This is a genomic window from Flavobacterium sp. (assembly GCF_031411595.1).
In the GTDB taxonomy this organism is placed as follows: Bacteria; Bacteroidota; Bacteroidia; order Flavobacteriales; family Flavobacteriaceae; genus Flavobacterium.
Map to the genome: position 1 here is coordinate 1 of NZ_JANOBI010000042.1, position 56880 is coordinate 56880.

A 56880-nucleotide genomic window follows, 5' to 3' on the forward strand; every position below is an offset into this window, starting at 1 on the left:
TAACGGTTAGAGAAAGATCTAACACACCCATTACATTCAACCAAACACAAAGCGTTATCAGCGAAATGCCAGTAGAGGGGAAATCGACTGTGACTACCATTCCGTTTACCAAAAACAATGAATTAGATTATGCCAAAATCATCGAATGGACCGGCGACGGCTATGAAAACTGGGCTTGGTTGGTTTTTATTCCAATTGTAATTTTCATCATCACTGCCGTTTCCAATGGCGCCAATCTTACCGATGGCATCGATGGACTCGCAGCAGGAACCTCCGCAATATCTGTACTCGCACTCGGGATTTTCACCTTTGTTTCGGGTAACATTATTTTCTCGAGTTACCTCAATATCATGTACATCCCGAATTCAGGAGAAATGACCGTGTTTATTGCAGCTTTCGTTGGATCTCTCATCGGTTTTCTGTGGTATAATTCGTATCCCGCATCAGTATTTATGGGCGATACGGGAAGTTTAACGATTGGAGGTGTCATCGCAGTATTGGCGATTTCAGTTAGAAAAGAATTGCTGATTCCATTATTGTGTGGGATTTTCTTAGTCGAAAATTTCTCTGTTGTATTGCAAGTGAGTTATTTCAAATACACCAAAAAACGCTTCGGCGAAGGAAGACGAATTTTCCTGATGTCGCCGCTACACCACCACTATCAAAAGAAAGGATACCACGAAAGTAAAATCGTAACGCGCTTTTGGATTGTTGGAATTTTACTAGCCATTCTGTCGATAGTGACATTAAAATTAAGATAGAAAATAATTACGAATTACGAATTAAAAATTACGAATTAAAGTAATGAAAAGACTGGTCATACTTGGAGGTGGAGAAAGCGGAGTCGGCACAGCGATTCTCGGAAAGCACAAAGGCTATGACGTTTTTGTGTCCGATTTCGGCAAGATTAAAGACCATTACAAAGAAGTTCTTACAATTAACGGCATCAAATGGGAAGAGGAAACCCACACAGAAAAAAAAGTCCTCAATGCTGACATTGTTATGAAAAGCCCCGGCATACCGGACAAATCTAGCATCGTCAAAATGCTCAAAGAAAAGAACATTCCGGTCATTTCCGAAATCGAATTTGCAGCACCATTCACCAAAGCAAAAATTATCGGAATCACAGGAAGCAATGGCAAGACAACAACAACAATGCTAACATATCATCTGCTAAAATCAGCAGGTTTAAACGTCGGACTCGGAGGTAACATCGGTAAGAGCTTCGCTTGGCAAGTCGCAGAAAACAAATACGATTATTATGTATTGGAGTTAAGCAGTTTCCAACTCGATGGCATCATCGATTTCAAACCGCATATCGCCATACTCACCAACATCAGCCCCGATCATTTAGACCGATACGATTATAAGTATGACAATTACATCGCTTCAAAATTCAGAATCACGATGAATCAGACCAAAAAGGACTTTTTCATTTACGATGCCGACGATGAAGCCATAGAAAACTGGTTAAAACAAAACAAAACTAATGCTCAATTAATTCCTTTTTCATTGACGAAAACATTCGAAAAAGGAGCCTACCTAAACAACAATAAAATGGAAGTAAACATCAACGAAGAAGAATTCATCATGGAGACCGAATATATTGCGCTCGAAGGCAAGCACAATATGAAAAACGCCATGGCAGCCGCGTCAGTAGCCAAACTGATGCAGATCCGAAAGGAAACGATTCGCGAGAGTTTATCCAATTTTCAAGGCGTCGAGCACCGTTTGGAGAAAGTCCTCAAAATCCAAAACGTGCAGTACATCAACGACTCCAAAGCGACCAATGTCAACGCAACTTTTTTTGCTTTGGATAGCATGAACGCGCCAACAGTATGGATCGTCGGTGGTGTCGACAAAGGAAACGATTACGCAGACCTGATGTCGCTAGTGCACGAAAAAGTCAAGGCGATCATCTGTCTGGGTGTCGACAACAAAAAAATCATCGATGCTTTCGGAAACGTAGTCGATGTCATGATCGAAGTCGATACAATGGCCGATGCCGTGAAAATGTCACAACGTATTGCCGAAAAAGGCGACAATGTATTGCTTTCCCCTGCCTGCGCAAGTTTCGATTTGTTCGAAAATTACGAAGACCGAGGCAAGCAATTCAAAAACGCAGTGCAGAATCTATAGGAGCCGGGAACCTGCTATACGCTAAATTTTTCACGCCGAACGCCGGCGCAAAAAGATACCGCTGCTATCAGGGCTAGGCCTCACAATCAACATAACGTTCAAATCGTACAGTCTAAAAATCCAATAATCTAACAATCTAACAATCCAATGTTGCAGCTCATCAAAAACCTAAAAGGAGACAAAGTAATCTGGACATTCGTGGCCTTACTAGCTTTATTTTCGTTTATGCCGGTTTTTAGTGCCAGTAGCAATCTCGCGTATATGGGTCACGGAACCGGAAACACGTTGGGTTATTTGGTCAAGCATTTCGCGCACATCTGCATCGGTTTCATGATTATCTATTGGGTGCATAAAGTGCCATATCATTATTTCCGAGCGATATCAAAAGTAGCATTGCCCATTGTTTGGGTTTTGTTGGGCTACACTTTAGTCAAAGGAACCGTCATCGCCGGAGCCAATGCCAGCCGCTGGATTCAAGTGCCATTCATCGGAATCACCTTCCAAACTTCCACGTTAGCATTGATTGTATTGATGATATTCGTCGCACGTTATTTATCCAAAAAAAGAGAAACACCGGTTACATTCAAAAACTCGTTATGGGAATTGTGGCTGCCGGTTTTCACCACTTTAGGATTCATTCTGCCTGCGAACTTTTCCACAGCAGCCTTAATGTTTTCTATGGTATTGATGCTCGTGTTCATTGGGAAATATCCATTAAAATATATCGGACTAATCATCGCCGCCGGAGTCATGGCTTTAGTGCTTTTCGTATTAATCAGTAAAGCTTTTCCTGACGCGAAATTCTTTAGTCGTGTTAAAACTTGGGAAAGTCGCCTCGAAAGTTTCACCACCGACAAGCCCGACGAAGACGATTACCAAATCGAAAAAGCCAAAATCGCCATCGCTTCGGGCGGAATTCAAGGATTAGGCCCTGGAAAAAGTGTGCAAAAAAACTTCTTACCACAATCTTCTTCCGATTTCATCTACGCCATTATTGTAGAAGAGTATGGCCTCATAGGTGGACTAACCATTTTGGGATTGTACATGCTTTTGTTTTTTCGATTCATCGTCGCTGCACACAAAGCCAATTCATTGTTCGGAAAACTTGTCGTCGTCGGTTTAGGATTTCCAATAGTTTTTCAGGCTTTAATCAATATGGCAGTAGCCGTCGAATTGCTGCCAGTAACGGGACAAACCTTACCGCTAATCAGTAGCGGAGGAAGCTCCATCTGGATGACTTGTATCGCATTAGGAATCATCATCGGTGTCACCAAAAAAGAAGAAGAAATTGCAGCTGAAGTCACTGAAAAAGAACAACGCGAAGAAACCCTAAAACGCATGATCGATGCCCAAATCGAACGCGAAGAAAAAGCCGAAAAAGAATTACAAGAAATTGAAGCAACAGCCAAAACACAAGGTTACTCAATTGAAGATACAACCAATCCGATGAACGCTGTTCTCGGAAAAAAATAGCCTTAGAACCTTAGCAACTCAGAACCTTAGAACCTAAAATAGAAAATGACCAAACCAAAATTCATACTAAGCGGCGGCGGCACCGGTGGACATATCTACCCGGCCATTGCTATTGCGAATGAATTAAAGTCTCGTTTTCCCGATGCAGAATTTCTTTTTGTAGGTGCCAAAGACAAAATGGAAATGCAAAAAGTACCACAAGCCGGTTATCAAATAGTAGGTTTATGGATTGCGGGTTTACAACGTCGACTCACCGTAGACAACACCATGTTTCCTGTAAAACTTTTAAGCAGTTTATTAAAATCAAGAAGAATCATCCGCGATTTCAAACCCAACGTGGTTATCGGAACCGGAGGATTTGCAAGCGGACCATTATTGCAAATGGCGAACCGTGCCGGAATTCCAACCGTAATACAAGAACAAAATTCGTATCCGGGAATCACGAATAAATTATTGAGTAAAAAAGCCAGCGCTATTTGTGTCGCTTATGAAAATCTAGAACGCTTTTTTCCAAAAAGTAAAACAAAACTCACAGGCAATCCGGTACGTCAGGATTTGATTGCGATTGATGATAAAAGAATTGACGGCATCGCATATTTCAAATTAAATCCATCAAAGAAAACTTTGCTCGTATTGGGTGGAAGTTTAGGTTCCAGACGAATCAACCAACTCATCGCCAAAGAACTCAATTTTTTAGCATCGAAAGACGTTCAGGTAATTTGGCAATGCGGGAAATTTTATATCGAAGAATACCAACATTTCAATCAAAAAGAAAATGTCCAAGTACTAGCATTCATAGACAAAATGGATTTTGTTTACGCCGCAGCCGACATTGTAATATCGCGCGCCGGAGCATCATCTGTATCGGAATTATGCATAGTGGGAAAACCTGTGATTTTCATTCCATCGCCAAACGTTGCCGAAGATCATCAAACCAAAAATGCGAAAGCCATCGTTGATAAAAATGGCGCATTGCTTTTAAAAGAAACCGAACTAGACGAAAAATTCGAATCCGTTTTCAGCCATCTTTTAGAAAATGAGACGGAACAAATAACGTTATCAAAAAACATCAAAGCCTTAGCAAAACCCAACGCCACAAAAGACATTGTCAAAGAAATAATAAAATTAATCAAAACATAAAACGAGCAAACTCAGTATCTCAGCTACTCAGTCGCTCAGCAACTCAAAATGAACCTAAACCAAATCCATAACGTCTATTTCATCGGCATCGGAGGCATCGGAATGAGTGCACTAGCGCGGTATTTCAAAACCATCGGCAAAAATGTTTTAGGTTACGACAAAACCGAAACCGAACTCACGAAGGAATTGCAGGAAAGCGGTATCGACATTCATTTTGAAGACAGCATCCAATTAGTTCCAAACGATTATTATATTGAAAACACGTTGGTAATTATTACACCAGCGGTTCCAATCACACATTCGGAATGGAATTATTTCATCGAAAGAAATTTCCAAATCAAAAAAAGAGCGGAAGTGCTAGGTATCATTACTAAAGATACGTTCTGTTTTGCGGTGGCTGGAACGCACGGGAAAACCACGACATCAAGCATTCTTGGGCATATATTGTTTCAAAGTGGCGTTGATGTAACTGCTTTCGTTGGCGGTATTGTTGAGAATTACGATTCGAATTTAATCGGAAATGGTAAAACCGTAACTGTCGTAGAGGCGGATGAATTCGATCGTTCTTTCCTGCATTTGCATCCCGATATTGCGTGTGTGACTTCGACTGATGCGGATCATCTAGATATTTATGGAGACAAAGCCTCGATTGAAGCTTCGTTCCTAGAATTTGCTGACAAAGTTGAAGACAAAAGTAAATTGTTTATTGCCAAAGGATTGAACTTAAAAGGCATTTCAATTGCGGTGAATGAAGATGCTAAATTCAAAGCATTCAACGTTCGAATAGAAAACAGTCAATACATTTTTGATGTACAAACGCCAACAGAAACGCTAACTGACATTCGATTCAGTCTTCCAGGAACGCACAATTTGATGAATGCGCTCATGGCTTTGGCAATGGCAAAAACTTACGGAGTAGCCACTGATGATATTCGAAAAGCATTAGCATCGTTTAAAGGAATTCGCAGGCGATTTTCATTTCAAATTAAAACCGATGATTTGGTTTTTATTGATGATTATGCACACCATCCTACCGAAATTAACGCCGTGCATCAAGCGGTTCGGGAATTGTATCCGAATCAGAAAGTGCTTGCGATTTTTCAACCGCATTTGTTCAGTAGAACCAAAGATTTTGTCGATGGATTTGCGGAAAGTTTGTCCAATTTTGATGAAGTGATTTTACTCGACATTTATCCCGCAAGAGAATTGCCGATGGAAGGCATTACCTCACAATGGCTCATGGAAAAAATGACGAATCCGAATGTAAAATTAGTTTCAAAAACCGATTTGATTTCTAGTATTTTAAAAAGCGACGCCAAAGTAATTGTGACGATTGGCGCGGGCGATATTGGCGAATTGGTAAAACCGATTAAAGAAGCATTATTATGAAATTATTCCAATGGACTAACATACGATTGATACTAATGTTCGCATTGGTAGCGTTCTTATATTCGTTTACTTCGATGCGAAATGAATACCGAAAGTTGGCCAAATCGATGGTTGTTTTTACCGATGATTCGAACCCATTTATCAAGCAAGAAACGGTTAATAAATTGTTAATAGAAAATAAAACAGATGCTTCAGCCATCCAAAAAGTTGATTTAGATTTGAACAGATTGGAAAAGTCCATCAATGCAAACCCGATGATAGAAAAATCTGAGGTTTTTGTGAGTATTGATGGGGTACTAAAAGCCGTGGTAAAACAAAAAACGCCCATTGCTAGACTGTTCAACGACGAAGGATCATTTTATATTGACTATCAAGGAAGTACAATGCCATTGTCGGCCGAATTTACAGCAAGAGTTCCAATCGTTTCGGGGGAAATTAACAAAGTAAATCAGGACGAATTCAACAAATTATTGCGATTTGTTTACGATGATGACTTTTTGAAAAAAAACATCATCGGAATACAAATTACGCCGTCAGGTAGCTTAAAAATGTTGAACAGAAATTTCGATTATGAGATTGAATTCGGTCAAACGGTCAATATCGAAACGAAATTTAAAAACTATAAAGCTTTTTATCAAAAAGCAGTTGTGGACAGTTCGTTATACAAATACAAAAAAATCAATCTGACGTTTACGCAGCAGGTCGTGTGCACTAAATAATAGATTATGGAAAAAGAAAACATTGCAGTAGGTCTTGACATTGGAACCACCAAAATCGTAGCCATGATTGGCAAGAAAAACGAGTATGGAAAACTCGAAATTTTAGGCGTTGGTAAATCCAAAAGTCTTGGTGTGGCTCGTGGTGTTGTGAATAATATCACACAAACCATTCATTCTATTCAACAAGCGATTTTAGAAGCAGAAAACAATTCGGGCTATAAAATTAAAGATGTTGTCGTTGGAATTGCCGGACAACATATTCGCAGTATCCAACACAGCGATTATATCAGCCGCAGCAATGCCGAAGAAGTAATCGGAGGAAAAGACATCGATTTGCTCATCAATCAAGTGCACAAATTGGCGATGCTTCCGGGTGAAGAAATTATCCACGTATTGCCGCAAGAATTTAAAATCGACGGACAATCGGATATCAAAGAACCAATTGGAATGTATGGCGGACGTTTGGAAAGCAGTTTCCACGTGGTTGTCGGACAAGCTTCATCAATCAGAAATGTTGGAAGATGTATTCAAAGTTCAGGCATTGAATTATCAGGATTAACCTTAGAGCCGTTAGCTTCAGCCGACGCAGTTTTGAGTCAAGAAGAAAAAGAAGCCGGTGTTGCATTGATTGATATCGGTGGTGGGACAACAGATTTAGCGATTTTCAAAGATGGCATCATTCGCCACACAGCGGTGATTCCTTTCGGTGGAAACGTGATTACAGATGACATCAAAGAAGGTTGCTCGATTATTGAAAAGCAGGCGGAATTATTGAAAATAAAATTCGGCTCAGCTTGGCCAGGAGAAAATAAAGACAACGAAATCGTTTCGATTCCGGGATTGCGCGGCAGAGAACCCAAAGAGATTTCATTGAAAAACCTTTCGAAAATCATTCACGCTCGCGTGGTTGAAATCGTTGAACAAGTGTTTGCTGAAATCAAAGCTTACGGTCATGAAGATCCACGCAAGAAATTAATCGCAGGAATTGTTTTAACCGGTGGCGGTGCGAATTTGAAACACATCAAACAACTCGTAGAATACATCACAGGAATGGATACGAGAATTGGTTACCCGAACGAGCATTTGGCTGGTAATTCAGATGAAGAAATCTCAAGCCCGTTATACGCAACTGCGGTTGGATTGGTGATGAACAGCATCGAAAACAAAACGCAAAGTGCCGTTAGAAAAGAAACGACGGTGGTTCCGGAAAAAGTAACTTTCAAACAGGAAAGAACTTTCGAACCATTCGATATACCGAAACCCGAAGCTGAAATTACTTTCGATAAGATTGAAGAAAAAGAAGAAATAAAGATTGAAGTTGAAGAAACGGTCAATAAAATCGATTCGACAGAAGCCAAAATAAGACGGTCATTTTTCGATAAATACGTCGATAAGATTAAAGAGTTTTTAGACAACGCAGAGTAGGTTTCGACCGAACAAAATAGAATATAGAATAAGAATATCAAAAACCAAAAATTATGACAAGCAACTCAGATTTTGGAAACATTTCGTTTGATTTACCTAAAAATCAATCCAATGTGATTAAAGTAATTGGAGTAGGTGGCGGCGGAAGTAATGCCATCAATCACATGTTTAAGCAAGGCATCAAAGGAGTAGACTTCATCGTTTGCAACACCGATTCACAAGCTTTACAAAACAGTTCTGTACCGAACAAAATTCAATTGGGTGTTCATCTTACCGAAGGACTTGGCGCTGGTGCCAATCCTGAAGTGGGACAACAATCTGCTATCGAAAGCATAGCTGATATCGAAAAGATGCTCGATAGCAATACCAAAATGGTGTTCATCACTGCCGGTATGGGTGGCGGAACAGGAACAGGAGCCGCTCCGGTGATTGCACAATTGGCGAAAGAAAGAGATATTCTTACGGTTGGCATTGTGACGATTCCGTTTCAATTTGAAGGGAAAGTGCGTCAAGATCAAGCGTTGTTGGGTGTTGAAAAACTGCGCAAGCAAGTCGATTCTTTGATTGTCATCAACAACAATAAACTAAGAGAAGTTTACGGTAATTTAGGTTTTAAAGCCGGTTTCTCTAAAGCTGATGAAGTATTGGCTACCGCATCTCGTGGTATTGCTGAAGTTATCACGCACCATTACACACAAAACATCGATTTAAAAGATGCGAAAACGGTATTGTCAAACAGCGGAACTGCCATTATGGGTTCAGCTACTGCGATTGGTGACAACCGTGCTAAAGAAGCGATTATTGCTGCTTTGGATTCGCCACTTTTGAATGACAATAAAATCTCAGGAGCTAAAAACGTATTGTTGCTTATCGTTTCTGGTTCTAATGAAATTACGATTGATGAAATCGGAGAAATCAATGACCACATCCAAACCGAAGCGGGCTTCAATGCCAATATCATTATGGGTGTTGGTGAAGATGAAACACTTGGAGATTCGATTGCCGTTACGATTATTGCGACAGGATTTAATGTAGAGCAACAAAACGACATCGTCAATACAGAGCCTAAAAAAATCATCCATTCTTTGGATGGGGAACATAAATTAGAGCGCGATTTGACCAATAGAGCCATTCCGTCTTTTCAAATTGATACTGAAATAGAAACGCCGAAAGCCATCAATGAAGAAGAAAAAATCATTTTCGAATTGATTGAAGACGAAGCATTGGAAATTCAGGAAGTACAGGCCGTTGTAGCAGTTGATGAGATTCAAGAAATCGAAGAGCCGGTAATGCTTGATAGCAATGAATTGATCGCAATGACCGAATTCATTAAGAACCTTGATGTGACTTTTGAAATTGTTTCACCTGAGAAACCATTCGATTTTGAAATTTCAAAACCGGTTGTGGCTGATGTGAAGGAAATCAAAGTAATTGATCACACAGAAATAAAAGAAGAACAAGCCACATTCACCTTCGATTTGCCCATCGCAAAAACGGAAGAAATTGTTGACGAAAATAAAATCCTTTTCGAACTCACGAACGAAACCAAAGAAATCATTGTAAACCAAGCAGTCCAAGTGGTTCCGATGACAGAATTGAATGAGAACGGCATCATCAAATATTCGCTTGAAGAATATATGGAACTTGAAAACGAATTGCTCAATTCAAAACCGGTTGAAAACATTGCAGCCGAACCCATTGCTGAAGAACTCAACATCACGATGAAGAAAGTCGAAGAAGTTTCGAATTTCTCCTCCGCTTTTGAAGATGTTTCTCCAATGGAAATGTCAATCGAAGATTCGTTGAAATTCAGAGCTGACGAAAGAAGAAGAAAATTAAAGGAGTTCAATTACAAGTTCCACAACAATCCATCGCGTATGGAAGAGTTTGAAAAAGAACCCGCATACAAAAGATTAGGAATAGACATTTCAACAAACCCAAATGATAACACGACATCGCGTACATCGTTAGGAACCGATAGTAATGACGACATTCAATTGCGTTCTAACAATTCATTCCTGCACGACAACGTCGATTAACTAACCCAAATTAGTTGTGAGTAACCCGAAAATTCCCTCAAGTTTTCGGGTTATTTTTTTTAATATTTTCTTATATTAGCAGCCTTGATTTTTAGAACATTACAAACAAAAAACACGTAACAATGAAAAACATTAACAAAAACTTGATATTGATAGCGGCAGTTGCTATCAGTTCAATATCACATGCCCAACTTGGTGGTATGTTGAAAAAGGCAGCTAAAAATGTAGCAACCGACCAGGTAAATAAAGCGGCTTCAGGTAATTCATCATCATCGTCGTCTTCGTCTTCGAGTGCAGTTGGTGGCGCAAGTTCAGTAACTTTAGACTGGAAACAGTATCCGATGATGCCTGCCATCACGATGAAATCTTTATTAGATGGAACAGAAGTATCGGATAACGGAAACTTAAGAATGAACTTCTACAGAGCGACATTCATCCCCAACAAAAAGTCTTCAGGAGAACCAGTAGACATGATCAGAGACGATAATGTTCTTACTACAAAAGTTTACTTGAACGACCAATTGATAAAATCTCCGACATACAATGATGGTAGCTATTTCAATGACGGAAAACAAAATACGTATCAAGATAACGGGAACCAACAGTCAGACATCATGATGACTCAAGAAGGAAAATACAAAATCGATTTCTTAGCGGGTGGTGTTCAGTTCTATAGTTTCGACTTCGATGTGCACAAAAAAGTAAACACTGATCCTTATGCTACTAGTGCTGCATTATGGTATTCAACAGGACCTTGGGAAAAATGGGCTTACATTACACCTCAAACTTCAGGAAATTTCATTTTAGGATTCTACATGATGCATACCGAATTGAAACCAAATCCTAACGACGCCAGAAAAACATCTAAAAGCGTAAACTGGTATCCTGAATTGCTTCAAAACGGAAAAACGATTTCAGTTCCTAACAAGCAAACAGCTACTGTTCAGCAAGGGGAATGGAAAGATTTTTCTTGTTCAATGAAATTAATCGGTGCTAAAGATTATCTTAAAATTGCTGAATTGAAAGACGGAAGCTACACTTTGAAAATTACTGTAGATGGTGAGCCAGCACCAAGAATGTATGATTTCAAAGCAGCCGGTGGCAACATCGTTCAAAGCGACAAACAAGACAGAGCCAAAAACAAAGATCCAAAATCTTTGGTAGAAGGATGGAACAATTTCTTCTGGTTAGAGCGTAAATAATTCGCAACAATAACTTATCATAACCCGAAAATAGGCAACTGTTTTCGGGTTGTTTTGTTTAAAAAAAGACTCAGACTATCTAACATTTTTTTGTAGTTTTGTCGGGCCTTAATCCGGCTATACGTTGCTATCTTTTGCGCCGAACAACGGCACAAAAGGATATACACTGCTATCCGGGGCAAACACTCGATTTCAAATCAACAAATTACCAAAAACACATCACATATGAGTTTATCCACACAAATCATGGAGCACATCAAAGACGCCATGAGAGCCAAAGATACTGTCGCACTTGAAGCATTGCGATCTATTAAATCAGAATTGCTTTTAGCGCAAACAGCCACGGGTTCAAAAGAAGAAATCACAGAAGAAGACGAAATCAAATTGCTTCAAAGATTGGTAAAAACCCGCAAAGACAGCGCGAAGATATTCACAGAGCAAAACAGAATGGATTTAGCAGAGCCTGAATTGGCTCAAATTGCCGTAATCGAAAAATTCTTGCCAGCCCAATTAAGCGAAGCAGAAGTAGAAGCGGTAGTAGCTAAGATTATCGCAGAAACTGGTGCATCAGGAATCGCGTCTATGGGAAAAGTCATGGGATTGGCTTCGGCACAATTAGGAGGCACAGCGGAAGGGAAAACGATTTCCGCGATTGTTAAGAAATTATTAGTATAAATATAGATTATAAGACTGTAAGATTTTAAGACTCTAAGATGTCTCATAATCTTAAAATCTTGCAGTCTTACAATCCAAAATGGCTGCGTAGTTCAACTGGATAGAATATCAGATTTCGGCTCTGATGGTTGCAGGTTCGAACCCTGCCGCGGTCACATTAAAAAAGCCAGGTGAAATGTCACCTGGCTTTTTTTATTTATTGACAAAGCATTTTGAATTAATTTATTTACATTTGGTAGCGACTAAAAATCAGTTTCTTATGAAAATAAAATTACTTTTCTCGCTGTTGTTGATGAATACTTTTTTTCTAACCACTGCAGCAAACAAATTTCTCAATTTTGATTCACCGCCGAGTGCTACGATTTCTTATAATTCACCCTTTTGTTTTTACTCAACATTAGAATATGTCAACTTGGTAGGAACTACAGGCGGCACATTTTCAGCATCGCCTGCAGGATTGTTTATTGATGCGACATCGGGCGACATTCATCCCAATCAAAGCACACCGGGAACATACTCGGTAACTTACGACATTCCTGCGGGAGTTGATCCCGCATTTTCAACTACGACAACTGTGACCATAAATGCGCTAACCTATGCAGGAGTTGATGGAGGTGTAACGGTTTGCGAGAGTTCAACAACGACCATCAATTTGTTCAGCCTGATTACCGGTGAGCAACCGGGAGGAACCTGGGTTGAGATATCCGGAACAGGAGGAACCTTCAATGCGGCTGCAGGAACCTATCTGCCTTCGTATGGTTCGACACCAAGCGCATTTATGTATACCGTTGCAGGAACGATTCCTTGTGCGAATGACTCTAGTATTGCTAATGTCATTGTAACCCAACAACCTTATGCAGGAACAGATGGGGCAACAACAGTTTGTAATACGAGTACAACTACTATAGATTTATACAGCTTAATTATCGGAGAACAAGCAGGCGGCGTTTGGACAAGAACATCGGGAAGTGGGGGTACTTTTAATGCTGTTGCAGGAACTTACACACCTTCTCCGGACGCAACAACAAGTACATTTACCTATACGATTCCCGCAGTGGCACCTTGTCTTAATGATACGAGTATGGTTACAATAACAATTAATCCTGTAGCGTTGCCTAATTTTGCTCAGATTGCCCCGATTTGTTCTGGTTCTACGCCTCCCATTTTGCCGGCAGTTTCCCCAAATGGAATAGCTGGAACATGGAGCCCATCGGTGATTAGCACTCAGATTGTAGGTACTTATGTCTATGTTTTTACGCCAAATATGCAAGGTTTATGCGCCAATTCACAGAGCCTTACGGTTACAGTTGTGCCGTTGACAGTGCCAACATTTTCATTTCAAGGAGCCTATTGCCAAGGTAGTGTGATTCCGCCACTTCCTACAACTTCTAATAATGGCATTTCCGGAATCTGGACTCCAAGTGTTGTTGATAATCAGATATCTAGTACTTATATGTTCACGCCGAACGCCGGAGAATGTGCAACAACAACATCGTTAACAATTCTCGTAAGTCCGACACCTCAAGCTACGATAATAGGAAATACAACGGTTTGTCAAGGGACCTCGGCTACGATAACTTTTATGGGTACTCCAAATTCGATGGTCAGTTATGGAACTGATGGTCCTATTCAGACTATTGCTTTAAATGCAAGTGGAATGGCAACAATCACCACTCCGATATTGAACGCTACTACTGCAATTTGTTTGGTTAGTGTGACTTCGGGCAACTGTACAGCTCCTTTGTCGGGTTGTGCTATTATTACTGTGGCGCTCAATGTTATTATACCGCCGATGCCAGATGTTACGGTATGCGGACAGTATACTTTACCTACACTTCAGATTGGAGGTTACTATACAGCGCCCAATGGTGGCGGAACGATGCTTCATGCCGGAGATGTTATCACTGCTACACAACTTATTTATGTGTATTTGCCGGGTATGTGTAGCTCCAATGAGGAATCTTTTGTTGTCATTGTTTTTCCTATAGTTAATCCAACGATTTCAACTGTCGACAACATCAATTATATTGTTGTAGAAGACAATCAAATCGTTCAGACATTAGAGCTCAATACCGAAGTTCAAACAGGCAATTATACTTACCAATGGATGGAATCTCAAAATGATATTATTGGCGCTAATGGTTCTTCTTATACAGTCAATAACCTTATTAATGGAGGATTGCATTATTATTCTGTCCGAATTACTAATAATGACACAAACTGTGTTACGGAATCTCCGGTATTTCAAGTGTTTGAAACGCCAGTTCCAGCACCTACAGGCGATGTGAATCAAACATTTACTCTTGGTCAGACTTTGGCGGATGTTGTAGTTTCAGGTCAGAATATTCAATGGTATGATGTGATGAACAGAAATGCCACTTCTAATCCATTGCCGTTAAGCACAGTTTTGGTAGAAGGTGTCACTTATTACGCAACACAAACCATCAATGGGCATGAAAGCGCATCGGCTTTTGAAATTACAATACAATTTTTGGCGAATAACACTTTTGCTTTTAAAGATTTAAAGTTCAGCCCGAATCCTGTCCAAGATATACTGTATATCCAATCAAAAGATTTGATTCAGGATGTTACGCTATACAACATGATGGGGCAAAAAATACTGCAACAAAATTTTGAGAGCCTTGATTTGAGATTGCAACTAAGTCAACTCAAAGCCGGAAACTATTTTATCAAATTAGAATCTGACAATAAATCTCAAGTTATAAAAGTGATTAAGGAATAAAATTAATGGCTCGTTAACCTTTTCAAATCAGCAATGGTTTGAGTAGGGTTTTCCGCTTTAAAGACAAAATTTCCCGCAACCAATACATCAGCGCCGGCAGCCACGAGTTGTGCGGCGTTTTTGTTGGTGACACCGCCATCAATTTCTATAATTGTGGAAGCATTTTTTCGGGTAATTAGATCTTTTAATTTTTCAATCTTTGAGTAAGTGTTTTCAATAAACGATTGTCCACCAAAACCCGGATTGACGCTCATGATGCAAACCAAATCGATGTCGTTGATGGTATCTTCAAGTAAATCGACATTGGTATGTGGATTTAAAACTACACCAGCTTTCATGCCTTCCGCTTTTATCGCTTGCAATGTTCTGTGAAGGTGATTACAAGCTTCATAATGCACGCTGAGTACATTCGCGCCTAAATCAGCAAAAGTCTTGATATAACGATCGGGATCAACAATCATCAAATGCACGTCGATGGTTTTCTTGGCGTGTTTGGTGATGGCCTCTAGCACGGGCATGCCGAATGAAATGTTGGGTACGAAAACACCATCCATAATGTCGATGTGAAACCAGTCGGCTTCGGAATTGTTGATCATTTCGATGTCGCGTTGTAAGTTCGCGAAATCGGCGGCTAGGATGGAAGGGGCGATTATGGTGTTCTTCATTGTAGTGTTGTCGTTTGTGCAAAAATAGTTTTTTTACCGCAAAGTGCGCAAAGTTTTTTCGCAAAGCAACGCAAGGGAAGACAGGATTGCGTGAGGGATTGAAGCAATTGTCTGAGCTCTTTTTTGTTTTTAGAAAAAGCTCTTCGGCTGCGTTTAGGCTAACAAAACAAAAAAAGCGAGTGCGAAAAGCCCGACCCTTGTGGTCACGCCCAAATAAAAAATGGAAACGTATTTAAAAACAAAACTCCGGTAATCAGCCGGAGTTTCAATCATCAATCAAAAAACGAACAGTTAATCAGACTGTTGTTACTTTTATAATTACCCTAAATAGGTTTTTAATATTTTACTTCTCGAAGTGTGTTTCAATCTTCGGATTGCTTTTTCTTTAATCTGACGTACACGCTCACGTGTTAAATCAAATGTTTCGCCAATTTCTTCAAGCGTCATCGGATGTTGGTCGCCCAATCCGAAGTACAAACGTACGACATCGGCTTCTCTTGGCGTTAAAGTTTCTAAAGAACGTTCAATTTCGGTACGCAATGACTCATGAATTAGTTCTCTATCCGGATTCGGTGATTCTCCGGAACGCAATACGTCATAAAGATTCGAATCTTCTCCTTCTACGAGCGGCGCATCCATCGATAGGTGACGGCCGGAGTTTTTCATACTTTCTTTTACATCATTCACGGTCATGTCCAATTCCTTGGCAATTTCCTCCGCAGATGGCGGACGCTCATTAGATTGCTCTAACAAAGCATACATTTTATTGATTTTATTAATCGAACCAATTTTATTCAACGGCAAACGAACGATACGAGATTGTTCTGCCAAAGCTTGCAAAATCGACTGGCGAATCCACCAAACGGCGTAAGAAATGAATTTGAAACCACGTGTTTCATCGAAACGTTGTGCCGCTTTGATCAAACCTAAATTCCCTTCATTAATTAAATCCGGAAGTGTCAACCCTTGATTTTGGTATTGTTTCGCTACAGAAACCACAAAACGAAGATTCGCTTTGGTTAGTTTCTCTAAGGCTTTCTGATCACCGGCTTTGATTTTCTGTGCTAATTCTACTTCTTCGTCAGCGGTAATCAAATCAACTTTTCCAATTTCCTGTAAATACTTGTCTAAAGATGCAGTTTCACGGTTGGTTACCTGCTTGGTGATTTTAAGTTGTCTCATATTTTTGTCTCCTTTTTTTAAAGCGTACAAAGCTTGTACGGCAATAGGTGGAATAAAGTTACAAAAGCGTTGAAATTTTATTTTTTATTTGGGCATTTCCCTACGGGTCGGGCTATCCGCACTCGCTTTTTTGCGCCGAACACCGTCGCCAAAAGAGCTCAAACAATGCTGCTATCCCTAATGCGGGCACTCGGTGTAAATAAAAACCCACTTCAATTTGAGAAATGGGTTTATATAATTTTTAAGCTAAAGATTTTTATAACGTTCTTTGGCATGTCCAGGTTCCTGAGGCAGGATTAGAATCATCATTACTTTGCCATGTTCCGCTAATGGTATTTCCCGAAACGGTTCCTGTAAACGTGCCTCCATCTTGACCTTCGCCAAAAGTTCCCGAAATTGCAGTTCCATTTATAGAACCATTTAGATAAGCAACATCATCGTCATCAGGATTGTCATCCGGAGTATAGCTTAGACCTGAAACATAATCATCATCAATAATAACATTGAGTATGCCGCTTGAAGTGCCACTATGGGTGCCCTCATAACATTTTATTACTTGATACGAATATTCTTTAGTAAGCGTCAAAGCGGCATCGTCATGACCAGGAAAACTTAATGTGGTAACATCGACGTTTCCTCCATTGGCCGAAATATCCAAATCAAACGACATCTCACCGCTTGTAAATGTCAATGCTTCTGTATTTTGTCCTTGTGTTACAGTTTCAGAGGTAGTAAAATTATGGGTTATACCATCCAATTTAAGCGTAGCACTGAGTGAGCCATTGTTCATGACATTTACAGTCATAACGCCCGATGAACCTGTAAAAACGCCTTTATAAATCCCGAAATTACTGTTGTTGTATTCTGCTTTTGCCGAAGAAGTTTCCGGTAATACATTACCACCAGCATCAGAAGAACTGTCACTTGAGCAGCCGATTGTAAAAATGCCAATGAATAGCAAGGTAAATAATTTTTTCATGATTAATTAGGTTAAATTAGTGAGGGGTAAAGATATAAATTAATATTTTTTTTTGTGTTAAACATAGCAATTTTACAACAAAAACTATAATAAGTATAAAAAAAAGCTCCGATTTAAATACATAAATCGGAGCTTTTAAAATTTGAAAAAATATTATTTTCTGTCTTCTCTCGGACCTCGGTCATCTCTTCTTTCAGGACGTGGACCTCTGTCTTCTCTTGGAGCATTTTCATCTCTTGGAGGTCTTGGCATCAAAGCTTTTCTTGACACTTTTTCTTTTCTGGTTTTAGGATCAACTCCTAAGTATTTCACTAGGAATACATCGCCCATATTAACGACATCGGTTACGTTTTCAGTACGTGCCCAATCCAATTCAGAAACGTGAAGCAATACTTCGTTACCCGGAGCATCGATATATTCTACGACTGCACCAAAGTCAAGCAATTTGATTACTTTCACTTCGTATGATTCGCCCATAGTTGGTTTGAAAATGATCGAGTCGATTTTCGCAAGAACCGCTGCGATTCCTGCAGGATCAGTTCCTAAGATTTCAACCACACCTTGTTCGTCAACTTCATTAATAACGATAGTTGTTCCGGTAGCTTTTTGTAATTCTTGAATCACTTTTCCACCAGGTCCAATCAAGGCGCCGATGAAAGCACCAGGAATAGTTCTCATAATAATTTTTGGAGCGTGATCTTTAACATCGGTTCTAGGCGTTGCCAACGTTTCAGTTAGTTTTCCTAAGATATGCAAACGTCCGTCACGAGCTTGAGCCAAAGCTTGCTCCATGATTTCGTATTTCAATCCGTCAATCTTGATGTCCATTTGACAAGCGGTAATACCTTCTGAAGTTCCGGTTACTTTGAAATCCATATCGCCTAAGTGATCTTCGTCACCTAAAATATCAGACAACACTGCGAAACGATCTCCATCAGTAATCAACCCCATAGCAATTCCAGAAACAGGACGAATCATCTGAACTCCAGCATCCATCAAAGCTAATGTTCCAGCACAAACCGTTGCCATAGAAGATGAACCATTTGATTCCAATACTTCAGAAACAACTCTGATCGTGTATGGATTTTCAGCAGGAATCATGTTTTTCAACGCACGTTGCGCCAAGTTTCCATGACCAACTTCTCTTCTTGAAGTTCCTCTTAACGGACGCGCTTCTCCTGTTGAAAATGGTGGGAAATTATAGTGTAAATAGAATTTTTCTTCTCCTTGTTCAGATGGCGAATCAATTTGGTTGGCTTCTCTTGATGTTCCTAGAGTTGCCGTTGCCAAAGCTTGAGTTTCTCCACGGGTAAACAATGCAGAACCGTGAACCGATGGCAAGTAATCTACTTCACACCAGATTGGGCGAATTTCAGTAGTTTTTCTACCGTCTAGACGTGTTCCTAAATCTAAAGTTACGTTACGAACCGCTTCTTTGTTGACGTCCTTAAAATATTTTGAAACCAAATCACCGTTTTCAGCCAATTCTTCTTCTGTAAACAAAGCTTTAACTTCTTCTTTTACAGCATCAAATGCAGCAGAACGTTCTTGTTTAGCCGAACCTTTGCTTGCAATGGCGTAAATTTTATCATAAGCCGCTGCTTTCACTTTAGCGTGAATAGCTTCGTCTGTTCTATCTTGGTCATAAGAACGAACTTCTTTTTTACCAAAAGCAGCTTGCAAACGTTCTTGCGCCGCAATTTGATTTTTGATGTGTTCGTGTGCAAATTTAATGGCTTCTACCATTTCTGCTTCTGAAATTTCTTTCATTTCCCCTTCTACCATGGCGATAGAATCGGTGGATGCACCAATCATCATGTCGATATCAGACAATTCTAATTGTGCACGAGATGGATTGATGATGAATTTTCCATCAATTCTTCCTACTCTGGCTTCAGAAATTAAAGTTTCAAATGGAATGTCAGATAATGCAAGCGCTGCTGAAGCGGCTAATCCTGCTAATGCATCAGGCATCACTTCATCATCATGCGACATCAATTGAATCATTACCTGCACTTCTGCATGGTAATCACTTGGGAAAAGCGGACGCAAAACACGGTCTACCAATCTCATGGTTAATACTTCGTTGTCGCTCGGACGTGCTTCTCTTTTGAAGAAACCTCCAGGGAAACGACCTGCTGCTGCAAATTTTTCACGATAATCTACCGTTAGCGGTAAAAAGTCGATACCTGGACTTGCTTTTCTTGAGGATACTACTGTTCCTAAAATAACAGTTTTTCCAATTCTTACTACTACAGATCCGTCAGCTTGTTTGGCCAAACGCCCTGTCTCGATTGTGATGCTTCTGCCATCACCTAAATCGATTTTTTCTACAAATAATTGTGGAATCATAAATTTTCCTTTTTTAATTTTACATTGGTTCTCTGCCTGTCGACAGAATAGTTGTGTTGTTGTAGTTGTTGTTGTGTACCCAATGAAAAACCAAACTTTTTCTGCAAAATCTGTAAAAAAAAAGAGGCGCGTGAGCACCTCTTTTTGGAAATATTATTTTCTAATATTCAATTCTTTGATAATCTCACGGTATCTGTTGATTTCTGTTTTCTTCAAGTAATCTAACAAAGATCTTCTTTTACCTACCAATTTCACTAGGGAACGCTCTGTATTGTAATCGTGACGATTTTTTTTCAAGTGTTCTGTTAAGTGGTTGATTCTAAATGTGAACAAAGCAATCTGGCTTTCTGATTTTCCAGTGTTTGTTGCGTTTCCTCCGTGCTTAGCGAAGATTTCAGCTTTTACTTCTGATGTTAAGTACATGCTAATATTATTTAAATGATTATTATGTATGAACTGTGTTTCTCACAATTCGTGTGCAAAGGTAGAATTAATTATGAATTATGAATTATGAATTATGAATTATTTCTTGAAATTTTTAGAATAGTCTTCGATTAGAACGAATGCCCTAGCCCTGATAGTAGCGATATCCTTTTGCGCCGGAGTTCGGCGTGAAAGATTTAGCGAATAGCAGGTTCCCGGCTCCTGAAATGGATTATTCTTTTATAAACTTCCCTGTCCAATTGCCTTTGTCGGTTTCTAGCAACACTTGATAAACGCCTTTACTAAATGCTGAAACATCTACTTTTTGATAGTTTGCAGCGGTACGAAACACATTTTGTCCTAGCATGTTGGTGATGCTGTAATGGATGATTTTAAAATTTTGATTGTCGGGTAGTTTTAGATTTAAAAGATCATGCGTAGGGTTTGGGAATAAGGCTATTTTGTCTAAGCTATATTCTGGAAGACCTAAGGTTGGACTCGTCACAAAAACTCTAAACGCCGGGGTGATAGGATAGCCGCTTTCTCCGAATACTCGGATAAAATAAATGTCCCCAACGGTATAGTTATTCAGCGTTATCGCGCCTTGAGCTTGAATGTTTTGTGCACTCATACAACCCATTTCTATGTTGGAACATCCGTTTTGATAAATGGCTAAACCGGCATATAAATTCTCTATCCAAGGCAGAGCAACGGTCATGGTATTGTTGGTTGCTACAAATTTATACCAAACATCGTTGTATGCATAGTTGTTGGAGGTACAGGTTGGAATTGATCCTGTAAGGGTTGCCGAATTTAACGCTCCATTGGGTTCGTTTACAATGGCATTGGCTGTTAGAAGTGTCGCGTTTTCACACCAATCATTGGTTGGGATTTGAAATTCTTGCACGCAAATTTCAAAATTAGGCATTGAAGTGTTATTGTTTACATTTAAAATGCGAATCCAATATTTTTGACCTACGATAAAATCGCTCATCATCACTTGCTCATTTAATCCTGCGGCTTGTGCATTGTTGCAGGTTATAGGATACAGATTGATGCTATTGCTGCTGTAGATTTCTAACCCAAGATCTAATTCGTTTTCCGGCGATGCGAGAATTTGTGTTAGTGGCGTAGTGGCTGTAAATTCGTACCACACATCTTGCGAAGCGCCAACAGTGCAATAGAAAGAAAGATTGCATATACTAGAGTTGTTAAAGGTTCCAGTAATTGCATTGCAGGAAGCACTTGGCGTTAATGAAGTTGCGCTTTGTGAAGCATCATTGATAGGTGCAGCAAATTCTTGTACAAAAATTTCAAATGGTGCCATTGGTGTAGTTGTATTCAAATGAAAAACCCTAATGAAATAAGTTTGACCAACAATAAAATTATTTTGAGTAAATCGTTCCGTAAAGTTCATTGGATTGGCATTCACGCATCCCAAACTAGTTCCGGTGCAGCTTCCTGTTTTGATTTCCATACCTAAATCTATCTCGTTATTGGCGGGTATTGTTATTGACATCGTAGGATTGGTTGCTACAAATTGATACCAAACATCTTGGGTTGCTCCCGAATTGCAGTTGGAAACACCGTTTGAATTAGCACCAGTAAATGTGCCTATGGTTGTTGCGCAAGCGTTACCGGGAATTAAAAGTGTGGCATTCTCACATAAATCATTATCTGGTGCCGGATAATCGATGATGTATATATTAAAGCCGAGATCATTAGCTGTACTACTCGGATTGAAAACCCTGATGTAATAAGTTTGACCAACAACATAATTGTTATAAGCAAATCCATCAAATGTAATTTGCGGATTATTGAGGATACAACCTACAATATTTCCTGAGCAACTTCCTTGAAAAACCTGAAGACCATAATCTCCTGCGCTATAAATGTCTAAATTAATTTTCAACAATGTATTCGTTGCTACAAAGGAATACCAAACATCTTGCGAAGTATTTTCCGCGCAACTTGGTGTTGCAGAACTTATTGACGAATTGTATAACATGCCGTACTGAGCAGACCAAGTTGAACTTGGGGTTAAAACGGTTGCGTTTTGACATAAATCATTGGCAGGAGGAGGCGTGTAAGTAACACAGATCTGGAAATTATATCCTGCAAAATTAATATTATTGCATAATGCCCTAATGTAATATGTTTGCCCAACAGTAAAATTTGAATACGCTATTTCTTCAGATGGCGACGAGGTACTTGTATTGGCGCAAGCAAGCGGTTGTCCGGTACAGGTTCCATAGATTTCCAAGGATTGATCGATTCCGTAATCCCAACCATATTGATATAAACTTACTTTCATTCCCGGAGCAACGGCCACAAACTTGTACCATAAATCCTGATTGGCATTGGGAGCGCAACTTGCACTGGATCCGCTTATTGTTGCGCCAGTCCACAAACCCATAACGGTATTACAAATGGTGTCTGCGTTTATCATTGTGGCATTACTGCATAAGTCGTTCGCGGGTGAAGGATAACCTATAACGCAAATGCTAAAATTGGAATAACTCGTTAAAGTGGTATTCAAATTAAAAGCTCTTATATAATAGGTTTGACCAACGGTTAAAGTTGGAAGTATAGGATCAGCGGCTGTATTACCACAAAATATACTGGTGCCGGAACAAGAATTTTGAAAAACTTCATAGCCCAAATCGAAACCAGTAACATAAGACGATAAATTGATTTTTGCCATGGATGTTGTGGCTACAAATTGATACCAAACATCAGTCATAATAGTGTTCGCACAATTTGGAACCGAACTACTGATGGTAGCCCCATTCATTTCTCCTGAAGCCTGATCTCCGCAATAATTCAGATTTGGCGTTATGGTTATTGCATTGGCGCAAAAATCATTAGGTTGGGCTGCGTATTCTTTGACGGTAATATTAAATGTTGATGGAAGTAATGTAGCACTCGCATTAAAAACCCTCACAAAATACGTTTGCCCAACAATAAAATTATTGAGTGTGATTTCACCATAATTATACGATTGAAAAACATTATGATCTGAATGAACGCAGCCCAAAATCAATCCGTTACAACTGCCTTGAAAAACTTGTAAGCCAATATCAATGAATCCAGCTTGACTCAATATCACAGACATTGTTGTAGTGGTCGCATTAAATTGATACCAAACGTCTTGCGATGAATTTGCCCCACAACTAGGCGCTGGTGCATTAATCGTTGAAAAATTAAAAAAGCCTTGAGTAGTTGTATTAAGGTCAGCACTTGGAGTTAAAACCGAAGCGTTAGAACACAAATCATTCACTGGCGGCAAATTGTTGGTGATGCATATTTGAAATGAAGCGTTTTGATCGCCACCTAAATTCAAAACTCTAATAAAGTAAGTTTGCCCAACGGTATAATTCATATAAGTAAAAGTCTCGCCGCTACTGATAGGATTTGCATTGACACAAGCAATTGTAGTTCCGGTAGCACTTCCTTCCAAAATTTGCATGCCGAAGTTTACTGCTGCAACAGGATCTAAAAAGATTGTCATTCCGGGTGTTGTTGGAACAAATTTATACCATACATCCAGATAAGTATTCGGAATACAGGAAGCCGGAGGACTGCTAATGGATGCATGATAAAAAGTTCCAGTTTTGCAAGTAGATGGACTTGGTGCAATAAGCTCAGCATTGGTTGCCAGGTCGTTTAGAGGAAAATAATCATTCCAAACCGACAATACAAAAGTTCCTGTAGAAACAGCATTACTAGCATTAAGAACTCGAATATAATAGGTTTGATCGATAACAAAATTAGTTTCGCGATATTGCTCCGGATAACCACCTAGGGTATTGTTAACACAAGCTATTAAAGGGCCAGTGCAACTGCCTTCATATATTTCGAGAGCTACATCTAAACCAGAATAACTATTAGGATATGCAGTTATTACGTTACTTATACTGCCTGCTTTAAACTTAACCCATACGTCTTGCGAAGCATTGGGCGCACAACCTACCGATGGGTTGCTGATTGTTGCTCCATGAAAAGTGCCATAAAACGGAGCACATGAGCCATTACAAGGTTCTTCTATTAAGGCATTTTGACATAAATCATTTTCTGGCGAAGGAGGTTGCAAAACACTAATTTCAAATTCGTAGTCAGACGGACTGCTAACGGTTGAGTTAAAAACCCTAATATAATAGGTGCTTCCAACAATAAAATGGTTCGAAGCAAAATCATCTGTTTGATTGGCTTGCAAATTCACACAACCCATAATAGTTCCTGAACAACTGTTCTCAAACACCTGAACACCATAATTTTGATTGTATGATTGTAAGGAAACAGTCATTAATGTAGCTGTTGCCACAAACTTATACCAAACATCTTGGGAAGCATTGGGCGCACAAGTGGGCGCTGGACTTCCAATGGTTGATCCGATGAAATTCCCTGTTGTACTATTGCCATACCATGAAATGTCGATGGCTGGAGTCAACACTATGGCGTTTTCACACAAATCATGCTGCGAATAGGAATTTTCAAAAACCAGAAAGAGGGCCAAAAAAAGGGATGCGATGTGAAATGAATGTCTCATAATTTTCTTTATTTCGAATAAAGATATCAAGGGCATTCAATTTTAAAGGGTCATATTTACTCTATAGGTGTTTTGAGCTAGTATTTGACGGTTTTGAATTAGAATTTTTTTATAGCTGAGTGTTTTTAAATCATGATATCAAATGCATCTTGCTTTTTTTCTGCTTTTTAGTACCTTGATTTAAAATTCATTTGAAGCCAAGCGCTAAAACAACCTCGAAACTTCATGATTCACAAACTCTAAAAACCGTTCGTCAGCTTCCGTAAAAGGATCGAGCACATTCGAATCAATATCAATCTGCCCAATATTTTCGCCACGAACAAACAGCGGAACAACAATCTCAGACTTCACCGTAAAACTACACGCAATATAATTGTCCTGAGCCTGCACATCGGGTACAACGAAGTTTTCGTTAGACACCGCGACTTGCCCACAAATACCTTTTCCAAAAGGAATCACGGTGTGATCGGTTGGCGCACCAACATACGGACCTAAATGTAAAGTTTGGGTTTCGTGGTTCGCAAAATAGAATCCGACCCAAGTATAATAAGGAATGCTTGTTTCGAGAAGCGCGCAAATCTGCAACAGTTTTTCGTCTCTTGTAATGGTGGATTGTTCTAAAATTTCGATTACTTTTGGCTGTAAATCTGAGAATGTCATAGCGGAATTTTTATGCAAAAGTACTCCATGCGGCGATTTTAAATTCTATAAATTTGTTAAAAATTATTTTTTGAAAAACTACTTCCAACAATACCGCCCTTTCTTTATTTTTCTTTTGAAGTTTTTTGGAGTTTACGCCGGATTGACAATTGTCTATGAATTTTACCTGAAGCAATTTGAACATCCACTCGTTTTTGAAGTCGATGGTTTTACGCTATCGGTTGCCAATCAGGTGCAATGGGTTTTGAAAACTTTGAACTATGATTGCGTGCTTCTATTGCACGAACACCAAGCCTCAGTGAAACTGATTTTAAATCAAGTCTATGTTTCGCGCGTCGTGGAAGGTTGCAATGCTTTGAGTGTGATGATTCTTTTTGTGGCTTTCGTCGTGGCGTTTTCAGGGAAATGGAAACCAACCGTTGGGTTTATTGTATTGGGCATGGTGTTGATTCATATTCTAAATGTATTGAGAATCGCACTATTATCGATAGCGTTGTATTATCATCCGGATCAAGAATCGATTTTGCATGGCGTTGTTTTCCCGTTGATTATTTACGGTTTTGTGTTTGGGTTGTGGGTGATTTGGGTCAATCAATTTTCGAATTATGCTGGAAAAACTGCTCAATAATAAAATAAAAGTATTGCTTGTAATGGCTTTAGTATTGCTATTGGCAATCGTTCGCGCTTTTGAAGATTCGCTTTTCTACGACCCATTTTCAGCTTATTTTAAAAACGATTATTTGAATATGGCGTTTCCGGAATATGATGCTTTTCCTTTGTTTCTAGGAATGGCGCTGCGTTATTTTTTAAATTCTATTTTGTCTTTGGCCATCGTTCAGATTTTATTCAAAGATTGGCAGTTGACGCGATTTGCTGCGGTTTTGTATGTGGCGTTTTTCGCGATACTAATTGCCATTTTCTTTTTGTTGATTGTGTATTCTGACAACCATAACAATTTTATTTTGTTTTATATACGACGGTTTTTGATTCAGCCCATATTCTTGTTATTGTTTGTTCCAGCATTTTATTATCAACAGTTGAATATTAAAAAATAACATTTCTTTTAATGTTGGCATTTGATTGTCATTTATATTTGCATCATGAAATTGAAAAAGCACATCTGTTTATTCCTCGCTTTCTTCGTGTTGGTTTCCAACGTCGGATTCGCATTGAATGTGCATTATTGCGACGATCAGATTGCTTCGGTTTCTTTCAATACTTCTTCGCCAACTTCTATAGAGGAAGATTGCTGTGGTGTCGTCGAAAAAACATCACATTGCTGCAAAGACAAAATTGTTGTCATTCAAAAAAAATCAGATCAAGCCATTGTAAAATCGTTTTCGTTCGAAGCACACGACTTGATTCTTTCAAAGCAATCGAATGTGGTTTTTTATTCCATTGATTTGCCTTTCATCAATAAAAATGTTCCGGCATACTATTGCGATTCGCATGCGCCGCCACTTTTCAAATTGTATTCCCAATATATCTTCTACGACCAAGTTTAATGTTTTGATAAACGTCACTTCGGTGATTCCATTATTTACAAACATTAAATTTCCATTATGAAAAAAACTGCCACGCTTTTGGTGTTGTGTTTTTCTGCTTTTCATGGATTTTCGCAAGAAACCCTGAAACAGGATACGTTGAAAACCGTCAAGGTAGAAACCAGCCGTAAAAGCCTCAAAAAGTCATCAAACATGACTTCAAATACCACCGTGATGTCGGGCAAAGAATTGCTCAAAGCGGCGTGTTGCAATCTCGCCGAAAGTTTTGAAACCAATCCATCCATCGATGTCAATTTTGCCGATGCATTAACCGGTACCAAACAAATCAAAATGTTGGGTTTAACCAGCCCATATCTAATGATTACCGAAGAAAATATTCCCTCAGTTCGTGGTGCTTCGCAAGCGTATGGATTGTCATTCACGCCGGGAACTTGGGTAGAAAGCATTCAAGTTACGAAAGGCGCAGGTTCAGTCGTCAATGGATTTGAAAGTATTTCGGGTCAAATCAATACCGAACTTATCAAACCTTTGAAAGACATTCCGTTTTTTGTGAATGCATATGGTTCGACGGATTCGAGGTTTGAACTCAACACCCATTTCAACAAGAAAATTTCAGACGATTGGGCCACGAGTTTATACGTTCACGGCAATACACGTGTTGCTAAAAACGACATGAACCATGATGGATTTCTCGACAATCCATTAGGACAACAAATCAATATTATCAACCGCTGGCAATATGCTTGCGCCGAAACGGGCTGGATTACGTTTTTCAATTTCAAATACATGAATGATAAAAAACAAACCGGTCAACTCGATTTCGATCGTACGCTTCATAAAGGTTCAACGCAGTATTGGGGCTCAGAAATCAATACCGAACGATTTGATTTTACGTCGAAAGTTGGGTATGTATTTAAAGATATGCCGTATCAAAGTATCGGTTTTCAAAATGCCTACAGCAACCACAACCAAGATTCGTATTTCGGTTTGCGACAATATGATATCAAGCAGCAGAGTTATTATTCGAATTTGATTTTCAATTCGATTATCAGCAATACGATGCATAAATTTGCGACAGGAATCAATTTTACCTATGATGCTTATGCTGAATTTGTATCACAAACTGATGTGAGTCGCATCGATAATTCTGTGGGTACTTTTTTCGAATATACCTATGATAATACGGATAATTTCAGTTTTATCTTAGGCGGAAGACTTGATTATCACAACCGTTTGGGCGCTTTTGCAACGCCAAGAATTTTCGTCAAATACAACCCATGGGAAAAAGGCGTATTGCGATTGTCAGCCGGACGAGGAAAACGCGCAGCCAATATTTTTGCAGAAAATCAGAATCTTTTTGCAAGTTCAAGAGTGTTTTCAGTGTTGGATAATTCGGGGAAAGTATACGGACTCGATCCGGAAATCGCGTGGAATTACGGGATGAGTTTCAGCCAACAATTTCGATTGTTTGGGAAAAGTGCTGATATTGGCGTTGATTTCTACCGCACGGATTTTCAAAATCAAGTGGTGGTTGATTTTTATGAAAGTCCACAGCAAGTGTTGTTTTATAATCTCAAAGGCAAGTCGTACGCGAATAGTTTTCAATTCGATTTCAATATTGAATTGATAAAACATTTAAATTTGAGAACGGCATACAAATATTACGACATCCAAACGGATTATTTATCGGGAAGCTACGAAAGACCGTTGCAAGCGAAGCATCGTTTCTTTGCCAACCTCGAATATGAAACGCATATTGTCGAAAAAGGCAAACAATGGAAATTCGATTATACATTCAATTGGCTTGGGAAACAAGCACTGCCTAATACGCAAACCAATCCGATTGATGATCAGTTGCCTAAATTTTCACCTGCTTTTGCTGTGATGAATGTGCAGGTTACCCGAACTTTTTCATCTACTTTTGAAATGTATGTTGGTGGCGAAAACATCGGGAATTATCAACAAGACAAAGCCATTTTAGGAAGCGACAATCCTTTTGGGCCGAACTTCGATACTTCGATAGTGTATGCGCCGGTTTTTGGGCAGATGTATTACGCAGGAATGCGGTTTAAGGTGAGATAGTTGGATTGTTAGATTTTTAGATAGTTGGATCGTTTGATTATAAGACTTTAAGATTGTAAGATTTTAGGATAATTTAAATTAATAAGAAATGAAGAATATTGTAATAATGCTATGTATGGTTTTCGTTGGATTATCAGTACAAGCGCAGGAAAAAAAGAATAAAAATGCGAAGTATACCATTGAAGTTAATGGTAATTGTGAGCAGTGTAAAAAGCGTATCGAAAAAGCGGCATTCAGTGTTTCGGGTGTAAAATCTGCGAATTGGAATGTTGAAACGCATCAATTAAGTTTGATTTTAAATGAAGAAAAAACTTCAGTTTTAGATGTCAAAAAAGCCATTGCAAAAGTCGGTCATGATACCGATGAAGTGAAAGCTACGGATGAAATTTATGAAAACTTGCACAGTTGCTGTAAGTATGAAAGAAAGCCATAAAACCGTTAAGATTACTTTAAAGTGTGATGATAAATTGCGGTTAAGGTAAATTATTCTTACTTTCACATCCTTAAAAAACGAAGCCTATATGAGCAATTTTGATTGGACACAACTATTAAATCCTGAATTTTATATCACTTTCGAAATCGCAGGCGTTCAATTGGGTTTGTATATAGTGCTGTTTATTGTTTTTGCCGAAACGGGTTTGTTTGCCGGTTTTTTTCTTCCGGGCGACAGTTTGCTTTTTTTGGCAGGAATCTACAGTCGCGATTTGGTTCAGAATGTTTTGTATCTACCTAGCGATTTTATCAATGTGACACTTTTGTCGATATTGGTTGGAGCTTCCGGTGTTTTTGGGAACATGATGGGCTATTGGTTTGGAGCGAAAAGTGGCTATTATCTGTTTAAGAAAGAAGATACCTTTTGGTTTAAGAAAAAATATTTATTGCAATCGAAAGATTTCTTTGAAAAATACGGTGGTAAGGCGATTATCTTCGCGAGATTCTTACCGATATTCAGAACGTTTGCGCCCATCGTAGCGGGAATTGTCTCGATGGATAAAAAGAAATTCATGTTCTTCAATATTGTCAGTTCTTTTTTATGGTCGTTCGTGCTGATTTTTTCAGGACATTATTTATATGGAATGTTCCTCAAACACGGTATCGATTTAAAAGAACATATAGAATGGATTGTTATCGGCATTATATTGCTTTCGACCTTTCCGGTTTTGATGAAGCTACTCAAGAAAAGAACCGCAAAACCATCAGATACTGTATAAAAAAAATCCGAAGTTTATAAGCTTCGGATTTTTTATTTAAATCAATTTGATTTTACATCATTCCAGGCATTCCACCGCCCATTGGCATTCCTCCAGTGTTTTCTTCTTTGATTTCAACCAACGCACATTCGGTAGTTAAAATCATTCCCGCAACAGAAGCGGCATTTTCTAAAGCTACACGGGTTACTTTTTTAGGATCGATGATTCCGGCTTTGAGCATGTCTACATATTCGTCTGTTTTGGCATTGTATCCAAAATCGCCTTTGCCTTCAGAAACTTTTGCGACTACGACAGAACCTTCAAGGCCAGCATTTTCAACAATAGTTCTTAATGGAGATTCCACAGCACGCGATACAATTTGAATTCCGGTTGCTTCATCAGCGTTATCGGCTTTCACGTCTTTCAAAACGCTTTTAGCGCGCAATAAAGCTACGCCACCACCGGCAACGATTCCTTCTTCAACGGCAGCGCGAGTAGCATGCAAAGCATCATCAACGCGGTCTTTTTTCTCTTTCATTTCCACTTCAGAAGCAGCGCCTACATATAGAACAGCAACGCCACCGGCCAATTTAGCCAAACGTTCTTGTAATTTTTCTTTATCGTAATCAGAAGTCGAAGCTTCCATTTGCCCTTTGATTTGATTCACGCGGTTTTTAATCATATCCGCTTCACCGGCACCACTTACAACAGTTGTATTGTCTTTGTCGATGGTTACTCTTTTGGCAGTTCCCAACATATCGATGGTTGTGTTTTCTAGTGTGTAACCTCTTTCTTCAGAAATTACAGTTCCTCCGGTTAAGATGGCAATGTCTTCAAGCATCGCTTTTCTTCTGTCACCAAAACCTGGTGCTTTCACGGCAGCAATTTTCAAAGCACCACGCAATTTGTTTACCACTAAAGTCGATAATGCTTCACCATCAACATCTTCAGCGATGATTAATAATGGTTTTCCTGATTGAGCAACTGGCTCTAAAACAGGCAACAATTCTTTTAAAGAAGATACTTTTTTATCGTATAATAAGATGTAAGGATTATCCAATTCCGCTTCCATTTTTTCTGGATTGGTTACGAAATAGGGAGAAAGATAACCGCGGTCGAATTGCATTCCTTCCACAACATCAACATAAGTTTCAGTTCCTTTGGCTTCTTCCACTGTAATCACACCTTCTTTTCCAACTTTTGCAAAAGCGTTGGCAATTAATTCACCGATTACTTCATCATTGTTGGCTGAAATCGATGCGATTTGTTTGATTTTTTCAGAATCACTTCCAACTACTTTAGCTTGTTTGGCAAGGTCGGCAACAATAGCTTCAACCGCTTTGTCGATACCGCGCTTCAAATCCATTGGATTGGCTCCGGCAGCAACGTTTTTCAATCCTTCTTTTACAATGGCTTGAGCAAGCACGGTAGCTGTTGTAGTTCCGTCTCCGGCTAAATCGTTGGTTTTAGAAGCTACTTCCTTCACCATTTGTGCGCCCATATTTTCGAGTGGGTCTTGTAATTCGATTTCTTTGGCTACAGTAACACCATCTTTGGTTACGTTGGGTCCGCCAAATGATTTTCCTATGATGACATTACGCCCTTTTGGGCCTAACGTTACTTTTACTGCGTTTGCTAATGCATCAACACCACGTTTTAATCCGTCGCGTGCTTCAATATCAAATTTTATATCTTTTGCCATTTGTGTTAATTTTGTTACGTGTTAATTTGGTTTAGATGATGGCAAGAATATCGTCTTCGCGCATCATCAAATAATCTTTTCCTTCTAATTTTAGTTCCGTTCCGGCGTATTTTCCGTAAAGAACAGTATCTCCAATTTTTACAGTCATCGCATGATCTTTTGTGCCATTTCCAACAGCAACAACAGTTCCTTTCTGTGGTTTTTCTTTGGCTGTGTCAGGAATAAAAATACCGGAAGCGGTTTGAGTTTCAGCGGCTACAGGCTCGATGAGTACGCGGTCTGAAAGCGGTTTGATTTGTAATGCCATAATTCAAATGTATTTTTTCTAGGTTATTATTTTGATGTTTCCGCGACTTTAGCTTCGCTCAGTCGGGCTTTCGCCCTTTAGTCATAAATGATGCCGCTCGGGAAAAACTGACAATTTTGCTTAAAAAAAATGCCAGCATTGTCAGGCTGGCACTTTGTATTTATTGCAATAAAATTATTTTTTTGCTGGTTCAGCTGCTGGAGTTACTGGTGCAGTCGCATCGGTTTTTGTAGTAGCGTTGGTTGCCGGAGCAGTTGTAGCTGGTTTTGCCGGAGCTTCGGTTTTAGCCGCAGCACCTTCCGTTTGATCAATAATTTTAGAATCATTATCGCTTAAAGATCCTGTGAAACTTAAACTTGACAACATGATTAATACAATCAAAACCGTAGCCAATGTCCAAGTACTTTTGTCTAGGAAATCGGTTGTTTTTTGTACACCACCAATCATTTGTGATCCGCCTAAAGAAGAAGACAAACCGCCACCTTTAGGGTTTTGTACCATAATTACGATAATCAATAGAAAACAAACTATTGTGATTAAAACTAAAAAAATTGAAAATGTGCTCATTGTTATTTATTATTATTTTGTTGTAAATTTTTAATATCTAAAATTCGGTCTGCAAAGAAACTACTTTTTTCCGGATATTTCAAAATTAATATTTCATAAGCTTGAATTGCTTTTTGATATTTTTTTTGTTCGAGATAAACCCGCGCCAAAGTCTCAGTCATCAACGAAGAATTGTCGGCATGGCTTGGCTCATAAAAGATAGCCGGAACTTCAGAATCTTTCTTTATGGGTGGAATTTTCGGATTGTTCTCGATGAATTTATCGATTAAGACGTTTTTTTTTTGCTTCTCGAAATTGACTTCTGAAGTAGGTTCTGGTTCTGAAACAACAACTTGCTCTGTTTGCGCTTCCCGATCTATTGGTTTGAGTTTCGAAAGTTGCAGCCATTCCTGGAATGAATGTCGCTCCGTTAATGAAAAAGCCAATGGTTTTCCAAGATCTAATTTTTGCTCAATCGTTGGTATTTCGGCTACTACTATTTCTTCTATGACAGCCTCTTCTTCTACTTCCCTAGTTTCAACTTTATCCGGAATTTCTACAAAATCGTCAATGGTAATTTTCGGAACTTCGAGTTCAACAGTTGGCAATTCAGCTTCTTTTATTGAAGTTAAAATCGATTGTTCAATCGTATTTTCTTTGATTTCTAGTTTTGGTTCATCAGAAAGAATTTCGCTTTCTTGAACTTTAATATCTAAAATTTCGCTTGCTTTTTGATCGTACAATTCTTTTTGAATCGTAGTGAAAGTATCCGAACTGATAAAATCAAACAACACACTTCGATCGGTCGTATGGGCCGCCGCAATTTTTAAAGCGTAATTGTATTTGAAACTATTTTGGTTGTATAAACCTCTAAGGTATAAAGCGCGCGCACTTTGAAAGTAAGGAAACTCCTGAACGATTTTCTCCAAAGCCTCGGTCTGCTTCTCATGGATAGCATCGGGTTTGTTGATCAGATGAGTATATTCGGTTACGTTCATTGTGTGTGTTTAATCGTGTAAGTGTTTAAGCGTTTAATCGTGTAGTTGTTAGTGCGTTTTTTCGGTTAAACGATTCCACGAATAAACGATTCCACAAATAAACAAATTTTTAATTTACCATTTTGCAAGTGATTCATTAAAAATATCTTGCGTGATTCTTTCAAAAATTTCATCTAAAGCGGCAGTAAGCTTTGAACCTACGAGTTGTTCGGTGCCTGGAAAATTATAGAAGAAATTGAATTTTTTTTCAAACGAATCGGTTTCTTTATTTTTATTCGAAAACCGAACATTCACGGTTATTGTGAGCCTGCTTTCCGCAGCTTGTTGGTCTGCTGTTGCGGTGGTTGGACTAATTCTGTAATCTACGATTTCACCTTCATAAATAAGGTCACCGTCTGTATTGACCAAATTTAAATTTGTTTGATTCTGAATTAAATTTTGCAATTTTTGTGTAAAAATCCGCTCGATTCCGGGCTCAATTAAAGGCGCATTGTTTTGAAAATAATTGACTTGAAACGTTTTGGCGTCAATTTTCCCTGTGCCTGTAAAATTGTATACCGAGCAACCGTTGATGGTAAAAGCGATGATTAAAAGTAAAAGATATTTTAGGTGTTTCATTTTAAAAATAAAAAGTCAAAGATATTCAAATTTGTTGTGATAGAAGTTACAAATCAAACTGTTTGATTTTTCGATACAACGTTCTTTCCGAAATTCCCAATTCATCCGCGGCAGCTTTTCGTTTGCCTTTGTTTTTTTCGAGCGATTTCTTGATGAGTTCGATTTCTTTTTGCTCTAATTTCAAAACTTCTTCTTCTTCGACGGTTTCGGCAAATTGATAATGGTCATCGTTTTCTTCAAAAACTACCGAATTGTTGGTTGTTGGTATGACTGAAGTTCTCGGTGTTTCTTCAAAAGCAATTTCACTTTCGTCATTTTTAGAACCGTATATTTTCTGAATCAAATTCGGATTGATGTCTTGCATTTTACCCGAACCGTTTTTCATCAATTCTAATGTGAGTTTTTTGAGATCGTTCAAATCACTTTTCATGTCAAAAAGCACTTTGTATAAAATGTCTCTTTCGGTACTGAAATCACTTTCCGATTTCTTGTCTTTAATGACTAATGGTAAATTACTGCCTTCCGTAGGTAAATACGATTGTAATGTTGCGCCTGAAACATCGCGATTGGTTTCCAAAACAGAAATTTGTTCCGCCATATTGCGCAATTGACGAATGTTACCGCTCCATCTGAATTTTTGTAAAACCTGAATTGCTTGTTCGTCTAGTTTCAGTGCCGGCATTTTGTATTTATGTGCAAAATCAGCCGCAAACTTCCGAAACAACAAATGAATGTCATCTTTCCTCTCGCGCAATGGTGGAAGCATAATATCAACAGTGCTCAAACGATAATACAAATCCTCACGGAATTTTCCTTTTTCAATCGCATCAAATAAATTAACATTTGTTGCAGCGACAATACGCACATTGGTTTTCTGCACTTGCGAGGAACCCACTTTGATGAATTCACCATTTTCCAAAACACGCAACAAACGTACTTGAGTGGTTAGTGGCAATTCGCCCACTTCATCTAGAAAAATTGTTCCGCCATCGGCTACTTCAAAGTAACCTTCACGCGTATTGGTAGCGCCTGTAAACGCACCTTTCTCATGTCCGAAAAGTTCACTGTCAATGGTTCCTTCTGGAATTGCTCCACAGTTTACGGCAATATACTTCCCATGTTTTCGATGCGATAATGAATGAATGATTTTAGGAATACTTTCTTTACCAACACCACTTTCACCCGCAACCAACACCGTAATATCGGTTGGCGCAACCTGAATCGCTTTTTCAATAGCACGATTTAGTTTAGGATCATTCCCGATAATTTCGAATCTTTGTTTTATAGCTTGTACACTTTCCATTTTAATGGGTATTTTTAATTCATATCAGAATGACCAATAGCTTTCCCAATCAAAGTTCCGCTGGTACAACTCATAATTTCCACATTCACGAATTCACCTATATTGTAATGCTCTTTTGGAAACACCACCGTAATGCTTTGCGAATTACGGCCTGACCAATCCTGATCTGATTTTTTAGATTCTTTTTCTATGAGTACTTCAACGGTTTTGCCTACGAATTCACTCGTGCGAATGGCGCTGTGTTGGCGCTGCAAATCAACAATTTCCTGCAATCTGCGTAATTTGGTTGGTTCGGTCACATCGTCGTCCATTTTTCTTCCGGCTAAAGTTCCCGGTCTTTCGGAATAGGCATACATATAACCGAAGGAATATTTTACATACTCCATCAAACTCAATGTGTCTTGGTGATCTTCTTCCGTTTCTGTCGGAAAACCTGCAATCATATCTTGCGTGATACTGCAATCGGGAATCACTCTTTTAATGTTGTCAATCAAGGTCATGTATTCTTCGCGCGTATGCAAACGATTCATTTCTTTTAGAATGCGATTGCTTCCGGACTGCACAGGCAAATGAATATGATTGCATATATTATCGTGTTTCGCAATCACTTCCAAAACACTTAAATGCATATCCTGCGGATTTGAAGTCGAAAATCGAACGCGCATTTTAGGAAAACCAACGGCAACCATTTCGAGCAATTGATCAAAATCGACAGCTGTGGCTTTTTGCATGTTGGAAGCTTTTTCGAAATCTTTCTTGAGTCCACTGCCGTACCATAAATAACTATCCACATTCTGACCCAAAAGCGTAATTTCTTTAAAACCATTATCCCACAAATCCTGAATTTCCTTCATGATGCTTTGCGGTTCCCGACTGCGTTCGCGGCCTCGGGTAAAAGGCACAACGCAAAACGTACACATATTATCGCAACCACGCGTAATCGAAACCAAAGCCGAAACGCCATTGCTCATCAATCTTACGGGCGAAATATCACCATAGGTTTCTTCTTTCGATAAGATTACATTAATCGCATCGCGACCTGATTCCACTACGCGCAACAAATTCGGCAAATCTTTATAGGCATCCGGGCCAACAACTAAGTCAACGATTTTTTCTTCTTCGAGGAATTTATCTTTGAGACGTTCTGCCATACAACCCAAAACACCGACTTTCATTTTCGGATTCACTTCACGCTTTACAGCATTGTATTTTTCGAGGCGTTTGCGAACTGTTTGCTCGGCTTTATCACGGATGGAGCAAGTATTGACGAGCACCAAATCAGCTTCTTCCAATATCTGAGTCGTATTGAAACCATTTTCAGCAAGAATCGAAGCCACGATTTCGCTGTCAGAAAAATTCATCGCGCAACCGTAACTTTCAATAAAAAGTTTCTTTGTATTCTGAGGTTTTTGTTCGAGCACAAGGCTTTCACCTTGTTTGTTCTCTTCGATAATCTTTTCCATAATCCGTTTAAAAGCGTGCAATTTAGTTTGCAAATATAGTACAATTCAAAAAAATATGACAAGATGTCAGCGCCAAGATTCTATTAAATTTTTTTAGAAGCTATTTCCCGCTTTCCGTTTCAATCTTTTGGTTTTCTAAAGGAAAAAACCAAAAGGATTTCCCACTACAATCGGGGCTAGGGCAACTGACATTTCATTAGAAATCTCGATGAATGCTCCCAAAATTTCGACGAACTGAACAATATTTAAAAATTTTAGATACTTTTGCCTCACAAAAGAAAAGCAATATGGCAAAGAATTTAGTGATCGTGGAGTCGCCGGCAAAAGCAAAAACAATCGAAAAATTTCTCGGAAGTGATTATCAGGTTGAGTCGAGTTACGGCCACATAGCTGATCTTCCATCCAAAGAAATTGGGGTTGATGTTGCCAATGGCTTCAAACCCAAATACGAAGTTTCCGCCGATAAAAAAGCTTTGGTCAGCAAACTCAAAACACTTTCTAAAAATGCTGATATGGTTTGGTTGGCTTCCGATGAGGACCGAGAAGGAGAAGCTATTTCTTGGCATCTTGCCGAAGAATTAAAACTAGACAAAAGCAAAACGAAAAGAATTGTTTTTCACGAAATCACCAAAACAGCCATTCTAAAAGCCATTGAAAACCCTCGTGAGATTGATTACAATTTGGTCAATGCGCAACAAGCACGTCGTGTACTCGACCGATTGGTGGGTTACGAATTGTCGCCGGTATTGTGGCGAAAAGTCAAAGGTGGATTATCAGCAGGCCGCGTGCAATCAGTAGCCGTGCGCTTGATTGTCGAAAGAGAAAGAGAAATTCAGGATTTCAAACCTGTGGCGAGTTACTCAGTAACAGCTGAATTTACGAATGAAGCTGGAAAGACATTCAAAGCAAAATTGCCTAAGAATTTTAATACACAAAAAGAAGCCGAAGATTTTTTAAATAAAAACATCGGTTCCCATTATAAGGTTTCAGATATCGATACCAAACCAGCGAAGAAATCTCCGGCAGCACCTTTTACAACATCAACATTGCAACAGGAAGCAGCGAGAAAATTGTATTTACCAGTTGGAATTACAATGCAATTAGCGCAACGTTTATATGAAGCCGGACTTATTACTTATATGAGAACCGACAGTGTCAACTTATCAAAAGACGCGATAGATGCGGCTCAAGCTGAAATCGTTAAATCATACGGTCAGACATTTTCAAAACCCCGAACATTTGCCAATAAAAGCAAAGGTGCACAGGAAGCTCACGAAGCGATTCGTCCGACAGATATGTCACGACATACGGTCAACATTGACAAAGATCAAGCGCGTTTGTATGATTTGATTTGGAAAAGAACATTAGCATCTCAAATGAGCGACGCAGAATTGGAGAGAACCAACATTAAAATTGAAGCCAATAATCATAGTGAAATTTTTGCGGCATCCGGAGAAGTATTGCTTTTTGAAGGTTTTTTAAAGGTTTATCTTGAAGGAAACGATGACGATGACGAAGAGCAAGAAGGCATGTTGCCCGCTATGAAAATCAATGAAAGATTAAACAACAATTATATTACTGCAACCGAACGCTATACCAGACCGGCAGCGCGATATACTGAAGCTGCTTTGGTTAAAAAGTTAGAAGAACTTGGTATTGGTAGGCCTTCAACCTATGCGCCGACGATTTCTACGATTATCAATAGAACTTATGTTGAAAAAGGAAATCTTGAAGGTCAAGAAAGAGCTTATACTCAATTGTCTTTGAAATCCGGAAAAGTAAGTCAGCAATTGTTGAAAGAAAACACAGGTTCAGACAAAGGTAAATTGGTGCCAACTGATATTGGAACGATTGTAACTGACTTTTTGGTGAAGAATTTCGGGACTATTTTGGACTATAATTTTACTGCAAAAGTAGAGCAGGATTTTGATGAAATTGCAGAAGGCAACGTCAATTGGGAGCAAATGATGCAGGAATTCTACAATAAATTTCATCCGAATGTTACTGAAGTTGAAGCCAATGCAGAAAGAGAAAGCGGTGAAAGAATTTTAGGAAAAGATCCTAAAACAGGCAGACAAGTCAGTGTGCGTTTGGGTAAATTCGGACCAATGGCTCAAATTGGAGAAGCAGATGATGAGGATAAAAAGTTTGCGAGCCTCATGTCGGATCAGAATATTGGTAATATTACTTTAGAAGATGCTTTGAATCTGTTTCTGTTACCAAAACAATTAGGGACATATAATGGTGAAGAAGTGGAAGTAAATAATGGTCGTTTCGGGCCTTATGTTCGCCATGGAAGTGCATTTATTTCGTTACCAAAAGGGGAAGACCCTTTGGATGTGTCGCTGGAACGCGCTGAGGAATTGATTAATGAAAAACTAAAAGCCGATGCGCCGATTGCTACGTATAAAAATTTAGGCGTTCAAAAAGGGGTTGGTCGTTTCGGACCTTTTATCAAATGGAATGGACTTTTCATTAATGTTAGTAAAAAATACAATTTCGATAATTTATCTCAAAAAGATGTTGAGGAATTGATTGAAGACAAATTGCAAAAAGAAATTGATAAAGTCATTCATGATTGGAAAGAAGAAGGCATTTTAGTGGAGAAAGCACGTTGGGGGAGATCTGTGATTACGAAAGGAAAAATCAAAATTGAGCTCAGTAAAGATGTCGATGCAACTAAACTTACTTTAGCACAAGTGCAAGAATTGATTGAGAAAAAAACTCCGGCTAAAAAGACAGCGACAAAAAAAACTACAGCTAAAAAACCCACAACGACAAAAAAGAAATAGAAAATGGAATTTAATTTTCTTGAACCTAACGGCGATGAGATTCAAAGTTTTATAAAAGGATTGACTTCTCAGCAGTTGGGCAGTAAAGTGGCTTTTCATACACGTGAGGATTTTCCGGATTTAAATAAAATACGAATTGCTATTTTGGGTGTCTATGAGAATAGAGGGCTTGATGGTAATTCGATTAATTTAAAAAATTCAAGAGAAGCGTTGTATTCTTTGTTTCCGGGAAATTGGGAAACTTCTATAGCGGATTTGGGCGATATTCTCGCTGGTAATTCTAAAAGTGACACATATTTTGCATTGCAAATGGTGGTTGCGTCATTAATGAAAAGAAAAATTATTCCTATTGTTATAGGCGGTTCACAAGATTTGACTTATCCATTATATCGAGCTTATGATGAGTTGGAGCAAATGGTAAATTTGGTTACGATTGATAGTAAATTCGACTTTGGAAAAGAAAGCGATCCGATTGCGGCTTCATCTTATTTGACCAAAATTGTATTGGATGAGCCTAACAATCTCTTTAACTATAGCAATGTTGGTTTTCAAACCTATTATAACTCGCAAGAGGAAATAGATTTGATTGAAAAATTGTTTTTTGATGCCTACAGATTGGGTGATGTTTCTAACGCAATTTCAATAGCTGAGCCGGTTTTTAGAGATGCTGATATTGTAAGTTTAGATTTAACTAGCGTTAAGTCATCTGATTCAGGAAATTTCACTAATTTTACGCCTAATGGTTTCAACGGAAAAGAAATTTGTGCTTTAGCAAGATACTCAGGATTGAGTGATAAAGTATCTCTTTTTGGGATTTTCAATCATAACGATTCTCAACAAGAATCGGTTTTAATAGCTCAAATTATTTGGTATTTTATTGAAGGATTTCATTATCGATCTAATGAATATCCTTTTGGAAGCAAAGACAATTATTTAAAATATATTATTCCTTTCGAGGATGAACATTTGGTTTTTTATAAAAGCGATAAAACAGATCGTTGGTGGATTGAAATCCCATTTATTTCCGCAAGCAATAATAAATTGAAAAAAAGCACGTTGTTACCTTGTTCTTATGAAGAATATCTAGGCGCCTGTAATCAGCAAGTTCCTGAAAGATGGTGGAAAGCACAACGTAAAAACATTATCTAAAATAATTATACAATTGAAATATCAAAATAGATAATGGTATTCTTACAATAAAAATAACAAACATGCATTTTGTCGATGTTTTTAGCTTTTTATCGATAAAATATTTTTTTAATAAGATAATTAATTCTACTTTTGGAAAGTGAATTAATATAATGCATAAAAGCCAATTAAAATTTAATAACAATTAATTGCTTTTTTGAAAAATAATAAATAGGTTTACGCCCTTAAAATATAAACACATACATAACCCCAATTTATATGAAGAAATTCATTTCATTTTCAGTAATTTTAGCTACGTTAGTCGGCTGTGGAGGCTCGAGTGACAAGGGTGAATTGGTAGGAGTTAAAGGTAAAAAATGGCATCCTGAAAAACCATACGGAATGACTTTAGTTCCTGGTGGTTCATTTATCATGGGGAAATCCGATGATGATTTGGCTAATGTACAAGATGCTCCGACAAAAACAGTTACTGTTAGATCTTTTTATATGGATGAAACAGAAATAACTAACAGTGAATATAGAGAGTTTGTTGAATGGGTAAAAGATTCAACAATTCGAGTTCGCTTGGCTATTTTAGCTGATGAAGTTGGTGGTGGCGGAACTGCTGGCGCAGCTGCTAAAGGCGGTAAAAGTGGCAAAAGTTCTGGGAGCATTGGGGACTTTGCGTTCAATGATGCGGATCCGGCTAAAATGACAGCATATGACAAATATATGTATGAAAATTATTACAGTGTAGGAACGGATGATGATCCTTATGCTGGAAGGAAATTGAATAGAAAAGTAAAACTTATTAAAGATACATCGAAATATCCAGATGAGTATTACACAGAAGTAATGGATACGATGTATTTGCCTGTTGCGGAATCTTTCAACGGATTAAGAACTGTTGATGTGAATAAACTAAAATTCCGTTATTCTTGGATGGATATTCAAGCAGCAGCAAAAGCTAAAACTGGTAAAAGAAAAGACTTCATAAAAACTGAGCAAACGAAAGTGTATCCTGATACAACAGTTTGGATTAAAGATTTTGCTTATTCTTATAATGAACCTATGCATAATGATTATTTATGGCATCAAGCTTATTCAGAATACCCTGTTGTTGGTGTAAATTGGAAACAAGCAAAAGCTTTTTGTGCGTGGAGAACTTTAAAGAAAAATACATACATCAAGTCTAAAAAGAAAGGTAGAGACTTAACCAACTCTTTCAGATTGCCAACAGAAGCAGAATGGGAATATTCGGCTAGAGGTGGATTGCAATCTGGAGCTTATCCTTGGGGTGGTCCTTATACCAAGAATGATAGAGGTTGTTTCTTAGCTAATTTTAAACCTAATCGTGGAGATTATGCAGCGGATCAATCGCTATATACTGTTGAAGCAAAATCTTTTGAGCCAAACGGTTATAACTTATACAACATGGCTGGTAATGTTGCTGAATGGACAGATTCGTCATACGATGCCGGAGCTTATGAATATGTTTCAACAATGAATCCAAATGTTCCGGACAACAAAAATATGCGTAAAGTTGTTCGTGGTGGGTCTTGGAAAGATGTTGCTTATTTCCTTCAAGTAAGTACCAGAGATTTTGAATATGCTGATACCGCTAGAAGTTATATCGGTTTCAGAACTGTTCAAGATTACATGGGTACAGTAACAACAGGCAAAGCACCTAAAAGATAATATTAACCAACTATTATAATTAACTTAACTAACTAAATTTTTTTTTATTATGGCAATTTTAAGCAAAAAAGCAATGAATTTCGCTTACGGTATGGGAGCGGCAATCGTAATTATCGGAGCATTATTCAAAATTACTCACATCGAGTTTGGCTTTATAACCGGTAACTTAATGTTAACTATCGGTCTTGTTACTGAAGCATTAATTTTTGGTCTTTCTGCATTCGAACCAGTTGACGACGAATTGGATTGGTCTCTTGTATATCCTGAATTAGCAGGTGGAGAAGCAAGAAAGAAAGGCGCTAAAGAAGATCCTAAAGAAGCTCAAGGATTACTTTCTCAAAAATTAGACGCTATGTTGAAAGAAGCTAAAATTGATGGAGAATTGATGGCTAGCTTAGGAAGTAGTATTAAAAATTTCGAATCTGCAGCTAAAGGAATTGCACCGGCTGTTGATGGAATTGCTGCTACCAAAAAATATAGCGAAGAATTAACGCTAGCTGCTGCTCAAATGGAGTCTTTAAACAGCTTGTATAAAATCCAATTGGATAGTGCTTCAAGAAATGCACAAATCAATAATGAAGTTGCTGAAAATAATTTGAAATTGAAAGATCAAATGCAATCTTTAACATCTAACTTGTCTTCATTGAACAACGTTTATGGTGGAATGCTTTCTGCAATGAGTAACAAAGGGAATTAGTATCTCACTACATTTTTAATATAAACAAAACAAATTAATTAGAAAAAATGGCAGGAGGAAAATTAACCCCTAGACAGAAGATGATTAACCTGATGTATTTGGTTTTCATCGCGATGTTAGCTTTAAATATGTCCAAAGAAGTATTATCTGCTTTTGGAATTTTGAATAATAAAATCGTTGATTCAAATATGATCACCGATACAAGAAACGAGTCATCTTTTCAACAATTAGCTCAAAAAGCACAAGACCAACCAGGTCAGTTTGGTGACAAAAAAGCTAAAGTTGATAAGATTAGAGCGGTTTCTAAAGAATTTAGCGATTATTTGGAAGGTATCAAAACAGAAATCACTAAAAAATTCCCTAAAGACAAAGAAGGAAATTATCCATGCGAACAAATGGATAAAAGTGATGAAATTGATAATATGTTCTACATAGGAGACAAAGAATCTCCAAAAGCTAAAATATTTTTAGAACACATTCAAGGTTATGCAGGTAAAATCAAAGCCATCGGTGGAAGTTCTATTGCAGAATCTGAAATGAAGAAAATAGAAAAACGATTTGCTACTGAGCCAGTTTTTTCTGAAAAAGCAGGTGCTAAATTACCATGGTTAGATTATAATTACCACCACTTTCCATTAATTGCTTCTGTAACTAAGTTGACACAACTTCAAGCAGATATCAAAGCTACTGAAAGTGATGTTATGACTGGAATGTTCCAATCTGACCTTGTTGCCGCTGCTTCGCTTACTGCTTATCAACCAATCGTTGTTCCTGAAAAAACGGCTTTCTTTCAAGGTGAAGCTGTAAAAGGAAAAATTATTCTTGGAAAATTTGACCCAAACTTGGTTGCAAAATCAGTTATCGTAAATGGTTCTTCTGTTAAAGCTACGGCTGGTCAAGCAGAATTTTCTTTCGGTGCAGGTGCTGTTGGGGAACATGATATCACAGGTTCATTTAATTTTGATGAAAATGGAAAAGTGGTTAGTCTCCCAATTAAAGGAAACTATGTTGTTGTACCAAGACCAAATTCTGCTACAATTTCTGCAGATAAAATGAACGTTGTCTACAGAGGTGTTGTAAACCCTATGACAATTTCATTTGCAGGTGTATCTGATAACAATGTTACTGCCAGTGCTCCTGGTATGACCAAAGGAAGTAAGCCAGGACAATATAATATCAAACCTGGTCAAGGCTCAGAAATGACGATTAGCGTTACAGCTAAATTGCCTGATGGTAAACCTGTTTCCGATAAGAAAACTTTCCGTATTAAAGGTATTCCTGCTCCAGCCGGAACTATCCGTGGTGAGCAAGGTGTTGTAAAAGGTCCGAAATCTAGCTTACTTGTTTCTACAGTTGGTGCCAAATTAAATGATTTTGACTTCGAAGTAGGTCTGAATGTAGTTGGATTTAACATCAAAGTACCAGGCAAGCCTACAGTTGTTGTTCAGGGAAATAAACTGAATTCACAAGCTCAAGCTATTCTTTCTGGTGCTACTAGAGGAGATCAAGTAACTATTTCAGAAATTAAAGTAAATTTAGTTGGAGCTCCAGGATATTTATTACCAAAAACTTCAGTCGTAATTTACGAAATACAATAATAATTTAAGTTAGACTATCGTTATCCTACTTAAACAACTTATAATTATATAAAGAGATGATTCATAGAAAATTTTTAATCGTTGTTGCAATTGCCATAGGAACAGTTTCTTCTTATGCTCAATCGAATTTGCTTAACGCTAAAGTGCCTTCTGAGATTGGTAAAAAAACACCTGCTCAGTTGATATCAGACAATGATAAACCTTTAGCTTATGGATATGTTCACGATAGAGATGTATTGATGGGAAAAACAACATGGGAAGTCATCGATTTAGATGAAAGAATCAACTTTCCTATGTATTATCCTATTGATACCGCCAACATTGGTAAAGACAGAAGATCTTTGTATGATGTTTTAACCAAAGCAATGAAAGATGGGAAATTGACTGAGGTCTATACTGATAGTTATTTCAATACCAAGAAAACATTGAAAGATATCGAATCTTCATTGACTCGTATCGATACAACCGACCCTGGTAGAGAACAATTTAATGCTGGTATTCCTATCGATCCACAGTATATTGTAAAAACTGATCTCGGCGCTATTGATGTATCAGATTATAAGATAAAAGGATATTGGTATTTTGACAAACGACAAAGTGAATTAAAATACAGATTATTAGGTTTATGTCCTGTTACTCCTGACGTTTTTACCGTAGGGAAAGAAGAACAAGATTATATTGAATTATTCTGGATTTATTTTCCAGCTGCAAGAGACGTATTGCACGAAGCAAAGGCTTTCAATGACAGAAATTCTGCGATGCCAATTACTTTTGACCACTTGTTAAACTCAAGACGCTTTAATGCCGTTATTTACAAGGAAGAAAATGTTTATGGTGACCGCGAAATTGCAGAATACATGAAAGAAAATTCACAAATGCAATTACTCGAATCAGAACGCGTCAAAGACAAGATCAGAGATTTCGAACAAGATATGTGGAATTATTAATTTAATTTCCAATTCAATTCAAAACTCCTATCATTATGATAGGAGTTTTTTATTTTTGCACTATGATTGATTATTTAATTATTGGCTCCGGTTTAGCAGGAATTGCTTTCGCTGAAACCGCTTTGCAAAATCAAAAAAAAATTGTTGTAATCGACAACAATCAAAACGTATCTTCCACTGTAGCCGCGGGCTTATACAATCCTGTAATTCTAAAAAGATTTACTGCAGTTTGGAATGCTCAAGAACAACTATTAATACTTGATGGTTTTTATAAAAATCTAGAATTGAAATTAAATCAAACATTCAATTTTAAAAAACCAATCCTTAGAAAATTCTTTTCCATCGAAGAACAAAATAACTGGTTTGTTGCTGCTGACAAAACTGGACTTTCTCCCTTTTTGTCAACCAAATTAAGAACGGATAAGTTCCAAGGAATTGACGCGCCATATGATTATGGTGAAGTCAAACAAACCGGTTATGTTGATGTAGTTTCTTTATTAAATCTTTATAAAGTTTATCTCCAAGATCAAAACTTTTTGCAAACAGAAATTTTTGATCATGATGCTTTGGTATTGCACAATGAATTTATCCAATATAAAGACATCAAAGCCAAACACATCATCTTTGCTGAAGGCTTTGGCATGCATCAAAATCCATTCTTTAAAGATTTACCACTTGATGGCGCTAAAGGAGAATTACTCATCATTAAAGCGCCCGAATTGTCTTTAGATGTGATTGTCAATACAAGCGTATTCATCTTGCCTTTAGGAAATCAATTATTTAAAGTTGGAGCCACCTACAATTGGGAAGACAAAACCAATACGCCAACTCAAGCAGGAAAGGAAGAATTAATCGATAGAATCAAAGAAATAATAACCTGCGATTTCGAAATCATTTCTCATTTTGCCGGAGTCCGACCTACAGTCAAAGACAGAAAGCCATTAGTAGGAACACATCAACAATATAGTAATGTTCACATTCTAAACGGACTTGGGACCCGCGGCGTCATGCTTGGACCGGCTATGGCCAAAGCTTTATTTGAAAATATTGAACAGGACATTCCATTACCACCAGAAATCAACATCAAAAGATTCGTCAAGAAAAAGTAATTTATTTTACTGCATTAGAATCATAAGAAACAAACATATTGATATAGATGTTTCTAGAAATCCTCAAGACTAAAGGATATAGTACAATAAGTGCCGTTATGATTGAAATAAAAGAAATTTTGATACTCAAATGTAAAAACACAAACGATATAATAAAAGCGGCTATACCAATAGCCACATTCACACCATAACTAACATACATAGCCCCATAAAAAAACGAAGGCTCTAATTGATATTTCAAACCGCATTGGCTACAGTTTTCATGCATTTTCAAAACCGTAGTAAGCTTATATGGTTTTTGGTCCACATACATGCTCTCATTCTGACATCTCGGACAAGTTCCTGTTAAAATGCTATTTAGTTTGGATCCTTTTTTTAACATTTGCAAAAATTTTTCACAAAGGTATTCTTTTGTAAAGCGTCACTCGGTAATAACAGTCATAAAAATATGCTAAACATTCACAATTTGTCAGTTTCCTTCGGTGGAACGTATTTATTCGAAGAAGTAACCTTTAGAATGGGCGCTGGCGATAGAGTAGGATTGGTCGGAAAAAATGGAGCAGGAAAATCAACCATGCTTAAAATTTTAGCCAAAGATATGATGCCGGATTCAGGAAGCATCGCCACTGAAAAAGAAGTTCAAATTGGCTTTCTGCGTCAAGACATCGATTTTGAACAAGGCAGAACCGTACTAGAAGAAGCTTATCAAGCTTTCACCGAAATCAAAGCCGTTGAAAAAAAACTCGAAGAAATCAACCATCAATTGGTCACACGTACCGATTACGAAAGCGAAGCATATTCTCAAATCATAGAAGACTTATCCGACTATACACACCGTTTCGAATTACTCGGCGGTTATAATTATGTCGGAGACACCGAAAAAATCCTACTTGGATTGGGTTTCAAACGCGAAGTATTCAACAATCTAACAGAAACCTTTTCCGGTGGATGGAGAATGCGTATCGAGTTGGCCAAATTGTTATTGCAAAACAACGACATTCTATTGCTCGATGAGCCAACGAATCACTTAGATATCGAAAGTATAATCTGGCTAGAAAGCTTTCTAAGAAACTATCCAGGTGTGGTCGTAATTGTTTCGCACGATAAAATGTTCCTCGATAATGTCACCAACAGAACCATAGAAATTTCATTGGGTAAAGCCTACGATTTCAACAAACCGTATTCACAATATTTAGAATTGCGTCACGAAATCCGCGAAAAACAATTGGCCACTCAAAAGAATCAAGCCAAGAAAATAGAAGAAACAGAAAAACTCATCGAAAAATTCCGTGCCAAAGCATCCAAAGCATCGATGGCGCAATCGCTGATTAAAAAACTCGACAAAGTAGAACGCATCGAAGTCGATGAAGACGACAATTCCGTCATGAATATTTCCTTTCCAGTTTCGAAAGTTCCAGGAAAAGTAGTCATCGAAGCCGAACACGTCACCAAAAAATATGGCGATAAAACCATTTTAAAAGATATCGAATTGCTCGTAGAACGCGGCAGTAAAATCGCATTTGTTGGGCAAAACGGACAAGGAAAATCGACTTTCATCAAAGCCATTGTGCATGAATTCGAATTTCAAGGCAACATCAAACTCGGACACAACGTGCAAGTCGGTTATTTCGCCCAAAACCAAGCCGAATATCTAGACGGAGAAATTACCTTACTACAAACTATGGAAGACGCCGCCACCGACACCAACCGCTCGAAAGTGCGCGACATGTTAGGTTCGTTCTTATTCCGTGGCGATGACGTCGAGAAAAAAGTCAAAGTGCTTTCGGGTGGCGAACGAAACAGGCTCGCATTGTGCAAACTTTTGTTGCAACCCATCAATGTTTTACTCATGGATGAGCCCACGAATCACCTTGACATCAAATCGAAAAATGTCTTAAAAGCTGCTTTACAAAAATTCGAAGGCACGCTGCTGTTGGTGTCTCACGACCGTGATTTCCTTCAAGGCATGTCGAACATCGTCTACGAATTTAAAGACCAAAAAATCAAAGAATATCTCGGCGATATCAATTACTTCTTAGAGCAACGCAACCTCGAAAACATGCGCGAAGTGGAGAAAAAAGATATCATTAAAAAAGAAATTGTAGCAGCCAATACGAAGGTTTCCTACGAAGACCAAAAGAAAGGCAAAACCCTGCAAAACCGTTTGAGCAAAATCGAAAGCCAAATCAAACAACTCGAAATCGACATTCAAAACGACGACAAAGCACTCGCTTCCAATTACGACAAACACATCGAAGATGCCGCTTTTTTCATGGCATACAATAAGAAAAAGAAGGATTTGGACCAGTTGCTCGAAGATTGGGAATCAGTTCAATTAGAGATTGATAATGCATAGCTTTAGAAGCTAATCCCGCTATCCACTAAATCTTTTGTTCTGAACACCAGAACAAAAGGATACCGTTGCTATCGGGGCTAGGGCTATCAAGTAAGTCAGAAGTTTTTTTATAGCTTATTAAAAACCGCGTGATAATAAGTCGTGTCTTTTTCAGAAAAAACAATACGCCGGTTGGATTGCTCTTTCAATTCAAAATCATGATTCACCGTAAATTTTACTTCTGTGAATAAGTAACCCGTTTCCCCGGTAACTACAACTTGATAAAGACTGTCTTTTTTTATTGGCGTCATTTCAAAATCGCTATCCCAGTTCAGCGGCTTATCATTTCCTCGAATACCCACACTTTTAACGTCTTTCATTCTTGAAACATCAAGCGTAAAAACTACAGTTCGTTTGTAGGATTTCTGTACACAGCTACTAAAAAGCAACAAAAAAAATCCAAGGATAATAAGGTTATATCGTTTCATGGCTGTATTTTTTAAAAATTAAATAATCAATTCCAAATCGACCTGAACCTAAAACCATAGTCAATAGACTCACCCACAAAAAGCCGAGAGCTGGTAGGCAATTCCATAAACCGTTTTGAATTTGTTGCATGAATATAGCCACGAGCATCGTACAAAAAATCAAAAAAGAAGCGACACGCGTTTGCAAACCAAACAACAGAAACAAACCACCAACGGCTTCACTAAAAGCGCCCATCCAAGCAAAGAATGCCGGAGCAATTGCGAAAATTCCACCATAGGCTGCCACATCTTTCGGAAACCAAAAGGCCACTTCGAAAAGGCCTAAATTGTTATCGACTGGCGACCAAGGCAAACCGAATTTTGCAGCACCGAAATCTGAGGTCAATAAATAACCGCACACAATTCTAGGTATCGCCAAAAGCAAATCTTGCGACCAATAAGGCAAGACTGTGGGTTGTGTTATTTTTTTTAAAATATTTTTCATAATAATAGCATTTTAGATTTAACATTTTGATTTGATGATTGAACCCCGTTAATTTTTATATCCCATTGATAATCCTGTATCTCCGGTGACTTTCAAATCAACAGAAGCAGTATCTTTAGAAGTATTGCTGATTACTAAGGCTGTGTTGCGATCTACTTCTACTGTTGCATACTCATTGGGCTTTACTTTTTGAGAGGAATGTTTTCCGCCACCATTTGGAGCATGAAAAATCTCAAGATTATTTTTAGAGACATTTTTTAATTTGACTTTAAACGAACCGTGTTGGTTGTTTCCCAAAACAAAACTATCATTAGGTTTGATAATCGTATTCGAGGTTAAGCTGCAAGAAGCAAGAAAAATAGAGAAGGCTAAACTTGTCAAAATCGTTTTCATAATTTTTGATTTAATGGTTAATTACAGGGCAAAGTTGCACCATAAACCACCATCAATCGCTTCAAATTATGATTTGAGACCTATTTAAAATAAGTTGTGAAGTATTACAAACAAAGAGATTATATTTTTTCTAAGTATTCTTTAGGGGAAAAACCAGTATTTTTTTTGAAAGCTCGATTAAAAGTAGCTTTCGAATTAAATCCACAATCGAAAGCAATTCCGAGCAACGTCGACTTTTTGTGTCCGCCATTTTGAAACATGGTTTTTACAGCTTCAATTCGATAGTTGTTGATGAAGTCGTTAAAGTTCATTTGAAACCCTTGATTGATTGTTCTAGAAATTATAGAAGCATTAGTGGCCAGTTTTTTCGATACATCGGCCAAGGTTAATTCTGGATTTTGATAGAGTTTTTCTTCTTGAATTAAAGCTTCGATTTTTATTTTCCATGCTTCAAGCTCCGGTGAAGGTTTTTCTTCAAAGATTTCATAATCAATATCGATAATGGTTTCTTCGGTAGTGTCATGGTTTTGATTTCCGGAAGTTAAAAGCAACGGATTTTTATCAAAAACCGACATTCGAAAAGCTATTGTTGCATGAACAGGATTCGCATAACCCGAAACCGCGATGTAATACATCACTATCGAAAAAAACAAGAAAAACCACCAACTGCCTTTATAGGAATTTAATTCGGGAAAGAAAAACGCAGCTATATTAAAAGCAACGGGCAAAATCAACATCAATAAGAAAGCAATTAAATACGTTCTGACCCATTGAAATAATACACTGTCTGCGTAACTCACGACTTGATACATTAGTTTTCTATAACGATTGTAATACCTCAAACTCATTATAAAATAAAGAAGCATCGATATAAAACCTATTTTTTGATACCAATCATCAAAGTCTTTGTCCATGCCATTAGCATAGAAATAATAGTCTTTTACGAGCAATAAATCATATAGGGCGATGCCAGAAATATAAATCAAATAGAGGACTCCAGGAATAAAGTGCAAACCATCAGTTCGGCTAAAACGAAAACTTGGATTTAGTAGGCTTTGTGTATAAAAGAAAATAATCGGGCCAATAAAGAATAAGTGCTGAAATGGCATATAAAATAGAAAGTCTCGGTAGGGCTGTGTGTCATACCAACCGGCAAATCCCAGCATCCATGGAGCAATGTATAGACTGCATAAAAACACAAACAGACTCAGCCAATAATTGGATTTGTTATCGGTTCGAATGGCTTTTATTAAAAGTAAAACACTGTAGATGATTCCTTGCGAAAAGGAAATTAGCAGTAGAGAACTATAAAAACCAAACTCAAAAAGCATGTTGTCTGTCTTTAAAATCTTAAGGATATTATTGAAACGGATTGCGCTGCTGCCAAATCATTTCCGGTTCTAAATAAGGAAAAATTTTCGACATATAGCGATTCAGAATATTGTTTTCATGCTTCATAAAACCATACGTTTTGATTGGTTTCGCACCAACTGAACTTTTAATTTCTAAGGCTGTTCTTGAAAAAATGATTTCTTCAAATTCTTTTTTAATGCCATAAGCAATCATATCGTAGAGCATATTCAAATACAACATCTTTTCGCGTTGCATCGATTCATCATAGCCTAAAAAGTAAGTATCAAGCGATTTCCCGTTTTTAATCATCGTGTTGAAACCGATCATCTTTTCATTGATGAAATAACCATAAAACAGGAACTTATCCTGAAATATACTCTTAAAAGTACTAAAGTGATTCTTCGCTAAAAAGAATGTATTGAAAGGCGCATTTTTCGCCACATGAAAATACAAATCATAAATAGTAGTTTCATGAGCCAAAATATCTTCCAAATGCATTTTTCGCTTTTCTATACCATCGGCTTTTTTTCGGGCACGTTTGTATTGATCGCGGTATTTTTTGGTCAATGCATCAATATAATCTTGCTCGGTTTTCCAATTCGAGTTCACACTAAAAACCATATTGGGTTGTGTGCTGAATTGGTAAAATGCTTTGAAATCATCAGGGTCAAACAACGAAATTTCATGCGCATCAAAATCTTTAAAAGTAAGAATATGTACTTTCTTTCCTTTCGATTTGAAATCAGCTTGCAAAGCTTCGGCAGCTGATTGCAATGTTTTCAAAGCCTTAGGAATATTACAACCTTTCGAAAAAGCACATGCATTTTGACCTGTGAGCATATTGTTTCCAATGAATAGTACATGTGAACCAAAATTCCTAAACACAAAGTTCCGAAGTGAAGTTTTAAGGCATCGATCACGATCGCCAAAAGACTCCAATTCGTTTACATTTAAAAATTGCGAAAGCGCAACACCTATTAAAGCATCATTTTCAAATAAGCCAATAAAATGGCAAGTCATGTTTAACGGAGCCGATTTCTCGAGCACTTCAAGATAAGATGTACTAAGGAAAACATTATCAACAGCCAAAGCATTCCAATCAGCAGGAAGTTGTGATACCGAAGAATAAAGCTGATAAGTATAGGGATTCAAATTGTTTGTGCTAGTGAGCCAAATTTAACTATTTCATCTTAAAGTAGTCGATGTTAGTTTTAATTTAACTAATTTTAAGCAAAAGATAGCATCATGATAATTTATACTTCAGAAACCATAAAAAGCGAATTGTCGCATTTGAAAGATTGGTACTTTGAAAACAACAGCATCGTTAAAAATTTCAAATTCAATTCTTTCTCTCAAGCCTTGGGTTTTATTATTCAAGTTGGATTGGCGGCTGAAAAGCGAAACCATCATCCCGAATTGTTGAATAATTATGATAAAGTCAGTATCCGATTAACTACGCATGATGCCAAAGGCGTTACGAATAAAGACCTCGATTTAGCTAAAGCAATTGATGTAATCGCATAAAAAAATCCCGACTGTAAATCGAGATTTCTTTTGATGTGTTGTTGTGTTTATTGCCAAGCGCAAATAATGCCGCCCATGACCATAAAGCTGACCACCCAATAACCTCCGGCAATCAGTGTATATTTAAAACTTCTTCTTTCATATAACGCGCCTACACCTATAACAGGTAAAGCCAAGAACAAACCAGTCATAAAACCGTGCAATGCACCGTGCTTGAAAGTACGATATGCTGAACCATAATCAGCCATGAATTCAGTATAAGAAGGTTTGGCAATGGAAGGATCGCCACCAATCATTCCCAAAGCACCAAATTGGTGAATGGTCACGAATTGTAGAATAAAACTAATGAAGAAAGCATAAAGTACAGATACACCAAAGGTCACAGCCATATTGGCACCTTTCATTTTATCTTCAGTCATTCCGGTTTCTCTCATCCAGGCGTTTCCAAAAACTTTCGGATTATACCAGATAAATCCAACAACCAGAGTCGAACAAGCAGCGGCTAGTAGCGCTAAAAAATTGATGTGCATAATTATTTGTTTTAATTGGTTAGTACTCAAATGTACTTTTTTTTTCTTTTACGATGCTTTATTTTGAGTTTTTTTTCATCTTTTGAATTGGTTTTCTGTCGTTTCAAATTTTAATAATTGTAAGAAAATTATATTTTAAAAATCAAAAAAAGTGCATTTCGTCGATTTTATTTGCTTATTATCGATATCACATGTATGTTTACACCATCAAATAAACGTAAAACCATTTATCATGAAAAATTTAACTACTTTATTCTTGTCTTTTGTTGCGACAGCATCGATGATGGCAAATAGTGCTTCTTCAGAAAAAGAAGCTTTAGTAAAATTATACAAAGCGACAAACGGAAGTCAATGGACCAACAAATGGGATTTGAATACGCCGGTTGCTACTTGGTATGGTGTGAAAATGCAAGGCGATAAAGTAATTGCGTTGAATTTGTCGAGCAATCATCTAGTAGGGCAATTGCCAAACGAAATTGGTGATTTGGTAAATCTGCAAAGCTTGAATTTATTCAAAAATGATATCTCTGGTTTGATTCCAACTAGCATTGGGAATTTGAAACAATTGAAAACATTAAATATCGCTTTCAACAAACTTTCAGGAACATTGCCAACAACATTGTCAAATGCTACAGCACTCGTGTCTGTTGAATTGTTTATGAACCGTATTACAGGTGAATTACCGGCTTCTATCGGAAACCTGCAAAACCTAAAAACTTTGTCTTTATTTAATAATGAATTAACAGGAACTATCCCTGCGACTTTATACGGAATGAAATCATTGAAAGTATTGTTGTTAAGCAGCAATAAATTGACCGGTAAATTAGACAAAGAAGTGGCGAACTTAACGTCATTGGAAAACTTGAGTTTGTTCGAAAACAACATGGAAGGTCAAGTACCATTTGATCTTGAAAAATTGAATAATCTTAAAGAAATGAATATCTCTTACAATATGTTTAGCGGCTTGGTTTCTAAAAATCTCGCACAGTTGGATACGTTGAATATGACGATGATTAATGATAAAGGATTGGCGGTAAACTTAACTGTGGTAGACAAAAACTCTGCTTATGCTAACGAAGATTAATGAAATAATCTGAATTTGAATTTAATTCTCACTAAAAAACTCCCAAATCATGAGAAAAAAAATTACACTACTACTTTTGACAATCATTTTGTCGACACCCATTTTAGCGAACGTTTCATTACCTGAAAAAGATGCATTAGTAAAATTATACATTGCAACCAACGGAAGTCAATGGAAAAACAAATGGAACTTAGAAGAACCGGTATCCAAGTGGTACGGCGTTAAATTGAGTGATGATAAAGTCGTCTCTTTAGACTTAACAAACAATAATTTAGTGGGCGAATTGCCAACAGAAATTGGAAGTTTAGTATATCTTCAAAAATTGAAATTGACTAGAAATTCAATTTCAGGTGTTATTCCTGAATCAGTTGGGAATATGAAATTGCTAAAGATTATGAATATATCGTTCAACAAACTGACCGGTACCATTCCAACCAGCATAGGAAGGATTGACGATTTAATCATGTTAGAATTGTTCATGAATAAATTGTCAGGAAGATTACCAAACGAAATTGGAAATCTCAAGAAGTTGAAAAAACTATCACTTTATAATAATGAATTAGAAGGTACCATTCCTTTCTCTCTTTATGAAATGAGATCTTTGAAAGTGCTGCTTTTAAACAGTAACAAATTTACAGGAAAGCTTGAAAAAGAAATTTCAAACCTAACACAACTTGAAGTATTTAGTTTGTTCGATAACAATATGGAAGGCCAAATTCCATTTGACTTAGAGAAATTAAATAAATTAAAAGAAATGAATATCTCTTACAATTTGTTTAATGGACCAGTGTCTAAAAACCTATCGAAACTTGATTCGCTCAATATGACGATGATCAATGATCAAGGTTTGGCAACCAACCTCAAGGTACTCGATAAAAGTACCGCACTTACCAACGAAGAATAAGTTTTTTATAGTTAATAATTGTTTTGTAATTAAATTAAAAGGGTTAAAACCACCAATGGGAATTGGTGGTTTTTTTATTGTATCAACACAAATACTTTTAGTTTATCTGCGATAAAAAGCTAACGTTTTTCTAATCAGCACTATGAGGCAAAGCAATTTTTTGCAAATTTAACTTGTGTTTATCAATATAGGTTGTATATTTGCACTCGAAACAGCGCGGGATAGAGCAGTAGGCAGCTCGTCGGGCTCATAACCCGAAGGTCACAGGTTCGAGTCCTGTTCCCGCTACTAAGACTAAGTCTTGAAATCAAACGGATTGTATTTGCAATCCGTTTTTTTATGTGTTTG

49 protein-coding genes and 2 tRNA genes are annotated in these 56880 nt (G+C 37.8%); 30 read left to right on the forward strand and 21 right to left on the reverse strand.

All coding sequences use genetic code 11. The features are described 5' to 3' along the window. The 12 genes from mraY to RMO03_RS09875 all read left to right on the forward strand — a co-directional run. Positions 1-761: phospho-N-acetylmuramoyl-pentapeptide-transferase (mraY, locus tag RMO03_RS09820; RefSeq protein WP_309641928.1), on the forward strand; the 761-nt coding region annotated here is incomplete at its 5' end. Positions 762-804: 43 nt separating this feature from the next. Next, on the forward strand, positions 805-2139 hold the full coding sequence (gene murD / locus RMO03_RS09825; protein WP_309641929.1) for a UDP-N-acetylmuramoyl-L-alanine--D-glutamate ligase: 1335 nt from the start codon (positions 805-807) through the stop codon (positions 2137-2139). 147 nt (positions 2140-2286) lie between these two features. Next, on the forward strand, positions 2287-3612 hold the full coding sequence (locus RMO03_RS09830) for an FtsW/RodA/SpoVE family cell cycle protein (RefSeq protein WP_309641930.1): 1326 nt from the start codon (positions 2287-2289) through the stop codon (positions 3610-3612). 45 nt (positions 3613-3657) lie between these two features. Next, entirely contained in the window at positions 3658-4752 is a 1095-nt protein-coding gene (gene murG / locus RMO03_RS09835; RefSeq protein ID WP_309641931.1) for an undecaprenyldiphospho-muramoylpentapeptide beta-N-acetylglucosaminyltransferase, read from the forward strand. 48 nt (positions 4753-4800) lie between these two features. Next, entirely contained in the window at positions 4801-6141 is a 1341-nt protein-coding gene (gene murC / locus RMO03_RS09840; protein WP_309641932.1) for a UDP-N-acetylmuramate--L-alanine ligase, read from the forward strand. Continuing rightward, positions 6138-6860, forward strand: coding sequence for a cell division protein FtsQ (locus tag RMO03_RS09845; protein ID WP_309641933.1), 723 nt, complete (start codon positions 6138-6140; stop codon positions 6858-6860). The genes murC and RMO03_RS09845 overlap by 4 nt, the downstream gene beginning before the upstream one ends. Positions 6861-6866: 6 nt before the next feature. Beyond that, a complete protein-coding gene (ftsA, locus tag RMO03_RS09850; RefSeq protein WP_309641934.1) occupies positions 6867-8285 on the forward strand; it encodes a cell division protein FtsA in 1419 nt (472 codons plus the stop codon). Between the two features lie 53 nt (positions 8286-8338). Next, positions 8339-10324: a cell division protein FtsZ gene (ftsZ, locus tag RMO03_RS09855; RefSeq protein WP_309641935.1), complete on the forward strand. Its 1986-nt coding sequence runs from the start codon at positions 8339-8341 to the stop codon at positions 10322-10324. 122 nt (positions 10325-10446) lie between these two features. After that, the gene (locus RMO03_RS09860) at positions 10447-11526 is read left to right on the forward strand and encodes a hypothetical protein (protein WP_309641936.1); all 1080 of its coding nucleotides are present in this window, start codon (positions 10447-10449) and stop codon (positions 11524-11526) included. Positions 11527-11751: 225 nt separating this feature from the next. Continuing rightward, entirely contained in the window at positions 11752-12201 is a 450-nt protein-coding gene (locus RMO03_RS09865; protein ID WP_309641937.1) for a GatB/YqeY domain-containing protein, read from the forward strand. Positions 12202-12282: 81 nt separating this feature from the next. Further along, a tRNA-Arg gene (locus RMO03_RS09870) sits at positions 12283-12356 on the forward strand. 104 nt (positions 12357-12460) lie between these two features. Beyond that, on the forward strand, positions 12461-14944 hold the full coding sequence (locus tag RMO03_RS09875; protein WP_309641938.1) for a T9SS type A sorting domain-containing protein: 2484 nt from the start codon (positions 12461-12463) through the stop codon (positions 14942-14944). Between the two features lie 2 nt (positions 14945-14946). Here RMO03_RS09875 and rpe read toward each other — a convergent pair whose 3' ends face one another. The 7 genes from rpe to RMO03_RS09910 all read right to left on the reverse strand — a co-directional run bounded on the left by rpe (position 14947) and on the right by RMO03_RS09910 (position 25754). Next, on the reverse strand, positions 14947-15609 hold the full coding sequence (gene rpe / locus RMO03_RS09880; protein WP_309641939.1) for a ribulose-phosphate 3-epimerase: 663 nt from the start codon (positions 15607-15609) through the stop codon (positions 14947-14949). A 318-nt stretch (positions 15610-15927) separates the two neighbouring features. Then, on the reverse strand, positions 15928-16791 hold the full coding sequence (locus RMO03_RS09885; protein WP_007137700.1) for an RNA polymerase sigma factor RpoD/SigA: 864 nt from the start codon (positions 16789-16791) through the stop codon (positions 15928-15930). Positions 16792-17047: 256 nt separating this feature from the next. Next, positions 17048-17770 carry a hypothetical protein gene (locus RMO03_RS09890; RefSeq protein WP_309641940.1) on the reverse strand — a complete coding sequence of 241 codons (723 nt, stop codon included), beginning with the start codon at positions 17768-17770 and terminating at the stop codon, positions 17048-17050. A gap of 153 nt (positions 17771-17923) precedes the next feature. Beyond that, positions 17924-20122: a polyribonucleotide nucleotidyltransferase gene (locus RMO03_RS09895; RefSeq protein WP_309641941.1), complete on the reverse strand. Its 2199-nt coding sequence runs from the start codon at positions 20120-20122 to the stop codon at positions 17924-17926. A 153-nt stretch (positions 20123-20275) separates the two neighbouring features. Next, complete coding sequence (gene rpsO / locus RMO03_RS09900) at positions 20276-20545, reverse strand: 30S ribosomal protein S15 (RefSeq protein WP_309641942.1); 270 nt, start codon at positions 20543-20545, stop codon at positions 20276-20278. Between the two features lie 232 nt (positions 20546-20777). After that, positions 20778-25094 carry a T9SS type A sorting domain-containing protein gene (locus tag RMO03_RS09905; protein WP_309641943.1) on the reverse strand — a complete coding sequence of 1439 codons (4317 nt, stop codon included), beginning with the start codon at positions 25092-25094 and terminating at the stop codon, positions 20778-20780. Between the two features lie 204 nt (positions 25095-25298). Beyond that, the gene (locus RMO03_RS09910; protein WP_309641944.1) at positions 25299-25754 is read right to left on the reverse strand and encodes a GAF domain-containing protein; all 456 of its coding nucleotides are present in this window, start codon (positions 25752-25754) and stop codon (positions 25299-25301) included. 70 nt (positions 25755-25824) lie between these two features. Between RMO03_RS09910 and xrtF the strand changes: the two genes are divergently transcribed. The 6 genes from xrtF to RMO03_RS09940 all read left to right on the forward strand — a co-directional run bounded on the left by xrtF (position 25825) and on the right by RMO03_RS09940 (position 30552). Next, on the forward strand, positions 25825-26382 hold the full coding sequence (gene xrtF, locus RMO03_RS09915) for an exosortase family protein XrtF (protein WP_309641945.1): 558 nt from the start codon (positions 25825-25827) through the stop codon (positions 26380-26382). Next, positions 26360-26809 carry an exosortase F system-associated membrane protein gene (locus tag RMO03_RS09920; protein ID WP_309641946.1) on the forward strand — a complete coding sequence of 150 codons (450 nt, stop codon included), beginning with the start codon at positions 26360-26362 and terminating at the stop codon, positions 26807-26809. The genes xrtF and RMO03_RS09920 overlap by 23 nt, the downstream gene beginning before the upstream one ends. Positions 26810-26854: 45 nt before the next feature. Continuing rightward, positions 26855-27259, forward strand: a complete 405-nt coding sequence (locus RMO03_RS09925; RefSeq protein WP_309641947.1) for an HYC_CC_PP family protein — start codon at positions 26855-26857, stop codon at positions 27257-27259. A 57-nt stretch (positions 27260-27316) separates the two neighbouring features. Further along, on the forward strand, positions 27317-29341 hold the full coding sequence (locus RMO03_RS09930; RefSeq protein WP_309641948.1) for a TonB-dependent receptor plug domain-containing protein: 2025 nt from the start codon (positions 27317-27319) through the stop codon (positions 29339-29341). 88 nt (positions 29342-29429) lie between these two features. Continuing rightward, a complete protein-coding gene (locus tag RMO03_RS09935; protein WP_309641949.1) occupies positions 29430-29774 on the forward strand; it encodes a heavy-metal-associated domain-containing protein in 345 nt (114 codons plus the stop codon). An 88-nt stretch (positions 29775-29862) separates the two neighbouring features. Then, a complete protein-coding gene (locus RMO03_RS09940; RefSeq protein ID WP_309641950.1) occupies positions 29863-30552 on the forward strand; it encodes a VTT domain-containing protein in 690 nt (229 codons plus the stop codon). 52 nt (positions 30553-30604) lie between these two features. On the opposite strand, the gene groL is transcribed toward RMO03_RS09940, so the two are convergent. The 7 genes from groL to miaB form a co-directional block, all read right to left on the reverse strand. Next, on the reverse strand, positions 30605-32233 hold the full coding sequence (groL, locus tag RMO03_RS09945) for a chaperonin GroEL (RefSeq protein ID WP_309641951.1): 1629 nt from the start codon (positions 32231-32233) through the stop codon (positions 30605-30607). A 31-nt stretch (positions 32234-32264) separates the two neighbouring features. Further along, positions 32265-32540: a co-chaperone GroES gene (gene groES / locus RMO03_RS09950; protein ID WP_309641952.1), complete on the reverse strand. Its 276-nt coding sequence runs from the start codon at positions 32538-32540 to the stop codon at positions 32265-32267. A gap of 174 nt (positions 32541-32714) precedes the next feature. Continuing rightward, positions 32715-33107, reverse strand: a complete 393-nt coding sequence (gene secG, locus RMO03_RS09955) for a preprotein translocase subunit SecG (RefSeq protein ID WP_309641953.1) — start codon at positions 33105-33107, stop codon at positions 32715-32717. A 2-nt stretch (positions 33108-33109) separates the two neighbouring features. Beyond that, entirely contained in the window at positions 33110-34084 is a 975-nt protein-coding gene (locus tag RMO03_RS09960) for a tetratricopeptide repeat protein (RefSeq protein WP_309641954.1), read from the reverse strand. Between the two features lie 114 nt (positions 34085-34198). Beyond that, positions 34199-34702 (reverse strand): LptE family protein, encoded by a 504-nt coding sequence (locus RMO03_RS09965; protein ID WP_309641955.1) that lies wholly within the window; start codon positions 34700-34702, stop codon positions 34199-34201. Positions 34703-34748: 46 nt separating this feature from the next. Continuing rightward, entirely contained in the window at positions 34749-36005 is a 1257-nt protein-coding gene (locus RMO03_RS09970) for a sigma 54-interacting transcriptional regulator (protein WP_309641956.1), read from the reverse strand. Positions 36006-36019: 14 nt separating this feature from the next. Beyond that, positions 36020-37468, reverse strand: a complete 1449-nt coding sequence (gene miaB, locus RMO03_RS09975; protein WP_309641957.1) for a tRNA (N6-isopentenyl adenosine(37)-C2)-methylthiotransferase MiaB — start codon at positions 37466-37468, stop codon at positions 36020-36022. A 287-nt stretch (positions 37469-37755) separates the two neighbouring features. On the opposite strand from miaB, the gene topA reads away from it, so the two are divergent. The 7 genes from topA (at position 37756) to RMO03_RS10010 (ending at position 47437) form a co-directional block, all read left to right on the forward strand. Next, the gene (gene topA / locus RMO03_RS09980) at positions 37756-40260 is read left to right on the forward strand and encodes a type I DNA topoisomerase (RefSeq protein ID WP_309641958.1); all 2505 of its coding nucleotides are present in this window, start codon (positions 37756-37758) and stop codon (positions 40258-40260) included. 3 nt (positions 40261-40263) lie between these two features. Further along, complete coding sequence (locus tag RMO03_RS09985) at positions 40264-41409, forward strand: formimidoylglutamase (RefSeq protein ID WP_309641959.1); 1146 nt, start codon at positions 40264-40266, stop codon at positions 41407-41409. Between the two features lie 258 nt (positions 41410-41667). Beyond that, positions 41668-43086, forward strand: a complete 1419-nt coding sequence (gene gldK / locus RMO03_RS09990) for a gliding motility lipoprotein GldK (RefSeq protein WP_309641960.1) — start codon at positions 41668-41670, stop codon at positions 43084-43086. A 49-nt stretch (positions 43087-43135) separates the two neighbouring features. Continuing rightward, entirely contained in the window at positions 43136-43783 is a 648-nt protein-coding gene (gldL, locus tag RMO03_RS09995) for a gliding motility protein GldL (RefSeq protein WP_309641961.1), read from the forward strand. Between the two features lie 47 nt (positions 43784-43830). Next, positions 43831-45381 (forward strand): gliding motility protein GldM, encoded by a 1551-nt coding sequence (gene gldM, locus RMO03_RS10000; protein ID WP_309641962.1) that lies wholly within the window; start codon positions 43831-43833, stop codon positions 45379-45381. Positions 45382-45437: 56 nt separating this feature from the next. Further along, positions 45438-46328: a gliding motility protein GldN gene (gldN, locus tag RMO03_RS10005; RefSeq protein WP_309641963.1), complete on the forward strand. Its 891-nt coding sequence runs from the start codon at positions 45438-45440 to the stop codon at positions 46326-46328. Between the two features lie 62 nt (positions 46329-46390). Beyond that, positions 46391-47437 carry an FAD-binding oxidoreductase gene (locus tag RMO03_RS10010; RefSeq protein ID WP_309641975.1) on the forward strand — a complete coding sequence of 349 codons (1047 nt, stop codon included), beginning with the start codon at positions 46391-46393 and terminating at the stop codon, positions 47435-47437. Position 47438: 1 nt separating this feature from the next. Here RMO03_RS10010 and RMO03_RS10015 read toward each other — a convergent pair whose 3' ends face one another. Beyond that, entirely contained in the window at positions 47439-47819 is a 381-nt protein-coding gene (locus tag RMO03_RS10015) for a DUF983 domain-containing protein (protein ID WP_309641964.1), read from the reverse strand. Positions 47820-47885: 66 nt separating this feature from the next. Here RMO03_RS10015 and RMO03_RS10020 point away from each other — a divergent pair, with 66 nt between their 5' ends. Next, positions 47886-49793 (forward strand): ABC-F family ATP-binding cassette domain-containing protein, encoded by a 1908-nt coding sequence (locus RMO03_RS10020; protein WP_309641965.1) that lies wholly within the window; start codon positions 47886-47888, stop codon positions 49791-49793. A 107-nt stretch (positions 49794-49900) separates the two neighbouring features. Here the strand turns inward: RMO03_RS10020 and RMO03_RS10025 are convergent, their stop codons facing one another. The 5 genes from RMO03_RS10025 to RMO03_RS10045 all read right to left on the reverse strand — a co-directional run bounded on the left by RMO03_RS10025 (position 49901) and on the right by RMO03_RS10045 (position 53642). Further along, positions 49901-50260 (reverse strand): hypothetical protein, encoded by a 360-nt coding sequence (locus tag RMO03_RS10025; RefSeq protein ID WP_309641966.1) that lies wholly within the window; start codon positions 50258-50260, stop codon positions 49901-49903. After that, a complete protein-coding gene (locus RMO03_RS10030; RefSeq protein ID WP_309641967.1) occupies positions 50247-50744 on the reverse strand; it encodes a DoxX family protein in 498 nt (165 codons plus the stop codon). Before RMO03_RS10030 ends, RMO03_RS10025 begins: the two co-directional genes overlap by 14 nt. A 48-nt stretch (positions 50745-50792) precedes the next feature. Continuing rightward, positions 50793-51137, reverse strand: a complete 345-nt coding sequence (locus tag RMO03_RS10035; protein ID WP_309641968.1) for a hypothetical protein — start codon at positions 51135-51137, stop codon at positions 50793-50795. Between the two features lie 119 nt (positions 51138-51256). Beyond that, positions 51257-52468, reverse strand: a complete 1212-nt coding sequence (locus RMO03_RS10040) for an AraC family transcriptional regulator (protein ID WP_309641969.1) — start codon at positions 52466-52468, stop codon at positions 51257-51259. Positions 52469-52496: 28 nt separating this feature from the next. Next, positions 52497-53642, reverse strand: coding sequence for an 8-amino-7-oxononanoate synthase (locus tag RMO03_RS10045; RefSeq protein ID WP_309641970.1), 1146 nt, complete (start codon positions 53640-53642; stop codon positions 52497-52499). A gap of 93 nt (positions 53643-53735) precedes the next feature. On the opposite strand from RMO03_RS10045, the gene RMO03_RS10050 reads away from it, so the two are divergent. Beyond that, the gene (locus tag RMO03_RS10050) at positions 53736-54014 is read left to right on the forward strand and encodes a 4a-hydroxytetrahydrobiopterin dehydratase (RefSeq protein WP_309641971.1); all 279 of its coding nucleotides are present in this window, start codon (positions 53736-53738) and stop codon (positions 54012-54014) included. Positions 54015-54061: 47 nt separating this feature from the next. Here the strand turns inward: RMO03_RS10050 and RMO03_RS10055 are convergent, their stop codons facing one another. Then, positions 54062-54544 (reverse strand): DUF1761 domain-containing protein, encoded by a 483-nt coding sequence (locus RMO03_RS10055; RefSeq protein WP_309641972.1) that lies wholly within the window; start codon positions 54542-54544, stop codon positions 54062-54064. A 232-nt stretch (positions 54545-54776) separates the two neighbouring features. On the opposite strand from RMO03_RS10055, the gene RMO03_RS10060 reads away from it, so the two are divergent. The 3 genes from RMO03_RS10060 (at position 54777) to RMO03_RS10070 (ending at position 56820) form a co-directional block, all read left to right on the forward strand. Next, complete coding sequence (locus RMO03_RS10060) at positions 54777-55628, forward strand: Two component regulator three Y domain protein (protein ID WP_309641973.1); 852 nt, start codon at positions 54777-54779, stop codon at positions 55626-55628. Between the two features lie 49 nt (positions 55629-55677). Next, positions 55678-56532: a Two component regulator three Y domain protein gene (locus RMO03_RS10065; RefSeq protein ID WP_309641974.1), complete on the forward strand. Its 855-nt coding sequence runs from the start codon at positions 55678-55680 to the stop codon at positions 56530-56532. A 215-nt stretch (positions 56533-56747) separates the two neighbouring features. After that, positions 56748-56820, forward strand: a tRNA-Met gene (locus tag RMO03_RS10070). The last annotated feature ends 60 nt before the right edge of the window (positions 56821-56880 follow it).

Coding starts and splice junctions, on each gene's coding strand:
- murD (WP_309641929.1), top strand. CDS start 805: ATGAAAAGACTGGTCATACTTGGAGGTGGAGAAAGCGGAGTCGGCACA.
- RMO03_RS09830 (WP_309641930.1), top strand. CDS start 2,287: ATGTTGCAGCTCATCAAAAACCTAAAAGGAGACAAAGTAATCTGGACA.
- murG (WP_309641931.1), top strand. CDS start 3,658: ATGACCAAACCAAAATTCATACTAAGCGGCGGCGGCACCGGTGGACAT.
- murC (WP_309641932.1), top strand. CDS start 4,801: ATGAACCTAAACCAAATCCATAACGTCTATTTCATCGGCATCGGAGGC.
- RMO03_RS09845 (WP_309641933.1), top strand. CDS start 6,138: ATGAAATTATTCCAATGGACTAACATACGATTGATACTAATGTTCGCA.
- ftsA (WP_309641934.1), top strand. CDS start 6,867: ATGGAAAAAGAAAACATTGCAGTAGGTCTTGACATTGGAACCACCAAA.
- ftsZ (WP_309641935.1), top strand. CDS start 8,339: ATGACAAGCAACTCAGATTTTGGAAACATTTCGTTTGATTTACCTAAA.
- RMO03_RS09860 (WP_309641936.1), top strand. CDS start 10,447: ATGAAAAACATTAACAAAAACTTGATATTGATAGCGGCAGTTGCTATC.
- RMO03_RS09865 (WP_309641937.1), top strand. CDS start 11,752: ATGAGTTTATCCACACAAATCATGGAGCACATCAAAGACGCCATGAGA.
- RMO03_RS09875 (WP_309641938.1), top strand. CDS start 12,461: ATGAAAATAAAATTACTTTTCTCGCTGTTGTTGATGAATACTTTTTTT.
- rpe (WP_309641939.1), bottom strand. CDS start 15,609: ATGAAGAACACCATAATCGCCCCTTCCATCCTAGCCGCCGATTTCGCG.
- RMO03_RS09885 (WP_007137700.1), bottom strand. CDS start 16,791: ATGAGACAACTTAAAATCACCAAGCAGGTAACCAACCGTGAAACTGCA.
- RMO03_RS09890 (WP_309641940.1), bottom strand. CDS start 17,770: ATGAAAAAATTATTTACCTTGCTATTCATTGGCATTTTTACAATCGGC.
- RMO03_RS09895 (WP_309641941.1), bottom strand. CDS start 20,122: ATGATTCCACAATTATTTGTAGAAAAAATCGATTTAGGTGATGGCAGA.
- rpsO (WP_309641942.1), bottom strand. CDS start 20,545: ATGTACTTAACATCAGAAGTAAAAGCTGAAATCTTCGCTAAGCACGGA.
- RMO03_RS09905 (WP_309641943.1), bottom strand. CDS start 25,094: ATGAGACATTCATTTCACATCGCATCCCTTTTTTTGGCCCTCTTTCTG.
- RMO03_RS09910 (WP_309641944.1), bottom strand. CDS start 25,754: ATGACATTCTCAGATTTACAGCCAAAAGTAATCGAAATTTTAGAACAA.
- RMO03_RS09920 (WP_309641946.1), top strand. CDS start 26,360: ATGCTGGAAAAACTGCTCAATAATAAAATAAAAGTATTGCTTGTAATG.
- RMO03_RS09925 (WP_309641947.1), top strand. CDS start 26,855: ATGAAATTGAAAAAGCACATCTGTTTATTCCTCGCTTTCTTCGTGTTG.
- RMO03_RS09930 (WP_309641948.1), top strand. CDS start 27,317: ATGAAAAAAACTGCCACGCTTTTGGTGTTGTGTTTTTCTGCTTTTCAT.
- RMO03_RS09935 (WP_309641949.1), top strand. CDS start 29,430: ATGAAGAATATTGTAATAATGCTATGTATGGTTTTCGTTGGATTATCA.
- RMO03_RS09940 (WP_309641950.1), top strand. CDS start 29,863: ATGAGCAATTTTGATTGGACACAACTATTAAATCCTGAATTTTATATC.
- groL (WP_309641951.1), bottom strand. CDS start 32,233: ATGGCAAAAGATATAAAATTTGATATTGAAGCACGCGACGGATTAAAA.
- groES (WP_309641952.1), bottom strand. CDS start 32,540: ATGGCATTACAAATCAAACCGCTTTCAGACCGCGTACTCATCGAGCCT.
- secG (WP_309641953.1), bottom strand. CDS start 33,107: ATGAGCACATTTTCAATTTTTTTAGTTTTAATCACAATAGTTTGTTTT.
- RMO03_RS09960 (WP_309641954.1), bottom strand. CDS start 34,084: ATGAACGTAACCGAATATACTCATCTGATCAACAAACCCGATGCTATC.
- RMO03_RS09965 (WP_309641955.1), bottom strand. CDS start 34,702: ATGAAACACCTAAAATATCTTTTACTTTTAATCATCGCTTTTACCATC.
- RMO03_RS09970 (WP_309641956.1), bottom strand. CDS start 36,005: ATGGAAAGTGTACAAGCTATAAAACAAAGATTCGAAATTATCGGGAAT.
- miaB (WP_309641957.1), bottom strand. CDS start 37,468: ATGGAAAAGATTATCGAAGAGAACAAACAAGGTGAAAGCCTTGTGCTC.
- topA (WP_309641958.1), top strand. CDS start 37,756: ATGGCAAAGAATTTAGTGATCGTGGAGTCGCCGGCAAAAGCAAAAACA.
- RMO03_RS09985 (WP_309641959.1), top strand. CDS start 40,264: ATGGAATTTAATTTTCTTGAACCTAACGGCGATGAGATTCAAAGTTTT.
- gldK (WP_309641960.1), top strand. CDS start 41,668: ATGAAGAAATTCATTTCATTTTCAGTAATTTTAGCTACGTTAGTCGGC.
- gldL (WP_309641961.1), top strand. CDS start 43,136: ATGGCAATTTTAAGCAAAAAAGCAATGAATTTCGCTTACGGTATGGGA.
- gldM (WP_309641962.1), top strand. CDS start 43,831: ATGGCAGGAGGAAAATTAACCCCTAGACAGAAGATGATTAACCTGATG.
- gldN (WP_309641963.1), top strand. CDS start 45,438: ATGATTCATAGAAAATTTTTAATCGTTGTTGCAATTGCCATAGGAACA.
- RMO03_RS10010 (WP_309641975.1), top strand. CDS start 46,391: ATGATTGATTATTTAATTATTGGCTCCGGTTTAGCAGGAATTGCTTTC.
- RMO03_RS10015 (WP_309641964.1), bottom strand. CDS start 47,819: ATGTTAAAAAAAGGATCCAAACTAAATAGCATTTTAACAGGAACTTGT.
- RMO03_RS10020 (WP_309641965.1), top strand. CDS start 47,886: ATGCTAAACATTCACAATTTGTCAGTTTCCTTCGGTGGAACGTATTTA.
- RMO03_RS10025 (WP_309641966.1), bottom strand. CDS start 50,260: ATGAAACGATATAACCTTATTATCCTTGGATTTTTTTTGTTGCTTTTT.
- RMO03_RS10030 (WP_309641967.1), bottom strand. CDS start 50,744: ATGAAAAATATTTTAAAAAAAATAACACAACCCACAGTCTTGCCTTAT.
- RMO03_RS10035 (WP_309641968.1), bottom strand. CDS start 51,137: ATGAAAACGATTTTGACAAGTTTAGCCTTCTCTATTTTTCTTGCTTCT.
- RMO03_RS10040 (WP_309641969.1), bottom strand. CDS start 52,468: ATGCTTTTTGAGTTTGGTTTTTATAGTTCTCTACTGCTAATTTCCTTT.
- RMO03_RS10050 (WP_309641971.1), top strand. CDS start 53,736: ATGATAATTTATACTTCAGAAACCATAAAAAGCGAATTGTCGCATTTG.
- RMO03_RS10055 (WP_309641972.1), bottom strand. CDS start 54,544: ATGCACATCAATTTTTTAGCGCTACTAGCCGCTGCTTGTTCGACTCTG.
- RMO03_RS10060 (WP_309641973.1), top strand. CDS start 54,777: ATGAAAAATTTAACTACTTTATTCTTGTCTTTTGTTGCGACAGCATCG.
- RMO03_RS10065 (WP_309641974.1), top strand. CDS start 55,678: ATGAGAAAAAAAATTACACTACTACTTTTGACAATCATTTTGTCGACA.